This window comes from Planotetraspora kaengkrachanensis, from assembly GCF_016862895.1.
Taxonomy (GTDB): domain Bacteria; phylum Actinomycetota; class Actinomycetes; order Streptosporangiales; family Streptosporangiaceae; genus Planotetraspora; species Planotetraspora kaengkrachanensis.
The window spans coordinates 1-56677 of sequence record NZ_BONV01000035.1 but is presented as its reverse complement, the minus strand read 5'-3'; the positions used below and the strand labels follow the sequence as shown (position 1 = coordinate 56677).

The window sequence follows — 56677 nt, the reverse complement described above, 5'->3', positions numbered from 1 at the left end:
ATGGCGGTGACCTTCGCGCCGGCGATCGGAGCGCCCGTCTCCGGGTCGCTGACCGTGCCGGTCACGGTCGCCCAGCGCTGCGCGGACTCGCCGCCGGGCACGTAGGCGTAGAGGTTGCCGTCCCAGGCGCCCGTCACGACGGTGTTGCCGCTGACGGCCGGGCCGGCGCCCACCCAGGTGCCGATCTCGTGGCTCCACAGGATCTGGCCGGTGTCGGAGGCCAGCGCGTAGAACCTGCCGTTGTTGGCGCCGACGAAGAGCGTGTCGCCGGCCACGACCGGGCTGGACATGACGCCACCGTGGTAGATGTCGCCGGGCAGCGCCCGCTCCCAGAAGACGTTGCCGGTCTGGGCGTCGAGGGCGACGACGGCGCCGCTCGGGAAGCCCATGTAGACGACGCCGTTCTTGACGGCCGCGGCGCTCGGGGTCGAGCCGCTCGAGACGAGCGAGGAGCGCGAGCTGTTGTACGTCCACAGCGTCGCGCCGGTCTTGGCGTCACGCGCGACGATGCCGTTGTTGGCGCCGATGAAGACCTTTCCCTCGGCCGCGGTCGGCACGCCGTCCTGCCAGCTGCCGAGCACCTCGGTTCCGGTCCACTTGCGGGCGCCGGTGGCCAGGTCGTAGGCGAGCACGCGGTCGGCGGTCTCGTTGCCGACGTACACGGTGCCGTCCATGACGGCGGGCGTGCCGTCGCTCATGGTCGCACCGGACATCGGGGAGGCCCAGATCTGCCGCCCGGTGCGGGTGTCCAGCGCCTTGAGGACGCCCTGGCTGCCGATGCCGAAGCGGGTCTGGTAGGGCCAGAGCACCGTGTGGCCGGAGACGGCCGGCGAGTAGTAGCCGTAGGTGCGCTGGTTGTTCGGGGCCGGCGCCTGCTCGGGCACGGCCTTCCAGCGCAGCTCGCCGCTCTTCGCGTCGACGGCGTAGAGCTCCGAGCCGAGGGTCGGCGCGAAGATCAGGCCGTCGCCGTACGCGAGGCTGCCGTGGATCGACTGCGGCACCTTGACGTTCCACAGCTCCTTGCCGTTCTTCAGCTGGACGGCGTAGATCCGGCTGTTGCCGTCGCCGTTCTCGTCGCGGGTGCCCGCGTAGACGACGCCGTCGTGGATGACCGGCGACCCGGTGAGGAAGGTGCCCTCGGTGCGGAAGCTCCAGGCCAGGCGGCGGCCGGCCTCCTGCGCCGGCGCGACACCGGAGTGGGCCACGTTGCCGTGGTGCTGGTCCCAGTCACCCGCGGCGACCGGCTTGAGCGCCGGCTCGTCGGTGAAGGTGAAGTCCGCCGACTTGGTCCAGGTCTTGCCCGCCGCGTCGACCACCTGCACGTCGATGCTGTGCTCACCGGCCGTCTGCCGGCTGTTGGGCAGGTTGCCCTGCCAGGTGAACTCGCCGCTGTGGTGCAGCGGCATCCAGTTCTTGTCACCGGCGATCCGGTAGCGCGCCGAGACGACCTCGTCTCCGGTGTCGTACGCGTTGATCTGGATGCCCGGGAAGTTCGCGGCCGGCACCTTCGATCCGGGCGCGGGGCTGACGATGGTGAGGTGCTCGTTCTCGCCGTACATCCGGAACGGGTTGTCGAAGCCCGGGCCCGCCATGTGGATGTAGCGGAAGCCGCGGGGCGCGTTGTCGATCGTGTACGAGCTCGACACGGTCTGGATGTGCTTGGCGGTCGAGGCGAACGCCGAGTGGTTCTCGACATGGTTGGAGTGCTCGTGGCCGACCAGAATCAGCTGCGCCTTGTATTTCTCGAGCACGTCACCGAAGGCGTCGTACTCCGATGGCGAACCGAACGGGACGTTCATCGGCTGGTGGGTGAGGACGACGAGCTCGATGTCGTTGGTCGGGTCGTCGTCGAGCGGAACGCTCGCGGCGAGGTCGTCCGTGAGCCAGTCGAGCTCCTCGTCGAACGGCGCCGAGCCGTTGTTCTCGAGCACCACGAAGTGCCGGTTGCCGTAGTTGAACGAGTACCACTCCGGACCGACGTTCTTGCGATAGTTGTCGATCTTGTCCGCGTACGCCGACCCGCTCGCGTACTCGTGGTTGCCGACGGCCGGCCACACGCCGACGGCCGACTGCTGGGTGCCGCGACGATACGTGTCGAACTGCCCCTGGCTGGCGTCGTTGGTGAGGTCCCCGCTGACCGCGATGAAGCGCAGGTCGGTGCCGGTGGAGTTGATCTCGCGGATCTGGTCGGGCAGCTGTGCGTTGACGTGCGGGTCGGCGATGTTGGCCCAGGAGAAGCGGTCGCCGTCCGAGATGTCGTCACGGACGAGCGCGAAGTCCGCGGTCGGCGTGGCGTCGTCGGCGAGCTGGCCGAGGTTGGCCCAGAACTTCGGCTCCCTGTACTGGTCCAGGCCGAACCGGTAACCCCGCGGCTGACCGGCCCACACGATGTCCGTCTTGCGGCGGTCGGTGGAGATCGTCAGTGAGTAGGAGCCGTCGGCGGCGGTCGTGGTGGCGGCCTTGCCGTCGGAGACGCGCACGCCGGCCAGGCCGACCTCGTCGGCGTTGCGCTGGCCGTCGCCGTTGGCGTCGACGTACACGACGCCGCTGACGGTGGCCTCCGGCGGGTCGATGGCGGCCGCCGCGTACGACGCGAGCGGGCCCGCCACGACACTGGCGGCGAGCCCCAGCGTGGTGGCGTACAGGACGACGCGCAGGCGCGCGCGTGTCCAGATGAACGCGGACATCGGGATCCTTCGGGATGGGGAGAGGGCGTGTCAGGTCAGGAGCGGCGAGCGTTCGACGAACCAGACCAGACCGGCACCGGCGACGGCGACGGTCGCCGCGACGGTGCCGAGCATGAGGGCGCGAGCGGCGACCGGCGTGGTCGCGACCCTGCGCAGGAACAACAGCGCCGGGAAGGCGAGCGTGATGATCGTCAACTGGACGAGTTCGATGCCGACGTTGAAGGAGACCAGGTCGGCCAGCGTCGAGGCCGACAGCGGCCCGTCGACGCTGAGCGCGCCCGCGAAGCCGAGCCCGTGCAGCAGCCCGAAGCCGAAGACCACGGGCAGCCGGTGGCTCGTCTTCGGCGAGAGCAGGTTGTCGAGCGCGACGAACGCGATCGACAGCGCGATGAGCGGCTCGACGATCCACCCGGGCACGCTGACCCAGCCGATCGCGGCCAGTACCAGGGTCACCGAGTGTGCGACCGTGAAGGCCGTGGCGACCTCGACGACGTCGCGCAGCCGCTTCGCGCCCAGCAGCAGCGCCAGCAGGAACAGAATGTGGTCGAGCCCGAAGAGCAGGTGCTCTGCCCCGAGTCGGACGAACCGCGGGATCTCGCTGAGCAGGTCGGTGCGCCCCACCGTGACGCTGGTGCGGGCGATGTCGAGCAACGTCGAACCGCGGTGGCCATCGATGTCGTAGGCCACCATCGTGGTGGTTTCGTCGACGACGCCGTCGGAGGCGCGGAAGATGTCGCTGCGGACGGTGAGCATGCCGGACGCCGGGCAGCCGTAGGCGAGCGCGACCCGCACCGCGCCGGAGTCGGCGAGTTCGACGCGGGCGTCGTCCTCAGCGGTGCACCCGATCGCGCCGCGGCTCAACCGCAGCCGCCCGCCGACGTACGCCGCCACGTCGCTCGCGTGCGCGTCCAGCGAACGGCGCCGCACCTCGGCGGCCGCACCGTCCACGCCGACCGCGTCCGGGCTCAGTGCACCGTCGAGACTCATCAGCCGGGCGAGGACGTCGTACTCCACGTCGACGACAGCCGCGACGCCGTCACCCTGGCTGCGCAGGTCGACCGCGACCGAGGTCGCGCGGACGTGCGCCTGCGCCGGAGCGGCGACGAGGAGCATGGCAGCAAGGGCGGTGAGGAACGCCAGGAGACGCACAGGCAGGCACTTCCGTCGTGGGGGGGAACGGCGGTCGTTGCCCAACCCTGCAGTGCTCGCTCCGCCCCCGGCAACTCGAGACGACCCAATTCACCCACCCTTCCGCTGCCGGTCACCCACCGGCCGAAAGCCGGTTTCTGGGCGCCGAAAGCCGGTTTCGGGGCTACGAGGCCCGCGTACGAAGCCGGGTGAGCCCTGCGGGGACCGGCCGTGGAGCACCCGCGTCACGACTGGCAGCGCTTGAGACCGTCCGGCGTGAAGCACGGCAGGTGCCCGAAGGCCTTCAGCACCTCCTGGCCGTTGCCCCTGATCATGTAATTGAGGAAGCTCGAGGTCAGGGAGTCGGAGGCCGGTGCGCCGTCGGTGTAGGCGTACTCGATCTCGGTGAAGCGGTAGGTGTCGTCGCCGATGGCCTTGATCGATGGCGCGTGGCCGTCGATGTTCAGCGTGTGCAGACCCTTGGTGGTGGCGGCGGCCCCGAGTTCGCTGTAGCCGACGGCGCCCTCCAGCCGGGCGACGGTCTTGAGCACCTCACCGGTGCTGCCGAGCTCACAGCGGATGACCTTGTCCTGCGGGGAGTTCTTGTTCTCGCAGTCCCGGGAGGTGAAGGCGGGCTCGCCCTGGCCGTCGAGGATGCGGCGGCGGAGCAGGTCACGGGTGCCGGAATTGGCGTCCCGGCTGACGAGCCGGATGGGGAGGTCAGGTCCGCCGAGGTCCTTCCAGTCGACGACATCGCCCTGGTAGATCCGGCGTATTTCGTCGACTGTCAGATTCTTGACGTTCACCTTGTCGTTGACCACGAGGGCGAAGGCCGCGATGGCGACCCGGTCCTCCCGCAGTTGCGTGAAGCTTGCCGGCTTGGGACCGTCCGAGAGCGCGAGCAGGGCCGGCGAACCGTTGTCCGCGCCTCCCGCTTCCGCCAGTTCCCGCACGCCCTCGTTGCTGCCGTGCGCGTCCACGGTGATCTCTGAACCCGGGCACTCCGCGACGTACCGACTGGCCAGTTCCTTCATGGCGGGGGCGAAGGCCGTGGAGCCGACCACCTTGAGTCTTCCCGTGGCGCAACCGATGGGTGGCGCCGGCTGCCGGAAGACGATGATGCCCGCGAGCGTGAGGAGGCAGACGGCGAGCACGATGGTGGTCCCCAAAGCGGGCTTGCTGAACAGGGGCGGCTTGTCGTCGACCGACATGCTGCGGGTGCGCTCCACCTTGCCGTCCTGGATGCCCCCGGTGACGTCGATCTTGTCGCCGGCGTGGCCTCCGCTCAGCAGCACGAGCAGCTTGAAGTGCTGGTCTTCATTGAGCGGAACGCGGGGCAGACGGATCGTGTTGCCGTTGTACTGCATCCCTCCCTTGCCCTCGACCGGGACGAAGTGGCCCAGCAGATGCTCTGCCTTGGGGTCGGGGATGACCTCGACGCTTCGTACGGTGCGCTCGGCGAAGACCACGGTGAGGCCGTGATTCTTGTCGGGGTTGGTGTAGTCGGCGTCGGAGATGCTGCTCGTGCCGGTGTTCTCGATGCGGACAAGCGCAAGGGTGGGATTGGACATGCCGGGTTGATCGGTGAAGAGCCCGAGCGGCGCGTCCGGCTGCGCCTGTGTGTCGCCGGCGTTGCCACCGATGGAGGTGTCCATCTGCACGCGGTGGCCGATGTGTTTGCCACGGCGGGTCCGGAGTTGGTACACGGCGCCGGCGGCGGGGGCCACGAGGCCGAGCAGCGCCGCCACCACGGCGACGACGTTCTCAGGGCTCAACCAGTCCACGCGCGCGACGCCCCCCGTGAATGTCCCTGGAAATCCTATGGCAATGAGCCATATCTGATCTTTGGTCACCATATGTGGCGACAATGGAGACGAGCGTGATTTAACGGACCGGTTCTCCGATGTTCGTCAGGAGTTCGCCGCCGCCCAACGGCGACCGGCGAGGCAGGCCGCCGACCAGCCGCGAGGTCGTCGTCAACATCATCGGCTGGTGGGGTGGAATTGAAGCATGACCCGTTGGGTGCTCCACGTCGACCTCGACCAGTTCGTGGCCGCCGTTGAGCTGCTGCGCCGCCCGGAGCTGCGCGGACGTCCGGTCGTCGTCGGCGGCGACGGTGATCCGACCAAGCGGGGCGTGGTCAGCACGGCCTCCTACGAGGCACGCGCGTACGGCGTGCACTCCGGCCTTCCTCTGCGGACGGCGGCGCGGCGCTGCCCCGATGCGGTGTTCCTGCCCGTCGACCGGGAGGCGTACGAAGCGGCCTCGTCAGAGGTGATGGCGACGTTGCGGGAGATCGACGCCGTGATGGAGGTGGTCGGCTGGGACGAGGCGTTCCTCGGGGTCGGAAGCGACGACCCGGAGAGGACGGCCCAGGAGATCCGCAGGCGCGTGCGCGAGTCTACCGATCTCGACTGCACCGTCGGCATCGGACGGAACAAGCTGCAGGCCAAGCAGGCGACCGGATTCGGCAAGCCTGCCGGGGTCTTCAGGCTCACCGAGGAAACGTGGTTCGAGATGCTCGGAGAGCGGCCCACCGACGCGCTGTGGGGAATCGGCCCCAAGACGGCCCGGCGGCTGGCCGGGCTGGGGATCGACACCGTCGGGCAACTCGCGGCCGCCGATCCGGTCGTTCTCGCCGCAAAGCTCGGCCCCACGACCGGCCCGTGGCTCGTTCGGCTGGCCCACGGTCAGGACCGCTCGCCGGTCGTCGGCACACCCTACGTGGCGCGGTCCCGCAGCCGGGAGACCACCTACCAGCACGATCTCGATGACTGGGGCCAAGTGCGGCGCGAGGTCGCCGGCCTGGCGCGGCGTGTCGCACATGACGTCGCCATCGAGCGGCGACCTGCGACCCGCGTCGTGGTGAAGGTGCGGTACGCACCGTTCATCACGCATACCCACGGCCACGCACTCGCGACGCCGACCGCGGAGGTGACGGCGATCGAGCAGGCCGCCCTCGCCGCCCTCGATCGGTTCACCGAACGGCGGCCGGTGCGGTTGCTGGGCGTCAGGGCCGAGCTTGTCCGCTAGTGAAGGACGCGTCCATCAGCGCGCCGCCGATCTCCGCCTTACGGCCGCGGCGACGGGCTCACGCCCTGGCGATGTAGTGGAGGATCACGCCGTGCACGTGGTGGCTCTTCTGCTCGCCGCGGAAGTCCACCTCGTAGACGTGCGTGCCGACGTTGATCGCGATGGACCCCGAGGAGAAGAACGAGCCGGCCAGCGACTTGTTGCTCACCACGCTCACACTGGTGATCTTCGAGTACGGGATGCTCGTGATCGCGACCTTCTTGCCCACGAACGACTTGTCCTGCAGCACCACACGGCGGTCGGTGAGCCCCAGGAAACCCGTCCCGGCGCCGATGGCGTCGTATACGGCGATGATCTGCTCCCCCGGCATCAGACCCGCCTGCACCTGCTGCAACTGGTCCGCTCTGTCATGCGGAACGGTCTGGTTCATGTGCGTCCCCCCAAGTGGTGTCCGGCTCGCGATCAAGCAGAGTGGACATGGCTCACGGAATGATCTCAGGGAGCGAACAACCTGAGGACATCCCCGGAACGGTGGACACCGACCTGCCGAAACAGAGTCGGGACTCCCCGCACATCAGGCCTCCGCGTAGCAGGCGATACGACGATGCGGCTTGCGATGCTCAGCGCTGACCATGCCTGCGGGAGTTCTGGCCGGTGGCGGTGGTCAGGTCGAGGCGCCGGTCGAGAAGTGTTGCCGATATCGCTCCGGGGTGGTGGTCAGGTGCCGGGCGAAGACCCGGTGCAGGGTCTCGCCGTGTTTGTAGCCGACCATCCTGGCGATGGCGCCGACGGTCAGGTCCGTCGTCTCCAGCAGGCGGCGGGCCGCCTCGACACGCAGGCTTTCCACGAAGGCGCCCGGCGTGCTGCCGGTTTCGGCGCGGAAAGCACGGGCGAAGCTCCGCTCGCTCATCCCCGCCCGCCGTGCCAGCACGGCCACGCTCAGATCTTCTCCCAGATGGTCGGGCAGCCATTGCTGTACGGCCCGGATCGCCGGGGTCCGTGCGGGCTGCGCACGCAGTTGGGTACTGAACTGCGCCTGGCCCCCGGGCCTTCGGGTGAAGACGACGAACCAGCGGGCGATCAACTGCGCCACCTCGGTGCCGTGGTCGTCCTCGACCAGGGCCAGCGCGAGATCGATGCCGGCGGTCACCCCCGCCGAGGTCCACCGGTTCCGGTCGCGCACATAGATCCGGTCCGGTTCGACGAGTACGCGGGGGAAACGCTCGGCGAGCAGCCGGGTCGACCCCCAATGTGTCGTCGCACGGTAGCCGTCGAGTAGCCCGGCCGCGGCCAGGAGCAGCGAGCCTGCGCAGACCGCGGCCACGCGTCGCGACCGCCGAGCGAGTGCCGCAAGCTCCCGGACCACCTCGGCGGACAGCGTCGGGTCGAAGACCCCGTTGCCGCCGATCACGATCATCGTGTCGATCTCGTCGTCGCCGGACGCCATCTCCCGCAGCGAGTGCTCGACCTGCACCGTCAGGCCGTTGTCGACGGTGACGACGCCGGCACGTGGCGCCGCCGTCACCAGACGGTAGACCGTGGTTCCGGTCGCGGTGTTCGCCGCACCGAAGATGTCCATCGGGCCGGCCAGCTCGATCAGCTGAATGCCGTCGTAGACCACGAGGACAACGGTGCGAAGCGCTGGCATGTCCCTATTTTCGCGGTTATCAAGGGCTTTGCCGCAATCCGGCGTGACTGTCGAACGCGTGTGATCGCGGCGGAACCGCTCGCCCGGTGAATCACGAGACCGGTCGGCCGGGCCGGTCACCCAACCTGCCGCGCCGGCTTGCCGGCATGATTCCGCAGGAAGGGAATGATCAGTTCGGCGACTCGATCGCCGAACTGCGAGTGCGGGTAGTGCCCGCCGTCGACGACGGCGACCCGGCCGATACCGGGAGGCATGGCCGCGACGACCGCCTCGCCTTCGGCCACCGGGTCAGAGAAGTCCGGGTCCTCAGAGCCCATGATCACTAGCGCGGGACACCGTACACCGGGCAGATGCGCCTCGGCGTCGGCCGGAGTGGTTTTGCCGGTCTTCATGAACTCCTCCCATCGGCCGGGCTGTCGGAGCGCCGTCATCAGGCCTTCGACGTGACGACGGCACTCATCCGGCATGCCGGGATAGGCGACATCGAGGTAGGCGCGCCACAACCTCGGGGACTTCAACAGCAGCGCCCCCATCAACCGCGCAATACCCCGGCGGTACCGCCGAGCGGTGAACAACGCGCCGACATCCAGCCGCTGGGACTTGGTGATCGGGTTGATCTCCACGATCGCGGTGACGAGTTCCGGCGCCTGCGCCGCGGCGATGGTGGCGGCGCCGCCGGACAGCGAGTGCCCGACGATCACCGCGGGGCCGCCGAAGTGCCGGATGACCCCGAGCAGGTCACCGGCGACGTCGGTGCGGCCGATGGCGGCCTTCCCGGTCACCGACGGCCAGTCGAGGCTGGACTCCCCGTGCCCGCGCATGTCCACGTTCACCACGCGGTAGCCCGCGTCGGCCAGCAAGGGCACGAGGTGGCGATAGTCGCGTCGCCCGCCACCGATGCCATGCGAGAGCACCACCAAGGGGCCGTCACCGATCACATCGCAGGCGATCCGCCCGCCGTCGAGAGTCACGAACTCGGTCATCTGCCGTTCCTTCCTGGCGCTCCATCAGCCGCGACATCCGCGACACGCCGATTGAACGCCGGAAGACCCCCGACGGGACAACCGCGGGCAGGATCGGTCAGACGGACAGCCGCTCCAGTCAGAGGCTGACCCGAAGTGCACGCCGGCCACGTCGCGGGCCTGACCACGAGGTCGAGACAGGGGCGCTTTGGTCGCGGAGCTTCCGGGTGGCCGGCCTACCGGACCATGCGGTCGGTCACTTCCTTGGTCGACGGGACCCAATGGGCAAGGAACCGGTAGTTGATGATCGCCGCCTGGTAGCCGTCACCCCAGTCGGGGTGCCGGGGGCCGGCGGTGGCGTCCTTGACGACCGCGACCTGGAAGCCCTGTTCGAGGAATTCGCGTAGGTGGGACTCGACGCACATGTTCGCGAGCATGCCGCCGAGGATGACCTTGTTGATCCCGCGTTTGCGCATCTGCAGGACCAGATCGTTGGTCTGCGGCCCGAACACCTTGTGCGGGGCGGCCACGATCGTCACGCCGTCGTTGATGTACGGCTTGAACCGATCCAGCCAGTCGGCGCCGGAGCCGGCGAAACCGGTCAGATCGAGCGGGCCGCTCCGGGCGAACGTGCGGGTCCGGAGTTCCTCGGCCTCCAGAGGACCGTTGAACAGCCAGCCGTTGTCGGTGGGATAGAAGTAGTGAGGGGATATGAACACCTCATAGCCCTCTTGCTTCGCGGCCCTGAAGATCCACTCCATGTTCTCAATCGTGCCGTTCTCAGTGACGCTTGCTCCGACCGCGGCCCAGCTCGTCCGGTCTCGCTCAGCACGTCGTTCTGCGGGTCGATGAAGACAATCCCTGTGTCACTCTGCTGGATTTCCATCGCATCGTCGCCTTCTTTGCCGTTTGCGAACGCTGCGGGCTGGGCTTCCCGGGTCCGAACCCTATCCACACGGCTACAGTCACCAGGTACCCGCTTACGGCCGGTTGGCAACCGCCACGGCCGCCAGAGCGAGGCCGGAGCGCCCTCGTACAGCCCTCAGACCGGGCCGGCATTCCGCGGTGCGAGGAACTGGAGGTCGGCGCCACCTCCGGCGCACGTAGCAACCAGCTTTGAAGGTCGGCACGTGATCGTCTAGCGTGCTGCGACGCTGGTCACGCGCCTAATCGTCTCGCTCATGGCTTTCCGTGGCTTGCCGTGAGTCATCGCCCTGACGGGCACGCGACGGGCACGGGGCGAGAAGGCTCAGAGCCTCCGCAGAGAGCTGCCGGGCTCCATCGCCATATGGCTCAAACCAAGGGCGGTGGCCGTGTCACTCTGCTTCATCGCTCGGGCAGTCGTCTACCTGGTCGAAGCGGTCCCGGGTTGTTCCACCTCGTTCAGTTCCGTGGCTCCCGACTTGGCTCCCGTGTGGGAGCGCAGCCAATCATGAGGCAGACTTACGGTCGTGGCGACGGCTCCGGATCCATCGACGCTGTATCCAGACGTAGCGGCCAAGGGCAGCCTCGCGGCGGCGCTACAGGCCGTAGTGGCCGAGCAAGGGTTTTCTTTCCCTGTGATCGTCTCTGAGTCCGATCTTCTGCGTCTCGCTGCGGTCCCGAGCGCCACTCCACACCGCGAAACGCTGATCGTGACGGGCTGGCACTTCGAGCGGAGGTGGTCTGTCGGCGGCTCCGGCAAAGGCAAGCTGCTGATCTACGGAGAGACGGAAGACCTCAACGAGGTTGTCAGAGCGGCACAGGCCTGGCGCGAAGGCGTGCCCCTACCTGAAATCCGCAAGGCAGCGCCGTTCGTCGAGCTGACTGGGCGTTACGAGACACCGGATGACAGCCCCGCCCACGTGGTCGCCTCGGAATGGCAATACATGCTCAAGGACGCGCAGGATTCGAACTGGCCCGAGTACCTGGCCCTGATCGAGGCGGCGCACGCTGAACCGAAACTGCGTCAGCTGTACCCGTACACGAGCCATTGGTCCTTACGGTTCTCCACCACCACCGCCTACCCGTTCTCTCCCGACTTCGTCTGCCTGGTCGCATCCCAAGGGGGGACCTACAGCGTCAGAGCGCATTGGGGTGGCCCGGTCCTTGCGGAGGTCGCCACGGCGAAGGAGGCAGTGTCTATGGCTGTTCGTCGCCTACCCGCCGACCTCGGTCCGGCCGTTGCCGGACCATATGAACGGCAGAACCACTGATCACTTGGGCTAACCCGCGATCTCCTCCTCGCTTCTGGCCTGAGCTCTGTATCAGGTGGCTGTTGAAACTCGCGTACGCCCGACTGCCCATCCCGTTTGGTGTCGACCCGCCGCGAAGCGGCAGCGGGCCGGGTGGTGCACCCACCCCGCCTGCACACCGCCTGGCTCGAGGCGCACACGGAGTGGGGTCCCGGGCAGCACGAGGACGGTTTCGGGCTGGACCCGTCCGACGAGGTGGACGTCGACTGCACGAGGATGGCGCCATATCACCTACATTCGGTCCCCACCTTGCGGACAGTGTCCCCGGCATGCATGCTCATGCCCATGGGCCAACCAGCGTCTGGCACCGATATCCCCTTGACCATGATTCGGCAGGTCAAGCTGCCGGTGTCGGACCTACAGCGCAGCGTGACCTGGTACCGGTCGTTGCTGGGTCTGGAGCTGGGCTGGGAGTTCGTCGAGCAGGGCGTGGTTCGGGGTGCTGTCCTCGTGGACCGGGCGACAGGCTTGCTCATCGGGCTCAGGGACCGCACCGTCATTCCCGGCCAACCGAGCCTGACGGGATTCGATGCCTTTTCTCTCGGGGTCCCGTCCGTCGAGGCGCTGCACAAGCTCCGCGATCGATGTGAACAACTAGGCTTCGCTCACGCAGACCTCATGGACCGCGGACCAGGCGGGTGGCAGCTCGACGTCCCGGACCCGGACGGCACTGTCGTCCGCTTCCTGTCTCCATTGGCCAATTCGGGTTTCCGTGGAGTCGAGTTCTTCACCGACGGGACAATGGCTTTCTACGACGAACCCCGATTGAACGCGACGTGATCGGGTGAAGCACACCGAGTATCGGACCTCGGTTGATGCTTGACGCTTCGGCCCCGCCTGAAGCCCTACATGATCACGACGTGGCTACCGACTCGAACTCTGCGCGGATGGCCGCCATGTCGCCCACGGCACTTCCGCTCATGCCGAATTGAGTGCACGCATCTTGGTTGATTTCGGCGTTCGGATTTGAGCGTCAGCCGGTGAAGCCGAGCAGCTGGGCTCGTCCCGAGTACTCGATAACGAAAACGGCGGCCCGGGAACAGTCCCGGGCCGTCGTTTGTGGTTCATGCCTGGAAGTAGTGCCCCTCGTTCAGGTCGGCGATTAGGCCGGGATGGGCCGGGGTCCAGCCGAGCAGTTCGTGGGTGATCACGGCCGACGCCGGGTTGTCCATCTGCGCGAACCACCCGAGGGGGCCGAAGTAGTCGTCCGCCTCCTCGGGGCCGATGCTGCGGACGGGGATGCCCAGGTTGCGGCCGACGGCGGCGGCGATCTCGGCGAACGGGACCCCCTCGTCGGCGACCGCGTGCAGGCGCGAGCCGGCCGGCGCCTTCTCGAGGGCGAGCCGGTAGAGGTCGGCCGCGTCGAGCGTGTGCACGGCCGGCCACCGGTTGGCGCCCTCGCCGACGTATGCGGCATACCCCTTCTGCCGGGCGGCGGCAATGATGGCCGCGATGAAGCCGTGGTGGTCGAGCGAGCTGTGCACCGTGGGCGCGAGCCGGACGATCGAGGAGCGCACGCCGCGCGAGGCGAGGTCGGCCACGAAGTTCTCCGCATCGATCCGGTAGCCGCCCGGGAACACGTCCCGTTCGGTGCCAGGGCGGCCGACGACGCCGCCCATCACGAGCATGCCCGTCCCGCTCGTGCCGACCAGTGGCTTGCCGGAGCCGTCCAAACCGTCGGCCAGTGCCTTGAGGGCGACTAGGTCGGCCTCAGCAGCGCCGGTCATGTCGCCGCTCAGCATGAGGTCGTGGCGGAACGCGAGGTGGATCACGCCGTCGGAGTCGGCCGCCTCCTCGCGTAGCACGTCGAGGTCGGACAAGTCGCCGCGGCGCACCTGGGCGCCGAGCTTCTCGATCGCGGCGGCCGACGCGTCGGAGCGGGCCAGGCCGACGGCCTGGTGCCCGGCGGAGAGTAGTTCCGGCAGGACCGCGGAGCCGAGGTGGCCGGAGGCGCCGGTGACGAATACCCGCATCGTGGTTCCTTCCCAAAGACTGATGTCATCTTGCGACATCACCGTACACCGTGATGTCACCATGCGACATACTCTCCCCGCAAAGGATGTCGCCGTGTGACATCGGATACGATGGTCGGCATGGCCCGCTGGCAACCGGACGCGCGCGCCCGCTTAGAGGCGGCCGCGTTGGAGCTATTCCACGAGCGCGGCTTCGAGCAGACCAAGGTCACCGACATTGCGGCCCGCGCCGGCCTCGACAAACGCACGTTCTACCGGCTCTTCGGCGACAAGCGCGAGGCACTCTTCAGCGGAGGCAAGCTGCTGGAGGATGTCCTGGTCAGGGCGGTCGCCGAGACGGACGCCGCCCCTTTCGAGACGGTCATCGCCGCCTTCCACCAGGTGGCGAACGAGATCTTCGCCGACCGCCGGGACCTGGTTCGGGTGCGTCAGTCCATCATCGAGAGCAGCCCCGAGCTACAGGAGCGCGACCTGCGCAAGACGGGCTCGCTGGCGGCGGCGGTCGCCGCCGCCCTGCGTGCCAAGGGCGTCGGCGAGACCACGGCCACCCTGGCCACCGAGTCGGGCGCCACTGTCTTCCGGGCGGCGTTCGCTCGCTGGGTCGCGCCTGGCTGCGACGCCTCCCTCGCCGACCTGATCACCGAGATGGCCGCCGAGCTGCGCGCGGTCACGTCGGCCTCAGCCGCGCCGGCTCCGAACGCGGCGACGCCCACCCGACGGTTGTGACGAAACGTCGGCAACACCCCTGAACGGTGCACTGTTCTGCCGCGTAGCGGGCAGGCGCACGGTCCGCTCCGTTCGACGCCGATCCGTTGCGGGCAGCAACAGCCGCCTATCTCGCCCGGTACAGGGGCACCACGAGGATGCAGGTGCGGGCTGATCGAGATCCCTTGAACGCATCACCGGTCGGGACAGAACAACAGGGCTCGAGGAACCCGGTCGCCCATCTGCATCCGGTCGACGAAACTGTGCCGATGCATCACGCCGGCCTCGAAATGCCGACTCTCCATCGGGACGGGTCGGTGGCCGGCGATGAGTTTGGGATGCTGCGCTGGTCTACCTACCGATTCCGCCTGACTCGAAAGGATCACCGCGATGGCAAAGGTCATCTCCACGCTGTTCATCTCGGCCGACGGTGTGGCCGAGATCAACCCCGATTGGCACTTCCCCTATTTCGACGAGAACATGGGCCGCGCCGTCGGCGAGGATTATGACACCGCTGATGTGCTGCTCATCGGCAGGGAGACCTACGACAGCTTCGCCGGAGCCTGGCCCGACCGCGAGGCGGCGGGTGGGGACGACGCACCGTTCGCCAAGCAACTCGGGGACGTGCGCAAGGTGGTCGTCTCGCGCCAGCCGCTGGAGTTCTCCTGGCGCAACTCCGAGCTGATCAAAGGCGATCTCCTCGATGCCGTCACCTCGCTCAAGGCCGATGCCGGCATCAGAGGCATCCTGATCCCCGGCTCGATCTCCGTGGTGCAGCAGTTGCTCGCCGCGGGGCTGGTCGATGAGCTGCGCCTGCTGGTGCACCCGGTGGCGGCGCGTAAGGGCCGCAGGCTGTTCGACGACGGCGAAGCGCCGTACCACCTGAGAATGACGGCGACGGAGGCGTTTCCGACGGGCGTGATCCGCGTGATCTACTCGCCGACCGAGGCACCCACCAAGGTCGGCTACGACGAGGTCAAGGACCAGGTGCCCGGCGGGAAGTAGTGGCCTTCTCGGGAGGATCGCCGTAGCGGCGCCACATCCGGTGGTCGGCGATGTGATCGTCCGATGGCGCACCACCTGGGCAGGAGGGATACGCGGTACCGGCTTCTCGGGACAGGATGCACCGGGCGGGGCGGGCGCCGAGAAGTTCCCGACGCTGCCGGGGTCAGTACCGGCGACACATCGACTACGCGCGTGGAGGACGACATGGCGCTGGACCTCTTTGCTGGTATCCCCGTCACCGACTACGCCGCGGCGTTGCCGTGGTACGAGCAGTTCTTCGGCGGGCAGCCCTCGTTCCTGCCGAACGACATCGAGGCAGTGTGGGAGGTGGCCGAGAACCGTTACATCTACATCGTGCAAGAGCCGGAACGGGCGGGGAACGCCCTGGTGCTGTCGTTCGTCGACGACCTGGACGACCGGGTCGCCGAGATCGCCCGGCGGGGCATCGAGCCTGCCAGGCGCGAGACGTACGACGGTGGCGTGACCAAGGTGACCTACCGGGACGCGGAAGGCAATGAGATCAGCTTCGGCGGCGTCCCGGGGTGACGCCACCTCGGACCTGATAACTAACCCACTCTCCGCCTGGTTGTGCACCGGCTCGGCTGTACGGCCGCGAGTACAGGCAAACGGATGGCGGAACTCGACGGACGTTCACGGATGCAAACTTCCGGGTCAGAGCTCGGGCCTTGATCGAGTCGACTTCTTGCCATCCGGAGCTCTTGCTCTACGAGACGGAACGGCGGGGGTTCAGAATCTCGGTGATCCGGGTGAACCCGTCCGCGCCATGGCCACGCCCGATGGCGCGGCGCGCCAAGCCTTCGGCCGCGCGCATCACGCCCGCGTCGATGCCATGGGCCTCGGAGGTGCGGACGATGTGGGCCATGGACGATACCGCCGAGGTGATCGGGTTGTCCTCGCCGGAGAACCTGCCGCTGTCCACCTCCTCCGCAGCCTGCTCGAAGATCGGCGGCAGGATCGCGCCAATTCCCTTGGCGAACGGCGCCAACTCCCGTGCGGTGACCCCCTCAGCCCTCGCCACCGCCAGCGCGTGCGCATAGCCCGCCATCGCGGTCCAGAAGATGTCGAGCAATGCGATGTCGTATGCAGCCGCCCGGCCGATTTCCGCACCGAGGTGGGTGGATGTGCCACCCAGAACGTCCAGCACCGGCCGGTGCTCCCGGTAAAGCTCCTCTGGGCCGCTGTAGAGGAACACCGCCGCCGACGTTCCGATGGTCGTGGTCGGCGTCATGATCGCACCGTCCAGGTACCCGATGCCGTGCTCGTCCGCCCAAACCGCAGTGTTCCGGGCCCGGTCGGGGGCGTCGGCGGTCACGTTCACGGCCCGGGGTCCGATTCCAGACCGTGGTCCGCAGGCCGGCATCCAGGAAGGCACCAGCCAGGGCCCGGCCCATCGGCCCCAGTCCGAGCACGGTGACAGCAGACTGTTCGGTGTGCGAGATCATGACTCAACTCCTGCGCGAATATCGACGAACGGCAATGAATGGGATGAAGATGACGCGCAGCCGTGCCCAGGACCCGAATGTCTGCGGAGTGACCGCCGCGATCGCCGTGATTGACGGCAAGTGGAAGACGATTTTGCTCTGGCTCCTGGAATCCAGTCCGCACCGCCCCGGGGAGCTGCGCCGGCGACTGCCTGGCCTCACCGAGAAGGTGCTGACTCAAACGCTCCGGGAGATGGAGACCGACGGACTGGTCCATCGGGAGGTGCACGATGTACGGCCGCTGAAGACCGTGTACTCCCTGACCGCCTTCGGCCGTGAACTCTCCGAAGCGTTGGCGCCTGTTTCCGACTGGGGCCACCGCTGCCTGGAGAAGCTGGCCGAGTCCCAACCGGTTTCCTGATACACCCGCCGACCTCCCCATCTCCCCTGCGTCTGACGGCCCTCCGACCGCCCACCAAGCTTCAGGCCGCCCCGGCCCGGCCGACAAGTACCCACAAAAAAGTGGCTACGACGTGCGATCTCGAACCAGCGTGTTATGTCGCTGTTCTCTCAGACCACGAAAGCGGTCGCCAATCGATACGAGGATTGCGGTCCCAGCCAAGTCCTCGCGCCGGGCAGGCCGACCTGGCCGATCCAGCCGATCGACGTCCGCGACCTCGTCGGCCTCCTGCTCAAGGCCGCCGAGAATCGGCTATCTGGTTCGTACAACACGACGGCGCTTTGGCGGAGAACCACCAGGTTGCGGAGCTAGGCATCGACCCTGTCAAGGAGGAGCGAGTCCTCGCTGCGTTGAGAAGTCCCAGGTGACGTCGTCGGCGCGTGTAGGACTGTCGGGTATCGGTCCGCAGGCCACTGCGACCGGCACTCCATTGCGAGGCTGGAGCCGACCTCTCATGCCGAAAGTAGTGCATGTGATCATGCCAAGGTTCGGACGACGGCGTTGGACACGGCCGAGACGTTCATCGAAGTCTCGCACATGGTGTTCGTCTCGCATCCGGACGTTACGGCGGCCTTCATGCAGCGGGTGGCCGCCGAGACGGCGTCTAGCGGTGCCGGGCGAGCAGTTCTGCGAGCTCCCCGAGGTCGGCTCGCAGGAGCTCGGGTCCGCCGTCCTGGAATGTGCCCATCAGCTCGACGGCGCGGTCGAATGCCCGCCGCGCCCCGGCCACGTCACCCGTCGACAGCAGAAGCTTCGACAGATCCCGGAGCGAATAGACCTGCGTCGGTCCCTGCGCCAACACGCCGCCCAGCCGGACCGCTGCGGTGTATTCCTCGATCGCCTCGTCGACTCGGCCCATGCCCGCGAGGCTCTGCGCGAGCATGTGCCGGATCCACGCTTCCTCGGTCCACTGGTCGAGGTCACGGCAGATGTCGAGCGCCTGCCGCAACGCGTGTACCGCCTCCTCGAACCGCTTAAGCTCGGCGAGCGACTGACCTATGCGCATCAGGCCGTTGAGTTCGGTTTGACGCTCTCCGCTGAGCCGGCTCAGAGTCACCGCCTGCCGGGCGTGTTCCAGCGCCACCTCGTGGTCGCCAAGCGAGGTGTACACCGCCTGGAGGTTGTTCCGCACCGCGCTCTGCTCCTTGGTCATGCCGTGCTCGGTGTAGTGCCGCAACGCGGTCCGCAGCAGGTCGAGGGCGTCGTCGTTCGCGCCGGAGTACCAGCGGGGACCGGCGAGGCTGCGGCACAGGTGCGCCTCGCCGATCGCGTCACCCTGCTCACGGGCGGCGCGCAGCGCCAAGCGGACGACGTCTTCCCAGTCGCGGATGAGGCCCGCACTCTCCAGGTACTGCGGCATGGCCAGGGCCAGCCGCCAAGGGGCGACACCGTGGTCACCCTCGGCCGCGATGTGGACAGCCTCGAACAGAACGTCGCGGTGACGGTCGAACCAGCCGTAGGCGTTGTCCAGTGAGCCCTGCCGCTCGGCGATAACGCCGTCCGGCGGAGGCGGCGGCGGTGAGATCCGGAAGTAGCTCTTCAGCTCGGACTGGGCATTCAGGACACTGTGCAGGTAATGCTGCAGGAGCCGGCTAACCGCCGCCGCCTGCTCAGCGGGCGGTTCGGTTTCCCGGAACAGCTCCTCCGCGTACGCCTTGACCAGGACGTGTGAGGTGAACCGGCCGTGGTCGTCCTCCGTCACCAGCGCGGCCTCCGCCAGTTCCATGAGGGCCTCGCGGGTGCGTCGCGGCTCCCACGCCGACAGACTCGTGGCCGCCTCGGCCGTGATGCCCGGGGTCAGCGCGACCGACAGCAGCCGGAACAGCCGGGCCGCGTCGGGACTCAGCTGGCGGTACGACCACGCGAACGTCGTACGCGGGTCACGCACGCCCCGCCCGCCGGGGAACGCCGCCAGCCGGTGGGCGCCGTCGCGCAACTCCGCGACGACCGACGCCAGCGACAGTCGCGGACGGGCGCTGAGCCGGGCGCCCAGGATCGCCAGTGCCAGTGGCAGCCGCCCGGACAGCTCGACGATCGCGTCGAGGGACTCGGCGTCGCCGCCGGTGACACGTTCGGTGTGTGTGAGCCGCCGTTCGAGCATCTTGCGGGCGACCTGCCGGTCGGGCAGGTCGACCCGGATGAGGCGGGCGCCTCCGAGGACGGCCAGGCCTACTTGCGGGAGGCGGCTGGTGACCAGCACCAGACTTCCGGCTGAACCCGGCAGCAGCGGCTGGACCTGCGACTGGTCGCGGACGTTGTCCAGTAGCACCAGGATCCGCTTCCCGGCCGTGAGGCTGCGGTAGGTACCCACCAACGCCTCCAGCGACTCCGGGGCGTCCGCACCGCGCAATCCCAGTGCGTAGAGCAGGGAGCGCAGGGCTTCGACGGCCGGGACGCCCTCACCGTCGTCCTCGTGGCCCTGCAGGTCCAGGTAGAGCTGGCCGTCGGTGAACTTCCGGGCGACGCGGTGCGCGAAGTGCGCGGCGAGCGTCGACTTGCCCACGCCGCCCATGCCGTCCATCGCGATCACCAGTGGACCGGTGCGGTTGGTCGTCGCGGCCACGAGGTCGTCGAGCACCGCCAGTTCCGCCCGGCGTCCGACGAACAGCGGAAGATCGGGCGGCAGCTGGGCCGGGACAAGAACGGTGGGCGCGGTGGGCGGCAGCTCGGCCGGGACAAGAACGGTGGGCGCGGTGGGCGGCACCGCGGCTGGGGTGACCACGATCGGGGTCAGCACCCGCAGGTACGCCTCGCGCAACTCGCGCCCCGGGTCGACACCGAGCTCGTCGGCGAGACGTTCACGAATCGACTGGTACACCGCCAGCCCTTCGGCCTGGCGATCGGCGCCGGCGAGCACCGCCATCAGACTCGCGTGCACGGGTTCGTGGAGCGGGAACATTCTCGCGGCCAGTCGCAGCGGCGCGAGCACCTCGCCCGGACGGCCTTCGGCCACCGCGATACCGGCGGCATCGACCGCCGCGTCGACGAACTGGCCGTCGATGCCGGCGAAGACGGCCGCAGCCGCTGCGTTGTCCGCCAGGCCTCCGCCCGCCTGACCCTGACACAGCTGCAGGGCCTCGCCGTACCGGTCGAGCGCCTCACCCGTCCGCCCAGCGGCGGCCGCCGCTTTCGCCGCCGTGACGAACCGGCCGAAGGCGGCCAGGTCGAGCACGTCGGGACCGGCCGTCAGCCGGTAGCCGTTGCCCTGGCGGGCCAGGTACGACCCAGACGACCGCGGCGCCACGTCGGGTTCCAACATCCGGCGTAGTGCACCGATGTACTTTTGGATGATATTCACCGCGGTCGCCGGCGGGTCCGTCACCCAGATCAGGTCGACGAGCTCGCCCAGTCCGACCGGCCGGCCGTGCTGCGCCAGCAGTAGTGCCAGCAAAGCCCGCTGCTGCCGGGGGCCGGCATCGACCTCGATATCACCCCGCCATACCCGTAACGGGCCCATGACCTGCAAGCGCAACCGAACCTTCATCAGGCGCCCAGCCGGTGGCAGTGGTAGACCGGGGCGGGCGACAGATTGACGCACGACGTCCGGTTTTGGTGCGGTCACCGGCACAACTTACAGGCCGTGGCACGCGCCGCCGATGCGCGCACGGCTATCGCGCACTAACCCGAACACTCATAGACGATGTATGCAGATACCCTTGCGAGATCACGTGCGCGGATCTGCCGCGAGTCGCACACCCGACACCGTGGTTCTGGTTGATCACATCGATCATCAAACCGAGGCAGGACAACGTGCGCCCGCCCTGTGTCAGACCTCGGTTGATGCTTGACGCTTCGGCCCCACCTGATGCTTTACATGATCACGGCTAGGCCGGCGACACTTCCTCTTCTGCCGATGGTCGGGTGTCTGCCTCCGGTTTTGTCTGCGCTGTTCTGGTTCTCCTGACCCGCCTGGCTGTTGGGCATCAGACCGACTTGGCGTACGAAGCGCGCGGGGGTGGGCGGCAGTCCCTAGCGCGATGGGACTACGGAAATCTGGCGAGTCGTGCGCGTGGGCGTGTGCAGACTGAGTGCATCGTCAGACGGACGGAGGTCGCAGCGATGACAACGACGTCAGCAACGCTCCCCGAAGGCGTCATCGAGGTCGACGGGATGCTCTGGAAGCCGAAGCCTGGCGTGACCGCCACGGCCGAGGAGTTCATTGCGGCGCGGACGCGGTTCGTTGAGATCAACTGCGACGGCAGATGGAACCCGTGGGTACTCGATGAGCGCCGGGCCGAACTCGATGAGGCGATCGCCATCATGGGTCAGTGGACGCGAGCCGAACCCGGACACCGCCGGCTGACGTTGAAGCAGCTGGAAGCGCGCTGGGAGCGCGAGGACCGCAAGCTGGAACGTGAGCGCGCCGCTGCCGACAAGCAGCGCGAGGCCCGCAAGCAGCACTACGACCCGGAACGGGCGCAGGCACGGCTCTCGCTCATCGAGAACCTGTCCATCCTCGACCACCTGCAGACGGAGCTGGCTGCGTTCCGGGACGGCTCGCGCTTCCCGGGCATGGAGCCGGTCAAGCGTCAGAAGGAGATGGCCGAGCTTGAGACCAAAATCGAGCGTGTCCAGGAGTTCGTGAAGCGCCTTGAGGCCGAAGTGGGCGACCCGGAGGAGGTCATCGACAAGAACGGCTGGTTGCCCGGGGAGCGGCGCGAGGCCTTGCTCTTTCAGTACAAGTACGACCGGGAGTTCGCGGTTCGGGACCTGCGGAAGCAGCTTGCCGACCTGCGGTCCACCTACAAGGCCTCGAAGGACCGAAAAGAGCGCTCAGACCTGCGCTTCAAGATCAGCATGGCGCAGCACAAGCTCGGTGATCTGCTGGCGGTTTCCGAGCTTGCCGCCGAGCAGATGTGCAGTGAGTGCGCCACGCCGATGTTCAAGCACGGTTGGGTGACGCCGCCGTATGACGGCCCGTGTCCGGCCTGGCCGGGGTGGGCGAAGCGGATACAACGGGTGCGGGAGATGTTCAAAGCTGCCGTCGAGGCGAGCAAGGGGCGTAAGAAGCCGCCGGCGCCGCCGCCCCTCAAGCCGGAACCGCTGGCCGTCACGGGGTTGCCGATTGCGGAGATCATGGCGCGACTGGCCGAGCTGCAAGAGCAGTTCCCTGATGCCGAGGTGAGGCGCGGACGGGCGAACCGATGGGAGCTGTGGCCGGCGAAGAGTTAGACGTAGCAGCGCTCATGGTCAGTAGAACGAGACAGTGCTGGTCAAGAACCGGGGTACCGTCGCAGTGCGGCTCGGGCGGGCAGGGGGCTCCCGCCATGCTCCGCCGGTCGTGGCCGGTTTTGCTGCTGCGTGCAACCGCTTGAGATGGACGGTTCGCCTAGAGTCGAGCGCATGTATTTCGTGTCCCGGTGGCGGGAGGAATCACCGTTCAGTAAGCGGGTAGTCACTGTGCCCGACGCCACTGTACTGGGTTGGTTTCAGCGCGGCTGGAACCGCGACGACCCGGAGGCTTGGATCGACAGCGAGTTGGGCGGCGACGTCTACGGCCTCGATTCGATCTTCGATGAGGCTCGGAAGCGGAACCTGCCCCGGCCGGAGAGCGTTGACGTACTGCGCGAGCTACTGCACGAGCACCTGTGGGTCGAGGGGGATGACGACTTCATCCGACTCGGCGATCATGCCCTGAGAGTGCGTACCGATGACGACGAGGTGGACCTCGCCTACTACTTCATCGACGACGAGACCGCCGCCGCCTCACCCGAACGGCTCACGTTCCTGCTGCACGACACCTGGCCGCTGCCCACCGGTGCGGCCGCGTCCGGTGCGGTCTTCAGTCATGGCGTACCGGTCCGTACCGTCCGGCTCGCCCCACCGGGGCCCGAGTCAGTCTTCTCGGTCCGCCTGTGCTGGGAATCGCCCGACGGCCATCGGAACCTGGACCTAACTGGCGCCCTGGCCTTCCCCGGCCTGACCCTGCCTGATCTCGCCGCCCACCTGCGGGGCGTCGACGGTCCCGGCGCCCACCGCTGGCCGCACGACGCCCGGCTGCTGCGAGCACTGGTCGCTCCCGGTGAGGAGGACATCGCCCCAGCGATGGAACGCTACGCCCAGATGGATGGATACGCCCCATCCCCCGCCAGCATCGACCGAGACCTTACGCACAAGGAGATCCACCGAGAGACGCTGGAAATGCTTCACCCGGAGCGACCCGCCAAGTCCCTGATCCGGGGGGAGACGCACATCGCGCAGGTCGCCCGATACATCGACGGATTCTTCGGGTTCGATCAGTGGTTCGTCTTCGATACCCGGTGGGCGGCAGCCCACCCGAACCTGGCCCGCTCGCTGCTGCGCTACGCCGCCAGCTGGGACCCATACGCAGTCTAGGAATTCTTCGCCGACGTCCCGGAACTGGACGACCGGCAGAACTCAGCCAACAGCACGCCGAGCGTCGCACCGCCCACATTTCTCCACCGCTACCGCACCAGTGCGCTTTCCTCCCAGAGAAGGGACACCTGGATCCTGAGAGCACGCGCTCCACTGGCCTCCGGCAGCCGGGCATGATCAGCCACAACGCTCTCTTCTGCCGCGATCCGCGCTCTCTGCCGATGTGAGTCCGTAGTCTCCCGGCTGGGCTCACGTCGATATGGTCATGGCCTGGGACTGCCATCGGTACGGTTCGCCCACGCGTTCCACTCTTCCACCGTGGTGATCTGCACGCCCTCGGGCAGCACGAACGGCCTCGCTGTCGTGGCGGCCACCGTGAACGGCTTGAAGTCGTGATCCGTGAGCATGTGGTAGATGAACTCCGACATGCTCATGTCGTATCGGTGCCACGGGTCGGCGCCGTCCTTGCGAGCGATCACCGGCCACGCCGCCGGATCGGTCTCCGCGTCCGCGAGCCAGTAGTACTCACCCTCGGTCTGATCGTCACCCCAGCCGAGCAGACCCGGCCGCCCGGGACCGCCGTACAGGTCGTACGGTGCGTATAGACCCGCATATTCCGGATGGTCTCGGTGCCACCGCCAGGAATGGAGCAGGCCGTCCGTCGCCGCGTCACCGCGCGGCTGCAGGAGCCGCAGGAACCCGGAGTAATAACCGCCGCCGAGCAGCGAGCACAGCTCGCGGTAGTCGGGCGGCAGTGTCGTGCCCAGCTCGGCCTCGACCGGCGTCCAGTCGATGTCACGCAGCTCCGGCCGCGCGCTGGTCACCTCGATGATCCGCTGCGTCCAAGACACGATCGTCATCCTGCCAAACGTTGGGAACCCTCGCACGCGTCCGCTCATGCCGCTGTCCGTGAGCTTGCTCACCTCGCCGGCAGGGGCGTGCACCGCGCGGACGAGCGTCCGTTCCCGACGCCTTGGACCGACGGCAGCCCCGAGGATCGGGCCCGGTTCGTGCTGCAGGAACACTGGGGCAAGCTTGGAAGCTGGAGCGTGGCGGCTCGGGCTTGGGGCCTTTCGTCATGGAGATCCGCTTGGCGTAGTCACGCTTCGAGCGCGTGACTTCTTGGTTGTTCGGGAGGTCACGACATCCGCGTGGCTGGGAATCGACTGCCGCAGTGCGGCGGTGGCGGCTTCGGCGCCCGCCGTCGCGTGGCGATCCAGTCCACCCTGGCCCTGATCGCGTTGACCGCCTACCGTGGACTGCGATGATCCACCAGCGCTGAATCCGATGACTGCGCAGCGATGATTTCCTGGCCGCGCCCGAGTCTGATTATCGAGATGGAGGCGGACCGAGGACTGGGCCAACTCACATCATCGACACGAATCGGACGAGCAGGAGGCGATATGAGCGGCATCAGGGTGTTGGTGGCTGGGGCGAGCATCGCGGGGCCAGCGCTGGCCCACTGGCTGCGCCGGCGGGGGGCCGAGGTGACCGTGGTGGAGCGCGCCCCCGAGCTGCGCCCCGGTGGGCAGGCGGTGGACGCACGCGGGGTGGCCAAAGAGGTCATCCGGCGGATGGGGCTGGACGCGGCGGTGCGCGCGGCCCGCACCGATACCGCTGGCGCGAACATCGTGGACGCGGACGGGAACGTGCTGGAGACCCACCGCGCGGACGACCACGGCGGCGACGGGTTCATCGCGGATATCGAGATCCTGCGCGGGGACCTGTCCCGACTGCTCTACGACGACACCCGGGACGGTGTCGAGTACGTCTTCGGTGACCGGATCGCCGAGCTCAGCCAGGACGCGGACGGGGTTGACGTGGTCTTCACTGGCGGCGACCGGCGGCGCTTTGACCTGGTGATCGGGGCCGACGGGCTGCACTCGCAGTTGCGAGCGATGGTCTTCGAGCCGCGCGAGCACTTCATCCGCCATCTCGGGCTCGTGCTGGCCTTCTACAGCGTGCCCAACGAGTTCGGAGTGGACCGCTGGATGATCGACTATCAGGAGGCCGGACGGTCCGCCGGCCTGCGGCCCATCCCGGACGCCACCCGGGCGATGGCCATGTTCTCCTTCCCCGCGGCCGACTTCGACGTCGATTACCGCGACGTCGCGGCGCAGAAGCGCCTGCTGTGCGAGCGGATGGACGGTTTCGGCTGGTTGACCCAGCGCATCCTCGCGCACGTGGACGACACCCCGGACTTCTATCTGGACCAGGTCGCTCAGGTGGTGATGGACCGCTGGTCGAGCGGACGGGTGGGGCTGCTCGGGGACGCGGCGTTCAGCGCGTCACCGATGTCCGGGGCGGGCACCGGGCTGGCCCTGGTCGGCGCCTACCTGCTGGCCGGAGAGCTGGCCGCCGCCGGGTGGGACCCGGAGGCCGGGTTCGCCGGCTACGAGGCTCGGATGCGCTCGTTCGTGGAGGCCAACCAGGAGATCGGCCGGTTGCACGTACACAGCCTCGAGGTCCCGGGGCCGGACGCCGAGCCGAGCCTCGATTTCGCCAGCGAATGGTTCACCGAACTGGTCGAGCGTGCGATCAACGGCGTCGAGCTGCCCGACTACGCAGGGGTGCCGGACTCCGGGGCGTCGGCCGGACTACCGATGATCTCATCGGCCAAGCCGTAGGCCACCGCCTCGGCCGCGGTGAACCAGCGGTCCCGACCGAGTCGGTGGCGATCTGCTCCACCGGCTCGGCCGGTGCTCGGCGGCGAGTTCGGCAATGCACCGCCGAGCGCCTCGAACGCCTCCACGTACGCGGCAAGATCCGCAAATACCTCCCGCTGTGACACCGCCGTCCGAGGCCGTTGGACGGCCCGAATCGAACACCAGGGCAAGCGCTACGGAACCGAGGCTCGGATAGGCCTGCTGACGCTAGCCTTCGACAACTCGACGCACGTGCCGCACTCACCGAGGTGTTCCAGGACAACCATGCCTCTCAGGGCGTGTCCCGCAAGCTCGGCTATGAGTACGACGGCATCTCAGTTGATGCTCGCGGCGACGAGGCTGTCGTATCCGACCGCCTACGGCTTACCCGGGAGAGGTGGCTTCAGGAGAAGCGGCCCGCGGTGAGGGTGGACGGGACGGCGGCTTGTCGGCCGCTGTTTGGCCTCTGACAGTATCCGCTCATGCCGCTGGCCGTGCGCTCGGTCTGAGTTCGGTGACCACGCTGTCATTGGCATGAGTGTGCGTTGACAGCATTGGAGCACTGCCCGCAGATGATTGGCCCCTCATCAGAGACGGGGCAACTCACTCCCCGCCCTGTTTGGCGGCCTGGTGCAGGATCTGTCGTCTGTCCGAGCGAGATTCGTCGGCCAAACGAGTGTCAGACGCTGCGCAGCACCGAGACGACGACGCCCAGCACGGCGGCCTGGTCGCCGTCGATGACCTCATAGGCCGGGTTGCGCGGCTCGAGCAGGACGTGGCCGCCGCGGCGTCGGTACACCTTGACCGTAGCCTCCCCATCGATCATCGCGGCCACGATCTGCCCCGAGTGGGCCTCCTGCTGCTGACGCACCACGACGATGTCACCGTCACAGATCGCGGCCTCGATCATCGAGTCCCCGCGCACCCGCAGCGCGAACACCGTGCCGCGGCCGGTGAGCCCGCGGGGCAAACGCAGCAGGTCGTCGATGTGTTCCTCCGCCAGGATCGGGATCCCTGCGGCGATCTCGCCAACCACCGGCACGTCCACTGAGTCGCCACCCGACTCCGCCGGCCTGGACCCCGGCAGGAATGCCCGCACGTCGATCGGCCGGGACACGGTCGCACCACGCCGCAGGAAGCCCTTCTCCTCCAGGCTCGCCAGGTGCTTGGACACCGATGACGACGACCGCAGCCCCACTGCGTCACCGATCTGCCGAACGCTCGGCGAGTACCCATACCGGACGACCCAATCCCGGATCGCGACCAGGATGCGCTGCTGCCGCGCCGGCAAACTCGAGGTATCCAACTGCTCGAACAGGTCAAGTTCGTCGTAGGCGGTCACCGGCCGAATGATAAGGGCCCGCACCCGCGAGCCGGAACGACCCACCGAACAACGCCCTCAACCTCGGCGATCGACTACTGATCTCGGCAGCGTCGGACCTGCCACACTCGCTGTCCTACCGACGCCCGACCAGCGGCAAATGAGGATGCCTGCGGTCATCGGGGATAACTGCCGGTCACCTCGTCCGCAACGTTGAACGTGGCACCACATGCGGGACAGTTCATTCGACCAAACAAGTAGGTGAGTGCGGTCACCACCGACTCGTGACCCACCCGCGACGCCTCGGCGTGCAGACGCGTGGCCAGCTGCGAGGAAAGCCCCGCCTCGATCGAGGAACCTACTGGTTGCAGGTCGATAAGCAGGTCCTCAGCGCACGCCGGGCACTGCACATCGACCTCCCCGTCGTTGATGCGGTCCAGCTCCTTGCCCCAGACCTCGTCACCGTCGAAACCGAGTACGGCCTGCTGCAGGTACACGAACATCGTGTCGCTGGACCCGCCCGACGCCAGGCATTCAAGGGTCAGCGCACGCAAGGTGGCGATGTTGTCGGCGTACAAGCCGCGGCTCTTCTCGTCGGCGTCTACGGCGATGAACCCGGCGAGTACGACGGCGCGCTCGCGGTCTTGAGGACTGAAGTTGGCGCAGGTGCGGGCCAACCAGGGCAGCAGAACGGCGCTCGCAGGATCGCAGGTGCCCTGGTCACACGACTCCTGCCAGATTAGATCCCACGCCGGAGAACCGGGGTCGGCTACGGCCGCATCCAGGGCGTCCTGAAAGCTCGTCACCTACGAAGCCTCCCACAGCGATCGACGTACTGATCTCGGCAGATCCGGTCGTTCACGGCTGCGACGGACGCCCTGATCGCGGCATGTCCGTGCGTTCTCACCGGTGAATCCAGCTCACAGCCGGGCGCGAGCTGGCCAGGACGCTCCGGTCTATGCGAGGTCATCGGCTGCGGTGTTGAGGCGGGTGATCTCCGCTTCGTCCAGCGTGACGGCTGGCGCTGCCAGGAGCTCTTCGAGCTGCGCACGGGAGGTGGCGGAGGCCAACGGTGCCGTGACGGCCGGTTGGTGCATCAGCCAGGCCAGAGCGATCGTGGCGGCCCGAGCGTGATGGTCGTGGGCGATCGCGTCGATGGTGTCGAGCAGGCGGAGGCCCTCGGGCGTGAGCAGAGGTCGCACGCCGGCTCCCCTGGCTCGGTCCTCGGTGTCAGCATCGGTGCGGTACTTGCCCGACAGGAATCCGCCACCGAGGGCCCGGTAAGGAAGCACCGCAAGACCGGCCTCGCTCGCAAGCGGGGCGAACTCCCCCTCGAACGGCTGCCGATGAATCAGGCTGTAGTGCGGTTGGAGCGCGACCGGTGCGGCGAAGCCGCCGCTGCCAGCGGTGTCGATCCACTCACGGACGGCGGCGGCGGTGAAGTTCGAGAGTCCGATGGCCCGGATCTTGCCTGCCTGGACCAGAGCGTCGAACGCTGCCGCGCTCTCCTCGATCGGCGTCAGGTCGTCCTGGTAGTGCGCGAAGTACAGGTCGATGTAGTCGGTGCCCAGTCGACGCAGCGACTCGTCGACAGCAGCGGCCACGGTGATCGCGGACAGTCCCTCGAAACGCGGGTGGTTGCCGCCCTTCGTCGACACCACCACCTGGTCGCGGTTCTTCCGGTCACGCATCCAGGCTCCAACGATGGCCTCCGATGCTCCGTCGGAGTAGGTGTCGGCGGTGTCGACCAGCGCACCTCCGGCTTCGGCGAACGCATCGAGGACCCGATGGGATGCAGCGGCGTCGGTGGTGCGGCCGAACGTGTTGCCCCCCAGCCCGACCGGCACTGCGAGGTGGTCACCCCACCAGCGCCGCGGTGTGGGATCGACGGGGTGGGGTGAGGGGAGTCGAGCCACGAGTGTCCTCCTTGATACGTTCACGAAGAAGGAAGCAAAGCAGATGGCACCGACAGCAGCCGATCCCTCGGAGCCGCGATCGGATTTCGGCACGTTGGTGCGCGCCACCAGCGGCAGAGTCGTGCGATGGTTCAGGACCGCGCATCGGCGGCCAGCGCTTCGAGTACTCGCTCGCGCAAGAGTTCGTACTGCTCGCGGTGACGGCGCGGAGCGTCCGGCGGTCGAGCGACCACTCTGCCGCCCACCACCTCCTCATCCGGCCGGAACTGGTCCGCGGTGAGGTCCACTTCGGAACCATCCGGTAGCCGGTTCCAGTAGTGGTGGCCGATCTGCACGCCGCCCACGTGGACCTCGCCGATGATCAGGTCACCGTCCAGGATGTCCTGCACGACCAGCGCCGTCATGCCGCACTGATCGCGGGCTGGGTTCCGGGGAGTCCACTCCTCCCGGCTGTCGGGGTAGCAGGTGTCGGCGCCCCACGCTGATCGGAAGTATGGACGAAGCTCATCGGCGGTGATCGGCATACCTGAACCATGCCATCTGACACTGACACATCTCGCCGAGGCATCGTCCGCTCATCGGCAAAGGCGGACATCCGTAGGCCAGGTCGCCAGCCGGCGTCTCCCGGGCCGCCCGTCCGACTGTTGAGGTATGGACATTCTTGCCGATCAACGTCTTGCATCACTTCTGGAAGATCCGATGTTGCGCGTGGCCTTGGCAGCGCATCTGGGTCGCTACCGCGGCCTGTCACGTATCCACACTGAGTCCGACCTGCTGATCTACCTACGCTGGTGCACCGAACGTGACATCACACCGCTGGCGGCACGCCGCGTCGAGATCGAAATGTTCGTCCGCTGGCTGCAGGAGGTCCGCCGGTTCAAGCCATCCACCGTGTCCCGCCGCCTGTCCGTGGTGATCTGCTTCTACCGCACCTGCGTCATCGACGCTGTCCTCGAGCACTCACCCGCCGAGTATGTTCGCCGCCCGACCGTGCCACCCGAATCACCGACCCTCGGCCTGTCACACCTGCAGTTCGAGGCCATCCTCACCGCAGCCCGCTCGTCCACCAACCCCCACGACTTCGCCCTAGTCGCCATGCTCGGCCTACTCGGGCTGCGGATCTTCGAGGCTTCGGGCGCCGACATCGCCGACATCGGTGAGGAACACGGTCACCGCGTTCTTCGCGTCGTGGGCAAGGGCGACAAGGCCGTGCTGACACCGCTGCCACCAGCGGTCGGCCGTGCGATCGACCGCGCGATCGGAGACCGCACCGCAGGGCCGATCTTGCTCAACAGCTGTGGTACTCGGATGGATCGCCACGCTGCTACGCGCCGGCTCAAACGTCTCGCGGATGCCGCCGGTGTGCGCATGCCGCGGATGCACCCGCACATGCTGCGCCACACCTACGTCACCACCATGCTCGACGCCGGTGTCCCTCTGCGCGACGTGCAGATCGCCGCCCGCCACGCCGACCCACGCACCACCATGCGCTACGACCGAGCCCGCAAGAATCTTGACCGACACCCCAACTACATCCTCGCCGCATTCATGGCATCCGGGACGTAACTCACGACCATGCCGAGATGAGGATGTTGCTGGTCCCGCCGGGGCAGCTATATCGCCGGTTGGGAGTCGAGCAGGAATCTGTCCAGGTCACTGGGGGCAGCGAGATTGGTTGGGGTCAGCCGGCGGATCTCACCGCGAAAGGACCGGACTTCCAGCCAGCTGTCGGGTGAAGCTGCCGCGAGCTTGGGCATCAGGGTGTCCAGGCGGACGCGTTGGTACACCTTGAAGGTGTGATCGCGCTCGGGGTCGGGGCCTTGGATATCGAAGCGCAGGTCGACGACCGGATGCGGTCGACGGGCCCAGTCGCTGTACGGCAACGCCCCATGCCCGTGGATCCGGGCGTCAACGAAGACCTCCGCATCAGCGTCGCCGATCTCGCAGTCATAGATCGGGAAAGCGGTGGCCACCCTGGCCGCAATCGTCGGGTACGCGACGGCGGCTTGACCCAGCGCGGGCGAGCACAGCAGCGCGTGGCTGAACGGCCCTACTGGACGGGCAAGGGCGATCTTGTGGTGCGGTCGCCCGTCGAAGGGCAGGTCACGAACGGTAACGACCGTCTCCAGGAACCCCGTGACGGCCTCCGGCCGATGTGACGATCCGCGGACGTTGAACGCGAGAGCACTGCGGCCTTCGTCACGCAAGACCAGGTAGTGGTAGAACCCCGTACCCGGAGACTCCGGATGGATTCGCGCGTGGCAAACCACGTCACGGAACCCCTCCACAGGCAGATACTGAGGTCGGGGAAGCCCGTAAGCCCGCTTCCCTTGCGCGTCGGCAATGGTCTCCACCACGAGCGCGTCCGGGTCGCCGATCGGTGCAGGTAGTCCGGCCACCTCAAGGAAACCCTTGCGAAGCTGCCCCCTGATCTTCTTCTCGACGTGGGACTTCGCGTGACGCTCATCCAGCAGTGCCACGGTCGTCGACCCGCCACGACGGCTACCGTCACGGCCCCAGCTGATGTGGCAGCGGATGCCTTCCTGACGAATCTGCCAGAACTCACAGGCACCGTCCTGGACCCGCTCGAACCGCCGCCAATTTTCCACCCGAGGCCCGCCTTCCTGCCGCAGGGACCCTACCAACGACGCACGCTCATGCCGCGAGTCGCGCGGTCTGGCCGGCCGACCGGATTTGCCGATGAGCGGATGTTCGCAGAGTTGATCAGGCCCTGACTGGGGCGAGGGCGATGACGCGGTCGCGTACGGGAGCCAGACAGTTGGATGGGCTGCATGCCCCGTAGGTGACGACCACCTCAGCACGTCCATTGCCGGTTCTGCGCACGGGCACCGCAATGGTTATGGGGCCGTCCGGGTAGACAGGCAGTTCCACGTCCAACTCCTCGATCCGCAAGTTCCTCACGGGCGCGTTTGCGGTCGGGCTGCCGGCCGCGCGCAGGCTACCGCCCACAGTCACCGTAGTGGGCACACCGAGGCCGTCCACGCCTCCCGGTGGTAGATCCATGCTGTACAGGTGGTAGCCGGTCTTCTGCGGGGTGAATGTGGCTCGCACCTGCCGGGTTCCATCCTGTCCGGTAGTCAGCGCCGCCACGACGGTGACCCCGCTGTCATCCAGACGACCCGACAGGTCGGCAGACGGGCTGCTTGCCCCGGCTCCGGCGCATCCTTGGACGAGTGACGCGACGGCCACCACGGCCAGCAGAGTGCGGTGCGCCGTCAACTCTTGGGTGCCCAGCGGGTCAGGAACGCGTTGACCTGATCGCTGTTCATGGTGCGTGCGTTGGCGAACGAGCCGTCATTCGTGTGCTCGAGGACGTTACCGTCGGGTGCCAGTACCACCAGCGCCGGGATGCCGCTCGTGTTCAACTTCACGTACTTCGCGGCGAAGTCGAGGTTGTGGTCGAACTCGCCGACATCCACTGCTACTACGTGGTAGTTGCGCTGAAGCAGCGGCTTCGTTTCTTTCGACTGGAACAGCTTGTCGAGCACCTTGCAGTCGGGGCACCAGTCGGCGCCGAAATCGATCAGGACCTCTTTGCCGTCGGATGCGGCCAGAGCGAGGGCCGTTTTCAGGTCCGCGGCCGGATCCCGCGCCGGGTCGTAGTGGTCCGGGATCGTGTCCGCGACGGCAGTCGGCGGCGTAGGAGCCGCCGATGACGCGTCCTTGTTGGCGCATCCCACTAGGAGCAGTGCGATACCGATGGCGGCCGCCGCGGGGCCGATTCGTCGCAGCATTAACCGGTCCTCACCAGAGTTGATCAGGCGCACGAGAGTAACGCACGGTGGCGCGAATCACGATCTTTGCTGCTCATACCGCTGTTTGATAGAAACCCGGTATGTCCAGGCGCTAACGCGCTCAATTGCCGCAGGTGGAGCGTCGGGGCGGGGGGCCTGGCGGCAAGCGCGTGCACCGCACAGTGTGCCCGTGACCGGGCGGAACCCGATCGGACTACGGGGCTTCGCGGGTGAGGCCGGTCAAGCTTGGAACGCCCGAATCGCGAGCGCGGCGAAACGTCGGGAGGCGGCAACCCGGGCGCTTGTCGATGTGGCGTGCAGGCCGCCGTTGGCCATCAGCATGAGGATGAGGTCGTCCAGGACGAAGTCGGGCCGCAGGCGGCCGCTGTCCTTGGCACGGCGCGCGAGCTCGGCGAGCGAGGTGAGCGCCTGTTCGCGCATCGCGGCGAGATCCATGGCGTGGGGGAAGGCCGAGGTGAACGCCGTGGTGAAGCCCCGGCTTCGTGCGTGCAGCTCACAAAGCTTCTCGATCACGAGGCAAAGGCCGTGCCACGGATCCGGATCGGCGAGCCCCTCCTCGACGATGGCCTGGCACGCATACATCTGCTCTGTGAAAGCCTCGGTGGCCAGCGCCTGCTTGGTGGGGAAGCGGCGGTACAGGGTGGCGGGGCCGACCCCGGCGCGCCGGGCTATCTCGCGCATCGGCACGTCCATGCCTTCGGCGGCGAACAGTGCCCGAGCCGCGTCGAGGATGCGCTCGCGGTTGTCCAGCGCGTCCGAACGCAGCGTCTGAGGCAAATCGTCGACCACTCTCTCACTTTAGCTAAACGGACGTCGGCGTCCGTTAGCGTCCCCAAGCAACCAGGGGTCGCTTAACGGCGGCTTTGATTGAGCTCACGAAAAGGGACAACAGTGAAGGCAGTTGCGATCGAGGAGTTCGGGGGTCCCGAGGGGCTGGCAGTCACCGACATCCCTGCACCGGCTCCCGCTCAGGGACAAGTGTTGATCCTCAATGAGGCGATCGGCGTCGGAGGCGTCGACGTCATGATCCGAAGCGGTGCTCTCGCCGCCTACGGCTTCCGGAAGGGCCATGTCCCAGGCGGCGAGGTGGCGGGGACGGTGACCGCGGTGGGCGATGGCGTCGACCCCGCATGGGTCGGGCAGCGCGTGTGGGCGTTCACCGGTACGGGCGGCGGCTACGTCGATCAGGCGATCGCGCCGATCGGAGAGGTCCTGACCCTCCCGGCGAGCCTTTCCGCTGTCGACGCCGTGACGCTCGGGAGCTCCGGGGTCGTGGCCCACTTCGGTCTCGCCCACGCGCACTTCTCTCCGGGCGAGACCGTGCTGGTACGCGGCGCGGCCGGCAGCATCGGGATCATGACGGTCCAGCTCGCGGCTCGCGGTGGTGCCGGCGCCGTGGCGGTCACCACCTCCTCCCCTGAGCGTGGCCGTCGACTGCGCGACCTCGGTGCGACCCACGTGCTGGACCGCTCGGGAGCAGGAGGGCCGGACGATCCCCCGGGCTACGACGTCATCATCGACGTCGTAGCAGGTGAAGACATGCCTTCGTTCTTCGACAGGCTCAACCCCAACGGTCGACTCGTGGTTGTCGGCGCAGTCGGGGGCCAGCCGCCGGCAGACTTCGGCACGAGGTTGATGGCCGCATTCCAGAAGTCGATGTCCTTCGCCACCTTCAGCGCCGCGACGGTAGCGGAGTCCGCTCGACGTGCCGTGAGAATGGAGCAGTTCGCTGCCGCGGATCGCGGCGAGCTCCAGACGGTGGTGCACGAGGTGCTGCCGCTGGAGCACGCCGTGCTGGCACACCAGAAGATGGACGCCGGCGAGGTCTTCGGGAGGATCGTCCTGACCCCGTAGTCACCTGATCGCGACAGATGACGATTCGGCTCGCGCAGCACGATGTCCCGGGGGCACGATTCGCGGCTACTCGGCGAGCGCCTGCTGGATGGCTTCGATCGCCGCTTGCCGGTCTACCCCCAGTAGAAGGGCGTGGCGCACGTATATGGCGGCCTGCTGGTGAAGCAGCCGTTGACGTTCACTGGTGGACAGGTGCGGAGGGTCGTCGACCACTCGCGTCCCGCCGCCGCGCTTGGAGTGGACCAGCCCTGCCGACTCCAACTCGCGATAGGTGCGGGCCACAGTACCCACGGCAAGCCCGAGATCACCTGCCAACTGCCGCAACGGTGGCAGGCGATCCCCCGGGCCGATGACGCGGGAGCGGATCAGGTCAACGAGTTGCCGTCGGAGTTGCTCGTACGGTGGTGTGGGATCGTCGGCGGTGACGACAAGCGTCGGGCGAGGGTTCATGAGACCCCTTGAACCGCACGTGTGCGGTACCGCGGGGAAAAGATCGCCGCAGCGCTCCAACCCAACAGAACCAGCCATGGCGCTATCAAGGCGATCAGTATCCAGCCGGTCACGGTCCACGACACCGGACGACAAGTGATCGAAAGCAGTCCGGCGGCTGTCACCAAGGAGACCCCGATCAACGGAATCGTGACCAGGACTCCACACGCACCCGTGACCGCGTTCGCCGCCCGCCGCCGAAGGACATCGTCGCTGACGATGAGACCAGAGGGGTTCTCAGGGCGTGGACGACGGACGATCTGCCGCAGCGCGAGAACGGCCGTGACGACGCCGACCAGCACCACGATCCCCAGCGGGAAGCTGTAGAACGACCCCGCCCACGGACCGTGGCCCTCTGTGCTCGTCGGGCTGCACCTGCGGAACAAACCCCGGCCGGCACGGCCGAGATCGTCAGGAGACCCTGCAGCGGTCGTCGCCAGGAGGAGCGCGACTAGTGCGCACGCCGCGGTGATCACGGCGCGGCTGAGCTGCCGCGGCAGGTAGTCACGCACCTGTCGGACCTCCACGACGGCCTGACGTGTCTGGCCACGCGGTGGACGAACGCTGAATTCGCCGACGAGGACGCCCGCTAAAACGCACAAACCGAAAAGTGGAGCGGCGAGCATCAAGCCCCGGCCGAGAGCTCCCGACCCTCCGGCGACACCGGAAACGAGTACCCCGGCTCCAACGCCGCCCCACCGCCACACCGCGGTCGTACGGGTCACCCCGTCAGGGACACCGACGTCTGAAATGGACCGCGGCTTCATTCGAGCCAGTAACGCGATCATCACGCCGATGAGCCCCGTTCCCGCCAGGAGTGCGACAACCAATGGCCCGCCCACCAACCCGCCCCCTTGTACCATCTGTTTGATACAACGCATCGTGAAGCGGAATCACCCTTGTGTCAAACAGTTGATACAGGCGACAGGGCCAACGAGTTCAAACGGAGCGGCGGGCGTCCGACAGGGAACCCCATCGCTCCAAGATCGGCGGCGCCCGCGAGTTCGTAGATGTCCTGTCGACTCCGTCGCCGTCGCGCCGGTGTTGCCGTCCTCTTCTGCCGCGAGTCGCGCCCGTCTCATCGCCGGCGTGGACGTGACCGAAGGCATTCGGTCAGGACACAGCGCGATGATCTACGCCTCGGCTAGTCACCCCGTCAACATCCTGCTGCGATGTAATCGCCCTCAACGCCTGATCTGCCAGGTGCGTCGGTACTCGGAGACCCCGGCCTCTGGCCCACGGCGGTATAGGTAAACCAGGGTTCGGACGGTGAGGGCCACCGCCAGGGCAACCGTCAACGGCCGACTGGTGATTCCGGCCGCAAGCATGACCACGCAGACGGTCGGGGCCATGCTCGTGAGGGCTGTGAGGGCCACAGTGGCGCGGGTCCACCGGAATCGATGTGCGATCGAGAACTGAGAGCGCTCATAGAGGACGAGGGCCGTGCTGCTCATTACGCCAACGACGACCGCGGACCAGCGCACCCCGGCGCCCTGCGCATAAGTGATGGGTAAGGATATGAGGAAGGGAAGCACGCCCCCGTACTCGGACAGGACGTTCCCCCACTTCATGACCTTCCCGAAGGAGTTGGAGCGGATGCGGGCGAGCTCTCCCGACGCGCTCGCATAGATGATCAGCGACATCGTGGTGGCGAAGGTCGCTCCGATCAGCAGCAAGCGCACGTCGTCGGGATAGCGCGACGATGCGAAGGAGAACCCGAGGAGGAAGGTGATCGCGGCAAGTATGGATCCCGAGAACGCGATACCTGCTGCGGCCTCCCCCGACTGCAGGGACGCCGGATCGTCCTGCTCGAACCGGGATATCTCGAAGGCGGGTTCGCTGGAGAGCGTGGCGAGCGCCGTCACGGCGTAGTCGCTCGGAGACAGCGATTCGATCAACTGGTCAGGACGAGAGAGCGGCACCAGATGTCGTGCATCTGGGTCGACGTACTCCACCTTGATCTTGTGCTGGTAGTAGAGCTGCATAGCCTGCTCTGGGGTGCTGGACCTGATCACCCTCGTCGCTATGAAGCCGCAGGAGAGCAGCAGGCCCGCAACCTCAAGGTCCGTCAAGTCGATGACTGTGGCGACGCTTCCACCTGCAGCCTCGATTTTCCCTGCTTCCCGCAACACCTCCCCGATGAGCATCGTGCCGATCCCCCGTCGGCGCCGCTCGTGGCGGACGGCGACGGACGCGATCCGCACGTGGCTCGGCAGGGGTTTCTCGACGGCCACATAGCCTGCGACCTCCCCGTCGACCTCCGCCACCCGCACCAGCCCGCGGGCGACAGCGTCGCCGAGCAGCGGCAGTGCCGTCGGCGAGCCGCCGGCGTGCGCTGCCTTTGCCAGCGCGACCAACGCCGCGGTGTCCTCAATGCGAGCGGCTCGTGTCGTCAGCTCATCGCGTTCGGTACCTCTCCCTGGATCCCGCTGGATCGCGCATCCCGTGGCTCGGCGGCGAGAATCTTTCAACGGCATGTATACGTCGAGGATTCTCTGATAAGCGAGATCGCCAGGGAAGTGGCTATCGGACTGAACCGTCCCGAGATCGGTGGGAGTGTTGTGCCGCACCCGGCCTCGTCGAGGCTCTGGCAGAGGCGGCCGACACGGCCCAGTCCCGTTCACGCATCCGGCATCCAACCAGACGGCGGCCAAAGCAATGGCTGATGAACGCCGACTGTTCCAGTCGACCCAGCAAGGCTGGGTGACGTGGGGCGGCCTTCGAGTGAATCCGTTGGCGTACCGGCGCGTGTTGACGCCCGCCGAGTCTGCCGAACGGCAGGAACAGTTGCAGCAGCGGTGGGGGCTGGTGGCCAGGTCGTGGCACCCGATGCTCGCCGAGCCGACCCCGCCCGACGTGCTTGTGCTGACGGAGGCATCGATGTGGGACGAGCAGGGGCTCGCCCAGGTGCGCGCCGCACTGCGTGAACTGAGCGGCGGCCGGGTACTCGTCCCTCCGGCACTTCGGCGGCTGAATCGTGTCGCCGTCAACGTCCTGGCCATGGTGATCTTCGCTCGACTGGTGAATCTCGTCCTGGCGGCGTGAGCGCCTGGGCGGCACCGGCCGAAGAGCCGCAGCCCGGCAGCCCGGCCGACCGGCCGACCGGCCGACCGGCGCGTGCGGGCCGCCATATCCTCGGCTATTCGGAGATCAGGGCAACGGGGGACGTCACGCCCTGGCCTCTCCGGGGTCGCGCCAGGCGTGTCACCAGGGGATTGCGCCGGCGTCTTCGAAGTAGCCGCCGGTGGGGCCGTTGTCGGGGAGGGTGGCAAGGTGGATTGCGATTGCGGCGCCTTGTTCTGGGCTGCGGTGGCCGCGGAAGGCGTTGAGGTCGGTTGCGACGAAGCCGGGGCAGGCGGCGTTGATCAAGATGTTGGTGTCGCGTAGTTCCTTGGCGTACTGGATGGTGACGGCGTTGAGGAAGGTCTTGGAGGGGGCGTAGGCGGCTGACAGGGGGCCTGTGGAGCCCTGGTCGGAAGAGGAGGTCTGGCGGGTTAGGGAGCCGACGCTGCTGGACATGTTCACGATGCGGGGTGACGGCGAGCGGCGGAGCAGCGGCAGCATCGTGTTGGTGACGCGGATGACGCCGATCACGTTGGTCTCCACGGCTGTTCGTACCGTCGCGATGTCGACGTTGGTGGGTTCTTGGGGCATGCCGCCGGTGACGGCTGCGTTGTTGACGAGTACGTCGAGGCGTTCGAAGCGCTCCTCCAGCATTGCTGCCGCGGCGGCCACACTTGCGTCGTCCGTCACGTCCAGCGGGACGCCGAAGACGTCGGCGCCGCCCGCGCTCAGCTTCTCCACGGCGGTTTGTCGGCGCGCTGCGTCGCGCGCGCCCACGCCGACGATCCAGCCGAGACGGCCCAGGCCTGCAGCGATCTCGAACCCGATCCCCTTGTTCGCGCCGGTGACAAGCGCGATCTTCTGTCCGGTCATGTTCCGATCCTGCTTCGCGTCCCGGCGAGGGTTCCAACACCGTTTGGATGGGGATCGATACCTCACAGGTATCGATCCCGGATAGCCTGGCGGCATGGAGTCGAGGGAATTGCGGTACTTCGTGGCCGTCGCCGAGGAACTGCACTTCGGGCGCGCCGCCGAACGGCTGGGGATCGCCCAGCCGCCGCTGTCGCGGGCGATCCAGCAGCTCGAGCGACGTCTCGGAGTGGACTTGCTGGAACGGACGAGCCGCGCCGTCACGCTGACCAAGGCAGGGTCCGTCCTGCTCCGCGAGGGCCGGGCGGCCCTGGACGCGGTCGAGGCGGCCGACCGCCGCACCCGCCGCGCCGCGAAACCCCACCCAGGCCTGGTCCTGGTCACCAAGGCCGGATCGGCCGGCGAACTGCTGGCCAGGCTGCTCGACGCCTACGCCGCCGACCCTTTCGCGGTCACCGTCGACGTGCAGCTCTGCGGCGTCGGCGAGCAGGAACGCATGCTCCGTGACGGACGTGCCGACGTCGCCCTGCTGCACCTCCCGTTCGACTCGACGCTCGGCTTCGACACCGAGGAGCTGCACACCGAGAACCAACTCGCGATCCTGCCCCGCGGCCACGAGCTCCTCAGCCGGCCTCATGTGAAGATGGCCGACGTCACCGACCTGCCCGGCCTGCCGCTACCACGCTGGCCCGATCACGTCGGCGTCTACGCCGACGGCCCCGGCCCGAAGGTCCGCGACACCTCGCAGCTGTACCAACTGATCGCCCTCGGCCGTGCCGCGGCGGTCCTTCCGGAGTCCTGCCGGACCCACCTGCGCAGCGACCTGGCCGCCGTCCCCGTCCTCGACGCTCCGAAGGTGACCACGGTGATCGCCTGGCCTCCCCACAGCCGCTCCCAGGCCCTCGCCGCCCTCGTCCGCACCGCCACCCTCCTCTAACTGCGGCTTCCCACGCGCGAATCCCTTTTGAGCTGGCGGGCGCATGACGGCCCCCAACGTCCCAGCCCGCTCACGCCCGCCACAAGGTTGCGCACGTTCGGCCCGGCGGAGGATGACGGCGTGGCCCGCGATAGCGTCCCGAGGATGGAGATACGCCCGGCCGGTGACGGTGACGTCGCCGAAATCGCCCGCATCGCGACCGCCAACGGAGACGGCGACGGCGCGAATCCGCGGTATGTCGCCCATCTCCGCGGTAACGGCGGATTCTTGGTCGCGGTGACCGGTGGCGAGGTGGCCGGATACTGCGCCACCCGCCGGTTCGCCGGGGCGACGATGTTGTGCGACCTGTTCGTCGACCCCGCCCGGCACGGCGGCGGCGTGGGCCGCCGGCTGCTCGAGGCGGCATTTCCCGGCTCAGGAGCGAGGTTCACCTTCGCCTCACAGGACCCTCGGGCGATGCCTCTGTACCTGCGTCACGGCATGCGGCCGCGATGGCCGCTGCTCTATCTCAGCGGCCCGCCCGGCCGGAGCGCGGAGCCGTCCGCGCGCAGAGTCGACGTCGTCGACGCGGGCGCCGCCGAGTCGCTGCTCACCGGCGTGGACCGCACGGCCGACTACGCCTACTGGGCCGTCACGCCGGGAACGACCGGAGTGCTCGTGTACGACGACGGCGGCGCGGTCGCCGCCGCGGGAGTGGCCGGGCCCGACAACCTGATCCACCTGACCACCGCCGGCAGCCACGACCCCGCCGCCGCCCTGCGGAGCGCCCTCACCGTCTTCGACGCCCCGACGGTACGGCTCTGCCTGCCCGGCCCTCATCCGGCGGTCGAGGACCTCTTGCGAGCCCACTGGCGGATCGACACCTACGACCACCACATGTCGAGCGTCGCCGACATCATCGCCTCCGACCGGGTCCTGTCACCGTCGCTCGCCTGACATCGCCAATACCAGGCGGGAACTGAATCGCAGGCCGACAGGACCCTTCTCCGACGGGGGCAAGGCATTGCTTCGCTTGGTCCATGAACTAGGTGCGACCCAGCCGTTTCCCGTGTCAAGCGAACGTCTGGGCCCCGCACTGGGGTGGAGACGCCTTGACGGGGCCGCGGGCCGTCTCGTGACCGTCGGCGGCGTCGGGGCTCCGCCTTCTTCGGTGTGGTGGGCGCGCGCCGCCACTTCGCCGTCCGCGCCTGCCTCGGCGGGCCTCGCAGCCGGCAACGGTCCGTCGCCTTTACGTTGTAGATTCCTAGCGGCGTGCCCTCGCACGAACCCGATCACGCTCCAGAAAATGAAGCCCTCTGGCTTCGGTAGATCCTCTGCCTGGGTCTGTCCGGGCGTCCGAGTTCCAACCCGGACGCGGTCGCACCCCGCGAAGAAGGTCCTGCCTGCCACGATCTCTCTTATGGGAATCCGTGGAGGAGTTGAGCGCTACCAATTGATCCAACCGATCGGGCGCGGAGGAATGGGAGTCGTCTGGCTGGCCCACGATGCTCTCCTTGACCGCTACGTAGCGGTCAAGGAGATGACCGTCACCTTGGACGACATCTCCGTACGCCGGATCGCGCTCCAAGAAGCACGGTCGGTGGCCCGGCTGGCGCATCCAGCAATCATCACTGTCTACGACGTCGTTGAGAACGAGGGACGACTCTGGATCGTGATGGAGTTCGTCCGTGACTCACTCACGCTGGATCAAGTCATCCGCAGAAATGGGCCGCTCTCCCCTCTCCTTGTCGCACGGATCGCCCGCCGACTGCTCGACGCCCTTGGCCACGCCCATGCCGAAGGCGTCCTCCATCGAGACGTGAAACCCGGCAATGTACTGCTCACCCCGCGCAGGGTCGTCCTTATCGACTTCGGAATCGCCAAGGGGATCGCCGAGGAGACGCCCGCACTCCTTATGGGCACGCCGGCCTACAGCGCTCCCGAACACATCCGAGGTGAACTGTACGGCTCGGCCGCAGATCTGTGGTCTCTCGGCGCGACGTTGTATGCGGCGATCGAGGGCAGATCTCCGTACCACGCCCCGCATATCGCGGGAGTGGTCGCCGGGGTGCTCAGCCGAGATCCGAAGCCCTCGCTGAGAGCCGCGGCGCTACGGCCGCTTCTGGACGGGCTTCTGCGGCGGGACCCCACCGATCGCCTGACCGCGGAGGAGGCGGCTGAACTGGTCGCTCTCGCGATGCTGGACGATCAGGACACCATTTCGTTCAGTCCCGCGCTGCTGGCCGGCTGACTGCGGCCTCGTCGTCGAGCCGATCCCGTACGGTACCGGCCTCGGCGAGTTCGAGTTCGGTGAGAATGGCGAGCGCTTCTGTCCAGCGTTCACGAGCGCCCTCGGCGTCGCCCGTGGCAGCGAGACCATCACCGAAAGAACGGAGTGCCCTGGCTTCGCTCAGACGTTCTCCGTGATCGCGATGAGTGGTCACCGCGTCTGCGGCGGCCTGGATGGCCGCTTCGGGATGTCCTGCCGCCAGATAGGCATCCGCGAGGGCAGTACGGGCCTTGCCCTCGTAGAAGGACCAACCCCGGCCCGCCTGCGTGATCGCGGACTGGAGATGCATGATCGCGTCATGGTGGTCGCCACGCAGGCTGGCGATCCTGCCGACCCCGGTCACCGCCAGGATGACACCGTCGAGCCAGCCGATGGACTCACTGCGTTGCCTGGCTTCGTCGTAGTTGCCGGTGGCCTCATCCAAATCACCCAGAGCAAGTTGTGCCGTCGCCACCATGTTCAGTGCCACCTCAAGGCCGGTCGTTCCCACCGTCGATCGGGCTCGCACCACACTTTCGGAGGCGATTCGGAGCGCGTCCACGTGCCTGCCGTCCTCGATCAGTATGTCCGCGAGGTTCGCCAGCAAAAGGGGCCAAACACCATAATCATCGCTGGCCAACCCGAGAGCCTGACTCATATGCTCCTCGGCCAGACGGAGATTGCCCAACCGGCGATGCACCTCGGCCAGGTTGTTCCGGGTGCGTAATTCGCGGTGCGGCTCGCCGATCTCTCGGAACAGCCTCACCGCCCGCGTACCGTGCTCCAGTCCCTGCGAGTAATGGTTGTCGTGGACGAAGGCCGCGATGAAGCAGTGGGCACGGGCGATTGCTCCTGGGTCACTCATTCGCTTGCCCATGTCGAGGGCCGCCAGGCCGAGCGCGGTCATGTCACCGTTGAACCCGTAGATCGTCACGCCGACACGGGCCGCGTCGAGCAAGCTGCATACCTCGAGGGTTGCGTTGGCCCTCGCCATGTGCTCGCCCAGAGCCCGAAGATTCATCAGCTCCGCCCGGAGCCAGGCCAGAGCCTCATCGGAGGTCGGAAACGACAATTGTGGGCCGTCGAACTCGGCGGTAGCCGAACGAAAGTCGGGACGCAGGTGGTCGGCGACGGCGCCCAGGCCGGCCAGATGCCAATCAGCCAGCCGTCGTATCGCCGCGTCACGTTCGCTGTCTGGATCCTCATCCTCGGACAGAGCGCGGGCGTAGAGGCGGATGAGGTCATGCATGCCGTACCGGTCCAGGGCCCGGCGTTCGACGAGATGGGCGTTCTCCAGCGCCTGCAGCAACCGTCCAGCCGCAGACTGGCTGAGGCCACTCATCGTGGCCGCTGCCGACACGGTGATGTCCGCGCCTGGCATCGCGCCGAGGAGCCGGAACAACCGGCTGACATCCGCGGGCAGGCGGCTGTAGGAAAGTTCGAAGGCGGCGCGCACCGCGGCGTCGTCGTCTCCGTCAACGCCCAGAGCCGCGATTCGATCCCCGTCACGCAGCAGGGCCGCGTAGTTGGTCAGAGTTTGGTACGGCAACGCGACGAGGTTGGCCGCGCAGATTCGCAACGCAAGCGGCAAGCCACCGCACAGCTCAGCCAGCTCAGCGATCGCTTCCCGCTCGCTCGCCGTACGGTCCGTCCCGAGGACGCCTCGTAGGACCGCTTGCCCCTCGACTGTGGACAGCGGCCCCACGTCGACGAGCCGTGCCCCCTCGCGGGCGACCAGACCGGTCAACCGGATGCGACTTGTGACGATGACGCCACACGTAGAGGAGCCGGGCAGCAGTGGTCTCACCTGCGCGACATCGGCGGCGTTGTCGAATACCAGGAGAATGCGGCGACCCGACAAGTTCGAACGCAGGAGTGCCGCGCATCCCTCCAAATCCTCAGGAATCGTCCGAGCCGGGACCGAGAGAGCGAGCAGAAGCGTGCGGACGGCTTGATCCGGCGTGAGCGGCGGCTCCTGAGCGAACCCTCGGAGGTTGAGGTACAGCTGCCCATCGGAAAACCACTTCTCGCGCTGGTGCGCCCAGTGAATGGCCAAGGCGGTCTTGCCGACGCCGGCCGGACCTACGATCAGAGCGGGAGACGGCCCGCGGACCGCTTCATCCAAGCTCTTCATTGCATTGACGCGGCCCTCGAAGACGGAAGTTTCGGCCGGAAGCTGCCGAGGGCCGGGCCCGAACGCTCCCTGGTGTTCGACCGGCAAGTTCTCCCATGCGCGCAACCATTCCGCGACATCACCGCCGCAGGCCCCGACCCAGCTCGAGATGAACTCTCGAGCGTCAAGGCGGGCGGGCAGGTTCCGGCGCTTGACGACGTCGTTCGCAGTGGCTCGAGGCAACCACCCACCGTTCAGCCGGGCGTTCTCCTCAAGCTGACGGAACGAGAGATCGGCGTCCTGGCGTAGATCGTCAAGGAGCGCCACGAATTCCGCAACCGCACGAGCTGTCAAAGGGCTCGAACCCATTGATTCCCCTCGTATCCATGCGCCGCCGGCGCTTGCACTCCCCCGGGTTGGATCTTACGCGGTGGGCAGCCCCAAAGCCGGAACAATCAACCGAAGGCGCCCGGTCACCTCCCAGTTCTCCAGTGCCGCCACCTCGCGCAACCCGGCACCCGGGCCGGTGGCCATGGCCGGTGACGACGATCATCATCATGCAGCGGGCGCTCCACTGGACCCGACCGGCCCTCGTACCGGTCACGCGCGGCTGACCTTGACCCCGCCGAAGATGCCGTAGGCGCGGACGCGGACGACGGGAGCCGACGGCGAGGGCGTGCCTGGCTGGACCCTGCGCCCGCCGAACAGGTTGAAGCCTTCGATCTCGACGTCGGCGTCGAGGGGCACCCGGAGCTTGACGCCGCCGATGAGCGAGACCTTCGTCAGCGTCGTCTCGGGGGCCAGGTCGGCGTCGGTGAGGTCGACGTCGGCGCCGCCGATCGGGGTGACGACGATGGTGTCGGCGGCCGTGCCACCGCCGCGCTGCTTGTGGCCGCCGAGGAGGGAGATCTGCCAGTTGATCCGCTTGGAGGAGTTCCTGTTCGTCATGCCCTCAACGCTACGGACCTCCTGGTCAAGGGGTAAGTGTCGCAAGTCGTGACGTGACCCGTGACGGTCGTCATACCAGCCAGCCCTTCGACTGGGCGATCTCGATGGCCTCGGTACGGGTGCGCGCGCCGAGCTTCTGGATGGCGGCCGACAGGTGGTTGCGTACCGTTCCCGCGGACAGATAGAGGTCCTTGGCGATGTCGGCGATCGTGCCGTGCCCGCGCGCGGCCGCCAGGACCTCGGCCTCGCGCGGGGTGAGCGGGGACGAGCCCTCGCTGAGTGCCGCGATGGCCAGCGCGGGGTCGATGACCCGCTCCCCTGCCGCGACCTTGCGGATGGCACCCGCCAGCTCGGTGATGGGCGCGTCCTTGAGCAGGAAGCCGGACGCGCCCGCCGCGAGCGCGGCGTGCAGATAACCGGTACGCCCGAAGGTGGTCACGATCATGACCTTGGTTCGCGGCGCGGCCGTGGCGAGGCGGCGAGCCGCCTCCAGCCCGTCGATGCCGGGCATCTCGATGTCGAGGAGCGCCACGTCGGGATCGAAGGCCTGGCACGCCCCCACGACCTCGTCGCCGCGCCCGACGTCGCCGACCACCTCGATGCCGGATTCGAGCGACAGCAGCGCGGCCATCGCGCCGCGGAACATGGTCTGGTCCTCGGCCAGCAGCACACGGATCGTCACGACGCCTCCAAGGGGACTCGTACACGGATGCGGAAGCCGCCCTCAGCGGGCGCGCCGACCTCGATCTGCCCGCCGAACGCGGCCGCGCGCTCGGACAGCCCGGTGATGCCGTTGCCCGCGCCACCGCCCGCCGGTCCGCGGCCGTCGTCGCGGATCTCCACGCTCACCACCTGTTCCGCCAGCTCGAGGGATATCCAGCAGTGGGCGGCGCCGCTGTGGCGCAACACGTTGGTGACGCCCTCGCGCACGGTCCACGCCAGGAGGCCCTCTACGGGCGCGGGAAGCTCCCAGGTGTCGGGTATGTCGATCGTGCACTGGATCTGGGCGGAGCGGGCGGCCGAGACGGCTCCGGCGATCTCCGCGGCGAGCGTCGGCTGCCGGTAGTTCGTCACCGCCTGCCGTACCTCGGCCAGGGCCCGCCGTACGACGCTCTCGATGTCGTCGAGCTCGGTTGCGGCGCGCTCGGGGGCGGCGGTGACGAGCCGGCGGGCCAGCTCGGTCTTCACCGCGACCACGGAGAGGCTGTGACCGACCAGGTCGTGCAGGTCGCGGGCGATCCGGTTGCGCTCCTCCACCACGGCGAGCCTGGCCAGTTCACGTCTGGTCTCCTGGAGTTCCCGCACCAGGTCGGCGGACTGCCGCGTCTGCATGGCGAAGATGCCGGGCAGCAGCACGAAAACCACCAGCGCCAGCGCGCCCGCCACGGGCAGGCCGTGGGCCAGCGCGATCAGGCCGGCCGCCACCGCCAGGGCGGCGATCCGCGGTCGGCTCCTGGGCGCCCGGCGCCAGCCGCAGGCGGTGGTCGCCCACGTGACGGTGGCCGCCCACGGCCAGCCGCCCCAGGCCTCAAGCCCCAGCGTCACCACCACCAGTACGGGGAAGACGCGCGGGAAGGACGGCGAACCGCGCTGGGCCAGCACCCCGGTGAACATCCCGAGCACCGCGGTCGCCGTCGCCCATGCCACGGCCAGTACCGACTGCCACATCGGAGGGTGCTGCACGATGAAGTACGCGGTCGCCCAGACCGTGCCCCCGAACATGATCAGGGAGCGGGTCAGGTTGCGTACGCCCCAGATGCGCTCGGCAGAAAGGGACCCGGCGGGCTCGTCCCGCCGGGTCCCTGACATGGAGGCAGAGGTCATCGTGCGTGCGACTCCCGCCGCCACCGCACCAGCACCGCAATCGCCGCCACCACCGTCCATCCGGCCAGCACGGCCAGGCCACCCGCGCCCGGCACCTGACCGCCGAGGACCGAGAAGCCGGCCTGGGCCAGCGTGTAGGTCGGGATGTAGTGCCGCAGGCTCTCCAGCATCCCCGGAAGCGTCCCGGACCCGATCAGCCCGCCCACCGCGGCCAGTCCGAAGAACAGCACCACGATGCCGGCCTGGGCGGTCTTGCCCTTCAGCGTGAGCCCGAGCAGCAGGCCCAGTAGTGCGAACGGCAGCGACCCGACCAGGACCAGGGCGATCAGCGCCGCCCACCGGCCGGCCGGCAGGTGCACGCCGCCCGCCGTGACCGCCGCGACCGTCACCCCGGCCACGCCGGGCACGATCATCAGGACGCCCTGCACGATCTTCCCGGCCAGCCACTGGGCGTTCCCCAGCGGGGTGACCTTGAGCTGGCGCAGCCAGCCGCGCATCCTGTCCTCGGCGACGCCGCCGCCCGAACCGATCAGTCCGCCGCCGGCCGCCGCGTACACCGCCATCGCCACCATCGCGGGAGACGCGTCCGCCCCGCGCCCGTACGCGAGGTAGAGGCCCACCGGCGTCATCACCAAGAACAGCAGGTACTTGACATTACGGAGCGCGCGAGCAATCTCAAATCGCACAAAGCTGAACATTACGCTGCCTTCCCAGAGGTAAGAGGGATGAGAGCCTCTTCGAGATCGGCACCGGAGACCTGGAGTTCCCGGACTCCGCCGATCGAGCCGTAGAGCGCGGCCACCGTGGCGTCCGCGTCATCGGTGCGCAGGGTGACGTCCCGGCCGTGCACGGAGACGTCGCGGACGCCCGGCAGTGCGAGCAGCACCGTGGGATCCGGCGTGGCCAGCACACAGCGCACGGTCCGCCCGCCGGTCATCGACTTGATCGTCGACGGGCTGCCGTCGGCCACCACCGAGCCGTTCGCCAGCACGATGACCCGGTCGGCGAAGGCGTCCGCCTCGTCCAGGTAATGGGTGGCGAACACCGTGGTGATTCCGGTGGCGCGGACCGCAGCCCAGAATTCGCGGCGGGCCAGCGGGTCCATCGCGACCGTGGGCTCGTCGAGGAACAACAGCTCAGGCTCCCCCGCCATGGCCACCGCGAACCGCACCCGCTGCGCCTGCCCGCCGGACAGCGCGTCACCCTTGCGCCGCGCCAGCTCAGTCAGGCCGGTCAGCTCCAGCACCTCGGCCGTCCTGCGGCGCCCGCCGTACAGCTGGACCGCGAGGGAGACGATGTCGCCAACGGTGGCGTCAGCGGGCAGCCCGCCGGACTGGAGCATCGCCCCCACCCGCCCGGCCGCCACCGCCTTCTCCGGTGCGGTGCCGAGCACGGCGATCCGCCCCCGGTCGGCCCGGCTGAGCCCCAGCATCAGGTCCACCGCAGTGGACTTCCCCGCCCCGTTCGGCCCGAGCAGCGCGACGCACTCGCCGCGGGCGATCCCGAAAGTGATCTCGTCGAGTGCCTGTACGCGGCCGTAACGCTTGCTTACACCCTGGAAGCTGACGGCCGCCGGCGTGGTGTTCTCCATGTCTTCGACGCTATGGGGGCGATCCGTGCCGGATAAGTGGCCGCCATCGTGTCTTGGCCCCTGACGATCGTCATGGACCGGACGTGTTGACCACCGCCTCCATGGTCACGGCCGGCGAGGTCAACGCGTGCTTCCTCCCGAGGGGTCGACACCGCGCTGGCACGGCGAGCCCTGATCCGTCGATGCGCGCCTGCCCAGGCTGTCGGTGGAGGGCTGTTCAATGTGGCGCATGGAGACTGACTCGCAGAAGCATGGGATGTTCTGGGATGTGGTGGAGGGGCGGGTTCCGCCGCCGCCTGCTGCGGTGCTCCTGGGGTGGGAACTGCTCGGGATCGACCTGGAGCAGGGGACCATTGAGGTCGCGTTCACCGCGGGCGACCAGTTCACAAACCCCATGGGCGTGATCCAAGGTGGGTTCCTGGCCGCGATGCTCGACGACACTCTCGGGCCGGCGCTGGTCGCGACGTTGCCGCCGAACCAGTTCGCCCCGACCCTCGACCTTCATGTCCAGTTCCTCCGGCCGGCCCGTCCTGGGCGGCTCGTGGGACGCGGGCGGATCGTGCAGCGCGGCAGAGAGGTGTGCTTTCTCGCCGGCGAGCTCATCGACTCCGAGGGTGTGCCTGTGGCCGTGGCAACCGCGACCGTACGAATCCAGACCGTGCGGCGCTGAGGGTTCGTCGCACACTTCGGCGCATGCGCCGGACCTCGCTGGTGTACGGAACGGCGATCAGCGGTTCAACGGGCGGAGCCCCGCCAGTTCCTTCCGGAACTCCCGCTCGGTGACCTCGTAGGGACCGAACTCCTCAAGATCCAGGGTTGCGTAGGTCAACCCGCCGAAGGGGTCTTCCTCATACTCGTGGTCGTACGCCAGGACGTTGCCGTTGGCATAGACCTCGATCTGCTCGTGCGCATCGCCCTGATCGTCGACAGCGACGAAGTAGAGACAGGTCCCCCAGCTGTCGTACTCATCCCCGCGAGACTCGTCCCAGGGTCGGCGGAAATACCGCATGGTTCATCATCACACTCAGTGGCAGGCGGCCGTCACTTTGATCGTCTCGCTCGGCGGCTCCCACGACGACCTGACCAGGGCAAGCCCCGGCGAGCGGGCGTAGGACCGCGTCGCGGCGCGGAGCGCCGCCCTCGATCCCTGAAGGCACGATTTTGGCAGGGCAGATGTGGCCAGGCCATGGAGGCCGGGCGCATTACGCCTGAGCTGATGCGTCCTGGCGGCGCCTGCGCACCAGTGCGCGTGCGATCAGGGGAAGACCGATCAGCGACGGCAGAACCCAGTAGGCGACGGTGGGCAGCCGATCCCATAGGGGCAGGTGCGGGCCGTTGTCCACGTAGAACCCGGTGAGGAGGAGCACGTAAGACGCTCCCATCCCGAGAATGTGAACGGCCGGTCGATGTCTCCGGTTCAGGTAACCGGTCAGTCCAGCGGTGAACGCCACCGTGCCGATGGCGAACAGGTAGGCGTTCTCTTTCCAGCGGATCGCCGACATGACTGTCAACGTCACGTAGACGACCACGAACCCCCAGAAGTAGGCGCGGCCGAACCGCTTGTGCGATGGGCTGCCCTTACGTGTGAGAGCGGCGAGCGCGCCCCCGATGACGCAGGTGAGCCCCGCGGCGACGTGGACGGCGAGCGCGGCCAGGAACACAGGTCCCGCGTTCGGAATCGGAGTGCCCAAGATGTCGATGTCGTCCACGGCACCTCCCATACGTAGTGTCGCTATATATAGCGACGCTACTCCGAGACTTGGCCGATGGAAAGAGCAGGCGTAGCGTTACTACCTATGAGAGCCGAAGCGCTCAAAGGTCACCTGGACGGACTCCTGCTCGCCGCGCTGGAGGACGGCCCACGACACGGCTACGCGGTGAAGGAAGCCCTGCGGGACACCACCGACGGCAGACTCGACCTTCCGACGGGCACCGTCTATCCGGCGCTGCATCGCCTGGAACAGGCCGGCCTGATCACAGGAAGCTGGTCTGTCGTCGGGGGACGCAGACGACGTACATACGAGTTGACCGAGGACGGGCGTCGATCCCTCGCCGGAGCGCGTGACCACTGGCAGGAGTTCGCCGCCGCGATCTCCACAGCCCTGGGAGGTGCGCCTTGGCCGGCCACGAGCTGATCGATCGCCACCTGCAGGCGCTCGCCGTACGGCTCCCCCAGTCCGTCGTCGAGGAACTCGCCGACGGACTCATGACATCGTACGAAGAACAGCTGGAACGACTCGGCGACCCGGAGAAGGCGGCCAAGGCCGCGCTGGCCGACTTCGGTGACGCCGACACGATCACCACCGCGTTCGTCCGCCTGTCTCCCGGCAGGACGACCGCGATCCGGCTCCTCGTCATCGGCCCACTCGTCGGACTGAGCTGGGGAGCGGCTCTTGTCACCGGCCACGCGTGGGCGTGGTCGATACCCCTGCCGGCACGTCTGGCCTTCGGTGTCGCGCTCAGCGTGGCCGTGTTCATGCTGGTCCTCGCCATCCGGGAACGGCGCCACTACCAAGCCGTACGGCTGGCGGCGCTGGGCGGCGCGGCAAGCGTGATCGTCCTCGACTCGGCCATACTCGGGACGGTCGCGTCGCTCGTTCCTCCGCCCTCTGTCCTGCTCCTGCTGGCACTGACGGCCAGCATCGTAAGGATCTTGCTCGTGGTACGAGCCGTACCGGCGATGATCAGGCACCCGTGACCGTGCCGTGGGTCGAGGAAGGCCGTCACACCAGCGGCCTCATCCGGCGAAGTCGACGCGCGCGTCGGGCGATGACACGGTCGGCGAACGATGGAAACCCCACGGGCGCAGGCCATTCAGTTAGGCAAGGCTAACTGAATCTAATCGTCATCGGACGGCAACGCCGCAGCTCCCAGCCGACCCACGGATGCGCTGCTCAGTCAGGTGCGATCGCCGGCGGGCGTGTACACGCCGGCTCGGGCGGCTGCCGCCGCCCCTTCGGCGGCCCGGTCCGCCGCAGCCTCGTCGACGGGATCTCCGCTGACGAGCAAGCGGTAGTAGAGCGGTGCCGAGACGGCGCGAATGACCTCGGCCGCGTCCGTACCCACGGGCAACTCCCCCCGCTGCACGGCCTGCTCGACGCAAGGAGCCCACTCGGCGATGCGGACGGCGTAGAAGCGGTGCAGCGCCTCGGCGGCCCGGGGGTCGCAGGTCGCGGCGACGATGACCGCCCGGAACAGCGCACCCTGGCGCGGGTCGACCAGCGTGCGCTGCACGAGCCGGGCGTTGGCGCGCAGGTCCTCGATCAGCGAGCCGGTGTCGGCCCGCGGCGACGACTGCTCCGCCATGTCGGCCAGCAGGTCGGCGACGAGGCCGGCGACCGTGCCCCAGCGGCGGTAGACCGTCGTCTTGCCCACCTCGGCGCGGCGCGCCACATCGCCGAGGTCGAGACGGTCGAAGCCGTGCTCGACGAGCGCGTCACCTGCCGCTCGGAGCACGGCGGCCCGGACCCGGGCGGTTCGTCCTCCGGGCCGGATCGTACCGACGGTCATAACGGGTCTCCAGTTCCCTTAGCTGCGGGCGGCTGCTATCGTACTCGAGTCTTAAAGGAACTGGAGTACCGTTAATAAGGGAGTGTCATCGTGGAGTACCGACGACTTGGGGCATCCGGCCTCACCGTGCCCGCTCTGAGCTTCGGCGCCGGCACCTTCGGCGGTTCCGGACCGCTGTTCGGCGCCTGGGGCAACACGGACGCGCGCGAGGCAAGGCGCCTCGTGGACATCTGCCTGGACGCCGGGATCACCATGTTCGACACCGCGGACGTGTATTCCGACGGGGCGTCCGAGGAGGTGCTGGGGCAGGCGATCAAAGGACGACGCGACACCGTTCTGATCTCAACCAAGAGCGGCCTGCCGACCGGCGACGGACCGAACGACGCCGGAACCTCGCGGGCCCGGCTCATCCGATCGGTCGACGCGGCGCTGCGCCGACTCGGCACCGACTACATCGACCTGTTCCAGCTCCATGCATTCGACGCCGCAACGCCCGTCGAAGAGGTCGTAGGGACACTGGACGACCTGGTGCGGGACGGGAAGATCCGCTACCTCGGCGCATCCAACTTCGCCGGCTGGCAACTCATGAAGTCCCTCGCCACCGCCGACCGGGACCACCGCCGCCGGTACGTGGCACACCAGGTCTACTACTCCCTGATCGGCCGGGATTACGAGTGGGAACTGCTGCCCCTGGGCCTCGACCAAGGCGTCGGAGCCGTGGTGTGGAGCCCGCTCGGCTGGGGACGACTCACCGGCAAGATCCGCCGCGATACTCCGCCGCCGTCCGCGAGCCGGCTGCACGCCACCGCCGCGTACGGCCCACCGGTCGACGACGAGCACCTGTTCCAGGTCGTGGACGTCCTCGAAGAACTGTCCCGCGAGACCGGCCGGGCAGTGCCGCAGATCGCGGTCAACTGGCTGCTCCAACGGCCCACCGTAGCCACCGTGATCGTCGGCGCCCGCAACGAGGCGCAACTGCGGCAGAACATCGGCGCTGTCGGCTGGTCACTCACACCCGAGCAGACAGCCCGGCTCGACGCCGTCAGCAGCCGCACCGCGCCCTACCCGTACTTCCCTTATCAGCGGCAAGAAGGCTTCGCCAGGCTCAACCCCTCTCCGATCGCGATCGCCTCCTGATCGCCGGGCCCGTCGCGACAACATCCGCGCATCGGTGGCAGGGGGGTCGCGGTGCCCCCGATCTACCGGGATGACCAATAACAGTTGTCGGTACAACGCACAGCACCTGAAGCACCTCTCCCCCTCTCCAGGAGGGCCGTTCCAACGCCTCGACGGCCTGGCCGAGGTAATCGGCGGCGAGGTCGGCGAGCAGGACCGAGCGCGCTGCTTCCTCTCATTGGAGCCAAGCTGGTCCAATGAGAGGTCGGGCGGAGATCTCAGAAGCGACACAGTGGAGCCAGGCCCTGGTCAGCGGGCCGACGCAGCGCCGTCTCCTACCAGGGGACCGGCGTCCCGTCCCAGGAGAAGAACTCCCCGGAGGGCCCCTCGTCCGGCAGCAGCGCCAGCCGGACCGCGCCCGCCGCGGCCTCGGCCGGGTCACCGTCGCTGGCGACGGCGGTGGCATTGAGGTCGGTCCGGCGTAGACCGGGTGCGAGTGCGTTGACCTTGATGTCGTCACCAGCCAGGGCGTGGGCGTAATACACGGTCAGCGCGTTCAGCGCCGCCTTGGACGACCGGTAGGCGGCGTAGGTGCCTCGGTGTGGGAACTGCGGCCCGGTAGACCACGTCAGCGATCCGGTGCCGCTGGAGATGTTCACGATCCGGGGGTGCGCGGACCGCCGCAGCGCAGGCACGAAGGCGTTCGTCACCATGACGACCCCGAAGACGTTCGTCTCATAAATGCGGCGAAAAGTGTCGACGTCCTCGCGGTCTGCTGATCTGTCATCGCCGGAGATCCCGGCGTTGTTGATCAGGATGTCCAGCTTGTCGATCTGACGCGCGGCATCGGCGATGCTCGCGGCATCAGTAACATCGAAGACCAGTAGTCGGGCGTCGCCTCCGATCTCCTCGACGGCGCGCTCTCCGCGCGCGGCGTCTCGTGAGCCGACGTAAACGGTGTGGCCCGCGCTCGCAAGTTGGCGCGCTATCTCCTTGCCGATGCCCTTGTTGGCGCCGGTGACCAGTGCGATCGAGTTATCCATGATGTCGAGGGTGCCTGCCGACGGGGCGGCCGATCCAGGGACAATCGATACCAGTGAGGACGGAACCGGCCCGAAAGGTAGCGGATGGCGCGAGGTGAACTGGCCCGCTTTTTGCGGGACCGACGGGAGGGGCTGCGCCCGGGCGACGTCGGTTTGACCGCGGGGCCGCGGCGCCGTACCCCGGGCTTGCGCCGCGAGAGGTCGCCGACCTGGCCCGCATGTCAGTCGACTACTACGTCCGACTGGAGCAGGCGCGGGGGCCACGCCCGTCGCCGCGGATCCTTGAGTCCCTGGCGGATGCGCTCCGGCTCGCACCCGCCGAGCGAACCCATTTGTTCCGGCTGGCCGGTGTGGCCCCGTCTCCGCCTGCCGGGCCGCCGCGCCAGGTCCGCCCGTACGTGGCCGGCTTGCTGGAGCGGATCCCGGGAACGGCGGCCGTCGTCACCGCGGCCAGCTACGACGTGATCGCCTGGAACCCGCTGGCCGAAGCCTTGCTCGGCGACCTCCGCGCTCAGCCCAATCTGGCCCGCCGGCGCTTCCTGTTCCGCGATCAGGTGCTGACCACGGGGCACGAGGAGTTCGGCGAAATCGCTGTGGCACGGCTGCGGGCCGCCGCCGACCGCTATCCCCGCGACGCGGCCCTCGCCGCCCTGCTGGCCGAGCTCGGGGCGGGCAGTTCGGAGTTCAACGAGATCTGGGCCACCAACCCGGTGCGCGCCCCCGGCCACCGAACGAAGACCATGACGCACCCCGAACTCGGTCGGCTTCGCATCAACTGCGACATCCTCACCGTCCCGGACGACGACCAGCAAGTCGTGTTCATGACCGCCGATCCGGACACGCCGGCCGCCCGCGCCCTCCACCAACTGGCCGCCCGGTTCGCGGGGCAGTCGTGAAAGCAACGTCGACCACCACGCGCATTCGGTGACAGCCACCTCCCACAACCCCTCTGACCGCGGCCTCCGCCGGGGCAGTGTGCTTCTGCCCGAGCGGGGCGACGCCCTTTCCGCCGCTTCCCTCTTCAGCACAGACGGCGGCCGGCGGGGCCGACCTTACTGACAGGCCGTGACCTGCAGCGGGAGATTCACGACGCCTCAGCCTGCCGCGTCTGCCCCAGGATCGCCGATCCGGGAGAATCGGGGTCCTCACTGGTGATCAGCACCCAGACGCCCTCGGCGTACTCCTGGCGGGAGATCCTGCCGTCGCCGTCGGTGTCCAGTTGAGCGAAGGCACCCTCGGCCACCTCGTGAGGGATACCCAGCGCGCTGAAGAGGCGACCGAGTTCCGGCGCAGAGATGAACCCGTCTTCGTCGATGTCGGCGGCGTCGAAGCCGGCGCACGACAGCGCGAGAGTCATCTGCTGGAACTGCGGATGTCCTGCGACCAAGTGGTCCACCGCCTGGACGAATTCCGCCTCGCTCACCGCGGCATCGCCATCGACGTCGGCGTCCTCGCGGATGTGTTCCCACCAGCCCGCGCACAACTGCTGAATGGCCTGATGCTGACGCGAGCCCGGGTCGGGGGCCAACGCGGCACATAGCCCGTCCGCGATGCGCTTGAAGTCATCGGCAGCGATCTGACCGTCGCCAGTGCTGTCAAGCAGGGCGAACAGGGCAGCGACGTTGGACTCACGGAGAGAACGGGTCACAGGAGCACCTCCCGGATCGAACGGCATGGATCACGACCGCTCCCTAAGTATCCGGATCGCTCCGCTCAGTGACAGAAGGTGTCATGGTAGCGACGCGGCAACACATATGTGCCTTGTGAGACCGCGTGCGACTATGAAAGCCGACGAGTATC

55 protein-coding genes and 1 pseudogene (1 of these 56 cut by a window edge) are annotated in these 56677 nt (G+C 67.9%); 21 read left to right on the top strand and 35 right to left on the bottom strand.

Translation table 11 applies throughout. From position 1 onward, the window contains the following. From Pka01_RS30090 to Pka01_RS30080, 3 genes are all read right to left on the bottom strand, one after another. On the bottom strand, positions 1 to 2687 hold the 5' portion of the coding sequence (locus Pka01_RS30090) for an outer membrane protein assembly factor BamB family protein (protein WP_203886302.1). Its footprint begins 2032 nt before the window's first position; 2687 of the gene's 4719 nt are visible here — the first part of the coding sequence; its start codon is at positions 2685 to 2687; its stop codon lies off the left edge, out of view. 30 nt (positions 2688 to 2717) lie between these two features. Continuing rightward, on the bottom strand, positions 2718 to 3836 hold the full coding sequence (locus Pka01_RS30085; RefSeq protein WP_203886301.1) for a HupE/UreJ family protein: 1119 nt from the start codon (positions 3834 to 3836) through the stop codon (positions 2718 to 2720). Positions 3837 to 4060: 224 nt separating this feature from the next. Next, the gene (locus tag Pka01_RS30080; RefSeq protein WP_203886300.1) at positions 4061 to 5599 is read right to left on the bottom strand and encodes a PstS family phosphate ABC transporter substrate-binding protein; all 1539 of its coding nucleotides are present in this window, start codon (positions 5597 to 5599) and stop codon (positions 4061 to 4063) included. A 226-nt stretch (positions 5600 to 5825) separates the two neighbouring features. Here Pka01_RS30080 and Pka01_RS30075 point away from each other — a divergent pair, with 226 nt between their 5' ends. Beyond that, the gene (locus tag Pka01_RS30075) at positions 5826 to 6848 is read left to right on the top strand and encodes a DNA polymerase IV (RefSeq protein ID WP_203886299.1); all 1023 of its coding nucleotides are present in this window, start codon (positions 5826 to 5828) and stop codon (positions 6846 to 6848) included. A gap of 58 nt (positions 6849 to 6906) precedes the next feature. Here the strand turns inward: Pka01_RS30075 and Pka01_RS30070 are convergent, their stop codons facing one another. From Pka01_RS30070 to Pka01_RS30055, 4 genes and pseudogenes are all read right to left on the bottom strand, one after another. Beyond that, positions 6907 to 7278: a PH domain-containing protein gene (locus Pka01_RS30070; RefSeq protein ID WP_203886298.1), complete on the bottom strand. Its 372-nt coding sequence runs from the start codon at positions 7276 to 7278 to the stop codon at positions 6907 to 6909. Positions 7279 to 7512: 234 nt separating this feature from the next. After that, a complete protein-coding gene (locus Pka01_RS30065; protein WP_203886297.1) occupies positions 7513 to 8496 on the bottom strand; it encodes a GlxA family transcriptional regulator in 984 nt (327 codons plus the stop codon). 116 nt (positions 8497 to 8612) lie between these two features. Next, positions 8613 to 9479 carry an alpha/beta fold hydrolase gene (locus Pka01_RS30060; RefSeq protein WP_203886296.1) on the bottom strand — a complete coding sequence of 289 codons (867 nt, stop codon included), beginning with the start codon at positions 9477 to 9479 and terminating at the stop codon, positions 8613 to 8615. A 215-nt stretch (positions 9480 to 9694) separates the two neighbouring features. Next, positions 9695 to 10246: pseudogene (locus Pka01_RS30055) on the bottom strand (isochorismatase family protein); the annotation flags it as partial. A gap of 663 nt (positions 10247 to 10909) precedes the next feature. Here Pka01_RS30055 and Pka01_RS30050 point away from each other — a divergent pair. Both Pka01_RS30050 and Pka01_RS30045 read left to right on the top strand, forming a co-directional pair. Beyond that, positions 10910 to 11653, top strand: a complete 744-nt coding sequence (locus Pka01_RS30050) for a DUF6193 family natural product biosynthesis protein (RefSeq protein ID WP_203886295.1) — start codon at positions 10910 to 10912, stop codon at positions 11651 to 11653. A gap of 363 nt (positions 11654 to 12016) precedes the next feature. Beyond that, positions 12017 to 12472 carry a VOC family protein gene (locus Pka01_RS30045; RefSeq protein ID WP_203886294.1) on the top strand — a complete coding sequence of 152 codons (456 nt, stop codon included), beginning with the start codon at positions 12017 to 12019 and terminating at the stop codon, positions 12470 to 12472. Positions 12473 to 12756: 284 nt separating this feature from the next. Here Pka01_RS30045 and Pka01_RS30040 read toward each other — a convergent pair whose 3' ends face one another. Then, positions 12757 to 13665, bottom strand: a complete 909-nt coding sequence (locus Pka01_RS30040; protein ID WP_203886293.1) for an SDR family oxidoreductase — start codon at positions 13663 to 13665, stop codon at positions 12757 to 12759. 96 nt (positions 13666 to 13761) lie between these two features. On the opposite strand from Pka01_RS30040, the gene Pka01_RS30035 reads away from it, so the two are divergent. Beyond that, complete coding sequence (locus Pka01_RS30035) at positions 13762 to 14391, top strand: TetR/AcrR family transcriptional regulator (RefSeq protein WP_239115558.1); 630 nt, start codon at positions 13762 to 13764, stop codon at positions 14389 to 14391. A gap of 173 nt (positions 14392 to 14564) precedes the next feature. Here Pka01_RS30035 and Pka01_RS30030 read toward each other — a convergent pair whose 3' ends face one another. Next, entirely contained in the window at positions 14565 to 14780 is a 216-nt protein-coding gene (locus Pka01_RS30030; protein ID WP_203886292.1) for a hypothetical protein, read from the bottom strand. On the opposite strand from Pka01_RS30030, the gene Pka01_RS30025 reads away from it, so the two are divergent. Together Pka01_RS30025 and Pka01_RS30020 are read left to right on the top strand one after the other, a co-directional pair. Continuing rightward, entirely contained in the window at positions 14761 to 15375 is a 615-nt protein-coding gene (locus Pka01_RS30025; protein WP_203886291.1) for a dihydrofolate reductase family protein, read from the top strand. The genes Pka01_RS30030 and Pka01_RS30025 overlap by 20 nt on opposite strands. 192 nt (positions 15376 to 15567) lie before the next feature. Then, complete coding sequence (locus tag Pka01_RS30020; protein ID WP_239115556.1) at positions 15568 to 15921, top strand: VOC family protein; 354 nt, start codon at positions 15568 to 15570, stop codon at positions 15919 to 15921. Between the two features lie 178 nt (positions 15922 to 16099). Here Pka01_RS30020 and Pka01_RS30015 read toward each other — a convergent pair whose 3' ends face one another. Next, positions 16100 to 16714 carry an imine reductase family protein gene (locus Pka01_RS30015; protein WP_239115576.1) on the bottom strand — a complete coding sequence of 205 codons (615 nt, stop codon included), beginning with the start codon at positions 16712 to 16714 and terminating at the stop codon, positions 16100 to 16102. A 122-nt stretch (positions 16715 to 16836) separates the two neighbouring features. Here Pka01_RS30015 and Pka01_RS30010 point away from each other — a divergent pair, with 122 nt between their 5' ends. Further along, complete coding sequence (locus Pka01_RS30010; RefSeq protein ID WP_308442297.1) at positions 16837 to 17238, top strand: winged helix-turn-helix transcriptional regulator; 402 nt, start codon at positions 16837 to 16839, stop codon at positions 17236 to 17238. A 643-nt stretch (positions 17239 to 17881) separates the two neighbouring features. Here the strand turns inward: Pka01_RS30010 and Pka01_RS30005 are convergent. Continuing rightward, positions 17882 to 20734 carry an AfsR/SARP family transcriptional regulator gene (locus Pka01_RS30005; protein WP_275414516.1) on the bottom strand — a complete coding sequence of 951 codons (2853 nt, stop codon included), beginning with the start codon at positions 20732 to 20734 and terminating at the stop codon, positions 17882 to 17884. A gap of 602 nt (positions 20735 to 21336) precedes the next feature. On the opposite strand from Pka01_RS30005, the gene Pka01_RS30000 reads away from it, so the two are divergent. Together Pka01_RS30000 and Pka01_RS29995 are read left to right on the top strand one after the other, a co-directional pair. Next, entirely contained in the window at positions 21337 to 22449 is a 1113-nt protein-coding gene (locus Pka01_RS30000; RefSeq protein WP_203886289.1) for a hypothetical protein, read from the top strand. A gap of 129 nt (positions 22450 to 22578) precedes the next feature. Beyond that, positions 22579 to 23613, top strand: a complete 1035-nt coding sequence (locus Pka01_RS29995) for a hypothetical protein (RefSeq protein ID WP_203886288.1) — start codon at positions 22579 to 22581, stop codon at positions 23611 to 23613. A 263-nt stretch (positions 23614 to 23876) separates the two neighbouring features. Here Pka01_RS29995 and Pka01_RS29990 read toward each other — a convergent pair whose 3' ends face one another. After that, the gene (locus Pka01_RS29990; RefSeq protein WP_203886287.1) at positions 23877 to 24473 is read right to left on the bottom strand and encodes an SMI1/KNR4 family protein; all 597 of its coding nucleotides are present in this window, start codon (positions 24471 to 24473) and stop codon (positions 23877 to 23879) included. Between the two features lie 543 nt (positions 24474 to 25016). Here Pka01_RS29990 and Pka01_RS29985 point away from each other — a divergent pair. Next, positions 25017 to 26240 (top strand): FAD-dependent monooxygenase, encoded by a 1224-nt coding sequence (locus tag Pka01_RS29985; RefSeq protein WP_203886286.1) that lies wholly within the window; start codon positions 25017 to 25019, stop codon positions 26238 to 26240. On the opposite strand, the gene Pka01_RS41650 is transcribed toward Pka01_RS29985, so the two are convergent. The 5 genes from Pka01_RS41650 to Pka01_RS29960 form a co-directional block, all read right to left on the bottom strand. After that, complete coding sequence (locus Pka01_RS41650; protein WP_203886285.1) at positions 26174 to 26365, bottom strand: ATP-dependent Clp protease proteolytic subunit; 192 nt, start codon at positions 26363 to 26365, stop codon at positions 26174 to 26176. The two genes, Pka01_RS29985 and Pka01_RS41650, sit on opposite strands and share 67 nt — an antisense overlap. A gap of 572 nt (positions 26366 to 26937) precedes the next feature. Further along, positions 26938 to 27600, bottom strand: coding sequence for a transcriptional repressor LexA (lexA, locus tag Pka01_RS29975; RefSeq protein ID WP_203886284.1), 663 nt, complete (start codon positions 27598 to 27600; stop codon positions 26938 to 26940). A gap of 155 nt (positions 27601 to 27755) precedes the next feature. Continuing rightward, positions 27756 to 28385, bottom strand: a complete 630-nt coding sequence (locus Pka01_RS29970; protein ID WP_203886283.1) for a hypothetical protein — start codon at positions 28383 to 28385, stop codon at positions 27756 to 27758. Between the two features lie 150 nt (positions 28386 to 28535). Further along, the gene (locus Pka01_RS29965) at positions 28536 to 29603 is read right to left on the bottom strand and encodes an aldo/keto reductase (RefSeq protein ID WP_239115554.1); all 1068 of its coding nucleotides are present in this window, start codon (positions 29601 to 29603) and stop codon (positions 28536 to 28538) included. Between the two features lie 23 nt (positions 29604 to 29626). Beyond that, on the bottom strand, positions 29627 to 30019 hold the full coding sequence (locus Pka01_RS29960) for a YunG family protein (RefSeq protein ID WP_425571008.1): 393 nt from the start codon (positions 30017 to 30019) through the stop codon (positions 29627 to 29629). Between the two features lie 127 nt (positions 30020 to 30146). Between Pka01_RS29960 and Pka01_RS29955 the strand changes: the two genes are divergently transcribed. Next, positions 30147 to 31061, top strand: coding sequence for a tyrosine-type recombinase/integrase (locus tag Pka01_RS29955; RefSeq protein WP_203886281.1), 915 nt, complete (start codon positions 30147 to 30149; stop codon positions 31059 to 31061). Between the two features lie 47 nt (positions 31062 to 31108). Here Pka01_RS29955 and Pka01_RS29950 read toward each other — a convergent pair whose 3' ends face one another. The 3 genes from Pka01_RS29950 to Pka01_RS29940 all read right to left on the bottom strand — a co-directional run bounded on the left by Pka01_RS29950 (position 31109) and on the right by Pka01_RS29940 (position 34060). Further along, positions 31109 to 32104 carry a WGR domain-containing protein gene (locus Pka01_RS29950; protein WP_203886280.1) on the bottom strand — a complete coding sequence of 332 codons (996 nt, stop codon included), beginning with the start codon at positions 32102 to 32104 and terminating at the stop codon, positions 31109 to 31111. Positions 32105 to 32731: 627 nt separating this feature from the next. After that, complete coding sequence (locus Pka01_RS29945; RefSeq protein ID WP_203886279.1) at positions 32732 to 33283, bottom strand: thioredoxin family protein; 552 nt, start codon at positions 33281 to 33283, stop codon at positions 32732 to 32734. 207 nt (positions 33284 to 33490) lie between these two features. Continuing rightward, positions 33491 to 34060 (bottom strand): TetR/AcrR family transcriptional regulator, encoded by a 570-nt coding sequence (locus tag Pka01_RS29940; RefSeq protein WP_239115552.1) that lies wholly within the window; start codon positions 34058 to 34060, stop codon positions 33491 to 33493. A 102-nt stretch (positions 34061 to 34162) separates the two neighbouring features. Between Pka01_RS29940 and Pka01_RS29935 the strand changes: the two genes are divergently transcribed. Further along, on the top strand, positions 34163 to 35125 hold the full coding sequence (locus tag Pka01_RS29935; RefSeq protein WP_203886278.1) for a zinc-binding dehydrogenase: 963 nt from the start codon (positions 34163 to 34165) through the stop codon (positions 35123 to 35125). A gap of 66 nt (positions 35126 to 35191) precedes the next feature. Here the strand turns inward: Pka01_RS29935 and Pka01_RS29930 are convergent, their stop codons facing one another. The 3 genes from Pka01_RS29930 to Pka01_RS29920 all read right to left on the bottom strand — a co-directional run bounded on the left by Pka01_RS29930 (position 35192) and on the right by Pka01_RS29920 (position 38184). Further along, positions 35192 to 35575 (bottom strand): GntR family transcriptional regulator, encoded by a 384-nt coding sequence (locus Pka01_RS29930; protein WP_203886277.1) that lies wholly within the window; start codon positions 35573 to 35575, stop codon positions 35192 to 35194. Then, positions 35572 to 36126: a hypothetical protein gene (locus tag Pka01_RS29925; protein ID WP_203886276.1), complete on the bottom strand. Its 555-nt coding sequence runs from the start codon at positions 36124 to 36126 to the stop codon at positions 35572 to 35574. The genes Pka01_RS29930 and Pka01_RS29925 overlap by 4 nt, the downstream gene beginning before the upstream one ends. 672 nt (positions 36127 to 36798) lie before the next feature. Then, entirely contained in the window at positions 36799 to 38184 is a 1386-nt protein-coding gene (locus Pka01_RS29920; protein ID WP_203886275.1) for a GNAT family N-acetyltransferase, read from the bottom strand. Between the two features lie 178 nt (positions 38185 to 38362). Here Pka01_RS29920 and Pka01_RS29915 point away from each other — a divergent pair, with 178 nt between their 5' ends. After that, a complete protein-coding gene (locus Pka01_RS29915) occupies positions 38363 to 38659 on the top strand; it encodes a hypothetical protein (RefSeq protein ID WP_203886274.1) in 297 nt (98 codons plus the stop codon). A gap of 159 nt (positions 38660 to 38818) precedes the next feature. On the opposite strand, the gene Pka01_RS29910 is transcribed toward Pka01_RS29915, so the two are convergent. Further along, positions 38819 to 39550 carry an SDR family oxidoreductase gene (locus tag Pka01_RS29910; RefSeq protein ID WP_203886273.1) on the bottom strand — a complete coding sequence of 244 codons (732 nt, stop codon included), beginning with the start codon at positions 39548 to 39550 and terminating at the stop codon, positions 38819 to 38821. A gap of 94 nt (positions 39551 to 39644) precedes the next feature. Between Pka01_RS29910 and Pka01_RS29905 the strand changes: the two genes are divergently transcribed. From Pka01_RS29905 to Pka01_RS29895, 3 genes are all read left to right on the top strand, one after another. Continuing rightward, a complete protein-coding gene (locus Pka01_RS29905) occupies positions 39645 to 40484 on the top strand; it encodes a LysR family transcriptional regulator (protein ID WP_203886272.1) in 840 nt (279 codons plus the stop codon). Positions 40485 to 40628: 144 nt separating this feature from the next. Next, positions 40629 to 41420 (top strand): GNAT family N-acetyltransferase, encoded by a 792-nt coding sequence (locus Pka01_RS29900; protein WP_203886271.1) that lies wholly within the window; start codon positions 40629 to 40631, stop codon positions 41418 to 41420. Positions 41421 to 41769: 349 nt separating this feature from the next. Then, positions 41770 to 42714 (top strand): serine/threonine-protein kinase, encoded by a 945-nt coding sequence (locus tag Pka01_RS29895; protein WP_239115550.1) that lies wholly within the window; start codon positions 41770 to 41772, stop codon positions 42712 to 42714. Here the strand turns inward: Pka01_RS29895 and Pka01_RS29890 are convergent. The 6 genes from Pka01_RS29890 to Pka01_RS29865 all read right to left on the bottom strand — a co-directional run bounded on the left by Pka01_RS29890 (position 42689) and on the right by Pka01_RS29865 (position 49208). Continuing rightward, a complete protein-coding gene (locus Pka01_RS29890) occupies positions 42689 to 45214 on the bottom strand; it encodes an ATP-binding protein (protein WP_203886270.1) in 2526 nt (841 codons plus the stop codon). The two genes, Pka01_RS29895 and Pka01_RS29890, sit on opposite strands and share 26 nt — an antisense overlap. Positions 45215 to 45445: 231 nt before the next feature. Then, a complete protein-coding gene (locus Pka01_RS29885) occupies positions 45446 to 45793 on the bottom strand; it encodes a hypothetical protein (RefSeq protein ID WP_203886269.1) in 348 nt (115 codons plus the stop codon). Positions 45794 to 45863: 70 nt separating this feature from the next. Further along, complete coding sequence (locus Pka01_RS29880) at positions 45864 to 46475, bottom strand: response regulator transcription factor (RefSeq protein WP_203886268.1); 612 nt, start codon at positions 46473 to 46475, stop codon at positions 45864 to 45866. Continuing rightward, entirely contained in the window at positions 46472 to 47617 is a 1146-nt protein-coding gene (locus Pka01_RS29875; RefSeq protein ID WP_203886267.1) for a sensor histidine kinase, read from the bottom strand. The genes Pka01_RS29880 and Pka01_RS29875 overlap by 4 nt, the downstream gene beginning before the upstream one ends. Further along, positions 47614 to 48303, bottom strand: a complete 690-nt coding sequence (locus Pka01_RS29870) for an ABC transporter permease (protein WP_203886266.1) — start codon at positions 48301 to 48303, stop codon at positions 47614 to 47616. Before Pka01_RS29870 ends, Pka01_RS29875 begins: the two co-directional genes overlap by 4 nt. Positions 48304 to 48314: 11 nt before the next feature. Continuing rightward, the gene (locus Pka01_RS29865; RefSeq protein WP_203886265.1) at positions 48315 to 49208 is read right to left on the bottom strand and encodes an ABC transporter ATP-binding protein; all 894 of its coding nucleotides are present in this window, start codon (positions 49206 to 49208) and stop codon (positions 48315 to 48317) included. Between the two features lie 229 nt (positions 49209 to 49437). Between Pka01_RS29865 and Pka01_RS29860 the strand changes: the two genes are divergently transcribed. After that, positions 49438 to 49878, top strand: coding sequence for a PaaI family thioesterase (locus Pka01_RS29860; RefSeq protein ID WP_203886264.1), 441 nt, complete (start codon positions 49438 to 49440; stop codon positions 49876 to 49878). Positions 49879 to 49935: 57 nt separating this feature from the next. Here the strand turns inward: Pka01_RS29860 and Pka01_RS29855 are convergent, their stop codons facing one another. Together Pka01_RS29855 and Pka01_RS29850 are read right to left on the bottom strand one after the other, a co-directional pair. Further along, complete coding sequence (locus Pka01_RS29855) at positions 49936 to 50217, bottom strand: hypothetical protein (RefSeq protein WP_203886263.1); 282 nt, start codon at positions 50215 to 50217, stop codon at positions 49936 to 49938. Between the two features lie 193 nt (positions 50218 to 50410). After that, a complete protein-coding gene (locus Pka01_RS29850) occupies positions 50411 to 50917 on the bottom strand; it encodes a hypothetical protein (RefSeq protein ID WP_203886262.1) in 507 nt (168 codons plus the stop codon). An 87-nt stretch (positions 50918 to 51004) separates the two neighbouring features. Between Pka01_RS29850 and Pka01_RS29845 the strand changes: the two genes are divergently transcribed. Continuing rightward, positions 51005 to 51343, top strand: a complete 339-nt coding sequence (locus tag Pka01_RS29845; protein WP_203886261.1) for a PadR family transcriptional regulator — start codon at positions 51005 to 51007, stop codon at positions 51341 to 51343. Continuing rightward, a complete protein-coding gene (locus Pka01_RS29840) occupies positions 51325 to 51906 on the top strand; it encodes a hypothetical protein (RefSeq protein WP_203886260.1) in 582 nt (193 codons plus the stop codon). The genes Pka01_RS29845 and Pka01_RS29840 overlap by 19 nt, the downstream gene beginning before the upstream one ends. 200 nt (positions 51907 to 52106) lie before the next feature. Here the strand turns inward: Pka01_RS29840 and Pka01_RS29835 are convergent, their stop codons facing one another. Beyond that, positions 52107 to 52718: a TetR/AcrR family transcriptional regulator gene (locus tag Pka01_RS29835; protein WP_203886259.1), complete on the bottom strand. Its 612-nt coding sequence runs from the start codon at positions 52716 to 52718 to the stop codon at positions 52107 to 52109. Positions 52719 to 52808: 90 nt separating this feature from the next. Between Pka01_RS29835 and Pka01_RS29830 the strand changes: the two genes are divergently transcribed. Beyond that, entirely contained in the window at positions 52809 to 53855 is a 1047-nt protein-coding gene (locus Pka01_RS29830; RefSeq protein ID WP_203886258.1) for an aldo/keto reductase, read from the top strand. 314 nt (positions 53856 to 54169) lie between these two features. On the opposite strand, the gene Pka01_RS29825 is transcribed toward Pka01_RS29830, so the two are convergent. Beyond that, positions 54170 to 54877, bottom strand: coding sequence for an SDR family oxidoreductase (locus Pka01_RS29825; protein ID WP_203886257.1), 708 nt, complete (start codon positions 54875 to 54877; stop codon positions 54170 to 54172). A gap of 218 nt (positions 54878 to 55095) precedes the next feature. Here Pka01_RS29825 and Pka01_RS29820 point away from each other — a divergent pair, with 218 nt between their 5' ends. Next, the gene (locus Pka01_RS29820; protein WP_239115548.1) at positions 55096 to 55773 is read left to right on the top strand and encodes a helix-turn-helix transcriptional regulator; all 678 of its coding nucleotides are present in this window, start codon (positions 55096 to 55098) and stop codon (positions 55771 to 55773) included. A gap of 188 nt (positions 55774 to 55961) precedes the next feature. Here the strand turns inward: Pka01_RS29820 and Pka01_RS29815 are convergent, their stop codons facing one another. Next, positions 55962 to 56525, bottom strand: coding sequence for an EF-hand domain-containing protein (locus Pka01_RS29815; protein ID WP_203886256.1), 564 nt, complete (start codon positions 56523 to 56525; stop codon positions 55962 to 55964). Positions 56526 to 56677 lie beyond the last annotated feature (152 nt).

What these genes read in the sequence shown, in the direction of transcription:
- Pka01_RS30075 (WP_203886299.1), top strand. Translation starts at nt 5,826, where the DNA reads ATGACCCGTTGGGTGCTCCACGTCGACCTCGACCAGTTCGTGGCCGCC.
- Pka01_RS30065 (WP_203886297.1), bottom strand. Translation starts at nt 8,496, where the DNA reads ATGCCAGCGCTTCGCACCGTTGTCCTCGTGGTCTACGACGGCATTCAG.
- Pka01_RS29955 (WP_203886281.1), top strand. Translation starts at nt 30,147, where the DNA reads ATGGACATTCTTGCCGATCAACGTCTTGCATCACTTCTGGAAGATCCG.
- Pka01_RS29895 (WP_239115550.1), top strand. Translation starts at nt 41,770, where the DNA reads ATGAAGCCCTCTGGCTTCGGTAGATCCTCTGCCTGGGTCTGTCCGGGC.
- Pka01_RS29985 (WP_203886286.1), top strand. Translation starts at nt 25,017, where the DNA reads ATGAGCGGCATCAGGGTGTTGGTGGCTGGGGCGAGCATCGCGGGGCCA.
- Pka01_RS29860 (WP_203886264.1), top strand. Translation starts at nt 49,438, where the DNA reads ATGGAGACTGACTCGCAGAAGCATGGGATGTTCTGGGATGTGGTGGAG.
- Pka01_RS29990 (WP_203886287.1), bottom strand. Translation starts at nt 24,473, where the DNA reads ATGACGATCGTGTCTTGGACGCAGCGGATCATCGAGGTGACCAGCGCG.
- Pka01_RS29855 (WP_203886263.1), bottom strand. Translation starts at nt 50,217, where the DNA reads ATGCGGTATTTCCGCCGACCCTGGGACGAGTCTCGCGGGGATGAGTAC.
- Pka01_RS30045 (WP_203886294.1), top strand. Translation starts at nt 12,017, where the DNA reads ATGATTCGGCAGGTCAAGCTGCCGGTGTCGGACCTACAGCGCAGCGTG.
- Pka01_RS30010 (WP_308442297.1), top strand. Translation starts at nt 16,837, where the DNA reads ATGACTCAACTCCTGCGCGAATATCGACGAACGGCAATGAATGGGATG.
- Pka01_RS30000 (WP_203886289.1), top strand. Translation starts at nt 21,337, where the DNA reads ATGACAACGACGTCAGCAACGCTCCCCGAAGGCGTCATCGAGGTCGAC.
- Pka01_RS30070 (WP_203886298.1), bottom strand. Translation starts at nt 7,278, where the DNA reads ATGAACCAGACCGTTCCGCATGACAGAGCGGACCAGTTGCAGCAGGTG.
- Pka01_RS29930 (WP_203886277.1), bottom strand. Translation starts at nt 35,575, where the DNA reads ATGAACCCTCGCCCGACGCTTGTCGTCACCGCCGACGATCCCACACCA.
- Pka01_RS30025 (WP_203886291.1), top strand. Translation starts at nt 14,761, where the DNA reads ATGGCAAAGGTCATCTCCACGCTGTTCATCTCGGCCGACGGTGTGGCC.
- Pka01_RS29865 (WP_203886265.1), bottom strand. Translation starts at nt 49,208, where the DNA reads ATGGAGAACACCACGCCGGCGGCCGTCAGCTTCCAGGGTGTAAGCAAG.
- Pka01_RS29905 (WP_203886272.1), top strand. Translation starts at nt 39,645, where the DNA reads ATGGAGTCGAGGGAATTGCGGTACTTCGTGGCCGTCGCCGAGGAACTG.
- Pka01_RS29910 (WP_203886273.1), bottom strand. Translation starts at nt 39,550, where the DNA reads ATGACCGGACAGAAGATCGCGCTTGTCACCGGCGCGAACAAGGGGATC.
- Pka01_RS30060 (WP_203886296.1), bottom strand. Translation starts at nt 9,479, where the DNA reads ATGACCGAGTTCGTGACTCTCGACGGCGGGCGGATCGCCTGCGATGTG.
- Pka01_RS30005 (WP_275414516.1), bottom strand. Translation starts at nt 20,734, where the DNA reads ATGGGCCCGTTACGGGTATGGCGGGGTGATATCGAGGTCGATGCCGGC.
- Pka01_RS29900 (WP_203886271.1), top strand. Translation starts at nt 40,629, where the DNA reads ATGGAGATACGCCCGGCCGGTGACGGTGACGTCGCCGAAATCGCCCGC.
- Pka01_RS29825 (WP_203886257.1), bottom strand. Translation starts at nt 54,877, where the DNA reads ATGGATAACTCGATCGCACTGGTCACCGGCGCCAACAAGGGCATCGGC.
- Pka01_RS29890 (WP_203886270.1), bottom strand. Translation starts at nt 45,214, where the DNA reads ATGGGTTCGAGCCCTTTGACAGCTCGTGCGGTTGCGGAATTCGTGGCG.
- Pka01_RS29875 (WP_203886267.1), bottom strand. Translation starts at nt 47,617, where the DNA reads ATGACCTCTGCCTCCATGTCAGGGACCCGGCGGGACGAGCCCGCCGGG.
- Pka01_RS29885 (WP_203886269.1), bottom strand. Translation starts at nt 45,793, where the DNA reads ATGACGAACAGGAACTCCTCCAAGCGGATCAACTGGCAGATCTCCCTC.
- Pka01_RS29960 (WP_425571008.1), bottom strand. Translation starts at nt 30,019, where the DNA reads ATGCCGATCACCGCCGATGAGCTTCGTCCATACTTCCGATCAGCGTGG.
- Pka01_RS30040 (WP_203886293.1), bottom strand. Translation starts at nt 13,665, where the DNA reads ATGCGGGTATTCGTCACCGGCGCCTCCGGCCACCTCGGCTCCGCGGTC.
- Pka01_RS29820 (WP_239115548.1), top strand. Translation starts at nt 55,096, where the DNA reads ATGTCAGTCGACTACTACGTCCGACTGGAGCAGGCGCGGGGGCCACGC.
- Pka01_RS29845 (WP_203886261.1), top strand. Translation starts at nt 51,005, where the DNA reads ATGAGAGCCGAAGCGCTCAAAGGTCACCTGGACGGACTCCTGCTCGCC.
- Pka01_RS29835 (WP_203886259.1), bottom strand. Translation starts at nt 52,718, where the DNA reads ATGACCGTCGGTACGATCCGGCCCGGAGGACGAACCGCCCGGGTCCGG.